The organism is Sphingobacterium bovistauri, from assembly GCF_020295405.1.
GTDB classification, from domain to species: domain Bacteria; phylum Bacteroidota; class Bacteroidia; order Sphingobacteriales; family Sphingobacteriaceae; genus Sphingobacterium; species Sphingobacterium bovistauri.
Genome location: NZ_JADEYP010000007.1, coordinates 57672 through 115342, shown reverse-complemented (window position 1 = coordinate 115342; position 57671 = coordinate 57672). Strand labels below are relative to the sequence as shown.

Annotated in this window: 33 protein-coding genes (2 of these 33 cut by a window edge); 5 read left to right on the top strand and 28 right to left on the bottom strand. The window is 35.9% G+C overall.

The annotated features are described in order from the left end of the window. Positions 1-7, bottom strand: partial view of an LTA synthase family protein gene (locus tag IPZ78_RS05740; RefSeq protein ID WP_225552040.1) — the 5' portion only. The gene continues 1877 nt to the left of window position 1, outside the view; only the first 7 of its 1884 coding nucleotides appear in the window; it begins with the start codon at positions 5-7; its stop codon lies off the left edge, out of view. Positions 8-178: 171 nt separating this feature from the next. On the opposite strand from IPZ78_RS05740, the gene IPZ78_RS05735 reads away from it, so the two are divergent. Next, a complete protein-coding gene (locus tag IPZ78_RS05735) occupies positions 179-2800 on the top strand; it encodes a valine--tRNA ligase (RefSeq protein ID WP_225552039.1) in 2622 nt (873 codons plus the stop codon). A gap of 122 nt (positions 2801-2922) precedes the next feature. On the opposite strand, the gene IPZ78_RS05730 is transcribed toward IPZ78_RS05735, so the two are convergent. Beyond that, positions 2923-4896 (bottom strand): TlpA family protein disulfide reductase, encoded by a 1974-nt coding sequence (locus tag IPZ78_RS05730; protein WP_225552038.1) that lies wholly within the window; start codon positions 4894-4896, stop codon positions 2923-2925. A 213-nt stretch (positions 4897-5109) separates the two neighbouring features. Here IPZ78_RS05730 and IPZ78_RS05725 point away from each other — a divergent pair, with 213 nt between their 5' ends. Then, on the top strand, positions 5110-6522 hold the full coding sequence (locus IPZ78_RS05725; protein ID WP_225552037.1) for a hypothetical protein: 1413 nt from the start codon (positions 5110-5112) through the stop codon (positions 6520-6522). Positions 6523-6584: 62 nt separating this feature from the next. On the opposite strand, the gene fabV is transcribed toward IPZ78_RS05725, so the two are convergent. From fabV to IPZ78_RS05710, 3 genes are all read right to left on the bottom strand, one after another. Next, positions 6585-7787, bottom strand: a complete 1203-nt coding sequence (gene fabV, locus IPZ78_RS05720) for an enoyl-ACP reductase FabV (RefSeq protein WP_225552036.1) — start codon at positions 7785-7787, stop codon at positions 6585-6587. A gap of 176 nt (positions 7788-7963) precedes the next feature. Further along, positions 7964-8434, bottom strand: coding sequence for a Dps family protein (locus IPZ78_RS05715; RefSeq protein WP_225552035.1), 471 nt, complete (start codon positions 8432-8434; stop codon positions 7964-7966). A gap of 18 nt (positions 8435-8452) precedes the next feature. Then, positions 8453-9415: an aldo/keto reductase gene (locus IPZ78_RS05710; protein ID WP_225552034.1), complete on the bottom strand. Its 963-nt coding sequence runs from the start codon at positions 9413-9415 to the stop codon at positions 8453-8455. Positions 9416-9565: 150 nt separating this feature from the next. Here IPZ78_RS05710 and IPZ78_RS05705 point away from each other — a divergent pair, with 150 nt between their 5' ends. Next, the gene (locus IPZ78_RS05705; RefSeq protein ID WP_225552033.1) at positions 9566-11251 is read left to right on the top strand and encodes an RluA family pseudouridine synthase; all 1686 of its coding nucleotides are present in this window, start codon (positions 9566-9568) and stop codon (positions 11249-11251) included. A 175-nt stretch (positions 11252-11426) separates the two neighbouring features. Here the strand turns inward: IPZ78_RS05705 and IPZ78_RS05700 are convergent, their stop codons facing one another. From IPZ78_RS05700 to IPZ78_RS05590, 23 genes are all read right to left on the bottom strand, one after another. After that, positions 11427-12416: an SMP-30/gluconolactonase/LRE family protein gene (locus tag IPZ78_RS05700; RefSeq protein ID WP_225552032.1), complete on the bottom strand. Its 990-nt coding sequence runs from the start codon at positions 12414-12416 to the stop codon at positions 11427-11429. A 64-nt stretch (positions 12417-12480) separates the two neighbouring features. Beyond that, positions 12481-14121, bottom strand: a complete 1641-nt coding sequence (locus IPZ78_RS05695; RefSeq protein WP_225552031.1) for an alpha-L-fucosidase — start codon at positions 14119-14121, stop codon at positions 12481-12483. 299 nt (positions 14122-14420) lie between these two features. Beyond that, positions 14421-16148, bottom strand: a complete 1728-nt coding sequence (locus IPZ78_RS05690) for a glycoside hydrolase family 43 protein (RefSeq protein ID WP_225552030.1) — start codon at positions 16146-16148, stop codon at positions 14421-14423. Positions 16149-16168: 20 nt separating this feature from the next. Then, positions 16169-17731: a hypothetical protein gene (locus IPZ78_RS05685; RefSeq protein ID WP_225552029.1), complete on the bottom strand. Its 1563-nt coding sequence runs from the start codon at positions 17729-17731 to the stop codon at positions 16169-16171. Positions 17732-17736: 5 nt separating this feature from the next. Beyond that, positions 17737-19782, bottom strand: coding sequence for an alpha-glucuronidase (locus IPZ78_RS05680; RefSeq protein WP_225552028.1), 2046 nt, complete (start codon positions 19780-19782; stop codon positions 17737-17739). Between the two features lie 99 nt (positions 19783-19881). After that, the gene (locus IPZ78_RS05675) at positions 19882-20847 is read right to left on the bottom strand and encodes a glycoside hydrolase family 43 protein (protein WP_225552027.1); all 966 of its coding nucleotides are present in this window, start codon (positions 20845-20847) and stop codon (positions 19882-19884) included. Positions 20848-20878: 31 nt separating this feature from the next. Continuing rightward, positions 20879-22027 (bottom strand): endo-1,4-beta-xylanase, encoded by a 1149-nt coding sequence (locus IPZ78_RS05670; RefSeq protein WP_225552026.1) that lies wholly within the window; start codon positions 22025-22027, stop codon positions 20879-20881. Between the two features lie 17 nt (positions 22028-22044). Further along, a complete protein-coding gene (locus IPZ78_RS05665; RefSeq protein ID WP_225552025.1) occupies positions 22045-23457 on the bottom strand; it encodes an MFS transporter in 1413 nt (470 codons plus the stop codon). 18 nt (positions 23458-23475) lie between these two features. Next, positions 23476-25965 (bottom strand): glycosyl hydrolase 115 family protein, encoded by a 2490-nt coding sequence (locus IPZ78_RS05660; RefSeq protein ID WP_225552024.1) that lies wholly within the window; start codon positions 25963-25965, stop codon positions 23476-23478. Positions 25966-26248: 283 nt separating this feature from the next. Then, positions 26249-28348: a glycoside hydrolase family protein gene (locus tag IPZ78_RS05655; protein ID WP_225552023.1), complete on the bottom strand. Its 2100-nt coding sequence runs from the start codon at positions 28346-28348 to the stop codon at positions 26249-26251. An 11-nt stretch (positions 28349-28359) separates the two neighbouring features. Beyond that, complete coding sequence (locus IPZ78_RS05650) at positions 28360-30222, bottom strand: sialate O-acetylesterase (protein WP_225552022.1); 1863 nt, start codon at positions 30220-30222, stop codon at positions 28360-28362. Between the two features lie 27 nt (positions 30223-30249). Next, the gene (locus tag IPZ78_RS05645; protein WP_225552021.1) at positions 30250-31617 is read right to left on the bottom strand and encodes a glycoside hydrolase family 43 protein; all 1368 of its coding nucleotides are present in this window, start codon (positions 31615-31617) and stop codon (positions 30250-30252) included. 1 nt (position 31618) lies between these two features. Then, complete coding sequence (locus IPZ78_RS05640) at positions 31619-32989, bottom strand: glycoside hydrolase family 43 protein (RefSeq protein ID WP_225552020.1); 1371 nt, start codon at positions 32987-32989, stop codon at positions 31619-31621. After that, the gene (locus IPZ78_RS05635; RefSeq protein WP_225552019.1) at positions 32990-34393 is read right to left on the bottom strand and encodes a glycoside hydrolase family 43 protein; all 1404 of its coding nucleotides are present in this window, start codon (positions 34391-34393) and stop codon (positions 32990-32992) included. A gap of 30 nt (positions 34394-34423) precedes the next feature. Next, positions 34424-35986, bottom strand: a complete 1563-nt coding sequence (locus tag IPZ78_RS05630; RefSeq protein WP_225552018.1) for a glycoside hydrolase family 43 protein — start codon at positions 35984-35986, stop codon at positions 34424-34426. Positions 35987-36162: 176 nt separating this feature from the next. After that, positions 36163-37491, bottom strand: coding sequence for a xylose isomerase (xylA, locus tag IPZ78_RS05625; RefSeq protein ID WP_225552017.1), 1329 nt, complete (start codon positions 37489-37491; stop codon positions 36163-36165). A gap of 6 nt (positions 37492-37497) precedes the next feature. Then, positions 37498-38979 (bottom strand): xylulokinase, encoded by a 1482-nt coding sequence (locus tag IPZ78_RS05620; RefSeq protein WP_225552016.1) that lies wholly within the window; start codon positions 38977-38979, stop codon positions 37498-37500. An 18-nt stretch (positions 38980-38997) separates the two neighbouring features. Continuing rightward, positions 38998-41454: a glycoside hydrolase family 95 protein gene (locus IPZ78_RS05615; RefSeq protein WP_225552015.1), complete on the bottom strand. Its 2457-nt coding sequence runs from the start codon at positions 41452-41454 to the stop codon at positions 38998-39000. Positions 41455-41467: 13 nt separating this feature from the next. After that, a complete protein-coding gene (locus tag IPZ78_RS05610) occupies positions 41468-42817 on the bottom strand; it encodes a glycoside hydrolase family 43 protein (protein ID WP_225552014.1) in 1350 nt (449 codons plus the stop codon). A 2-nt stretch (positions 42818-42819) separates the two neighbouring features. Next, positions 42820-44739 carry an alpha/beta hydrolase-fold protein gene (locus IPZ78_RS05605; RefSeq protein ID WP_225552013.1) on the bottom strand — a complete coding sequence of 640 codons (1920 nt, stop codon included), beginning with the start codon at positions 44737-44739 and terminating at the stop codon, positions 42820-42822. 17 nt (positions 44740-44756) lie between these two features. Then, on the bottom strand, positions 44757-47477 hold the full coding sequence (gene galB / locus IPZ78_RS05600) for a beta-galactosidase GalB (RefSeq protein WP_225552012.1): 2721 nt from the start codon (positions 47475-47477) through the stop codon (positions 44757-44759). Between the two features lie 96 nt (positions 47478-47573). Continuing rightward, entirely contained in the window at positions 47574-48233 is a 660-nt protein-coding gene (fsa, locus tag IPZ78_RS05595) for a fructose-6-phosphate aldolase (RefSeq protein WP_225552011.1), read from the bottom strand. 167 nt (positions 48234-48400) lie between these two features. Beyond that, positions 48401-52471, bottom strand: coding sequence for a hybrid sensor histidine kinase/response regulator transcription factor (locus IPZ78_RS05590; RefSeq protein WP_225552010.1), 4071 nt, complete (start codon positions 52469-52471; stop codon positions 48401-48403). A 451-nt stretch (positions 52472-52922) separates the two neighbouring features. On the opposite strand from IPZ78_RS05590, the gene IPZ78_RS05585 reads away from it, so the two are divergent. Further along, positions 52923-56072, top strand: a complete 3150-nt coding sequence (locus IPZ78_RS05585; RefSeq protein WP_225552009.1) for a SusC/RagA family TonB-linked outer membrane protein — start codon at positions 52923-52925, stop codon at positions 56070-56072. A 12-nt stretch (positions 56073-56084) separates the two neighbouring features. Beyond that, positions 56085-57671, top strand: the 5' portion of a protein-coding gene (locus IPZ78_RS05580; RefSeq protein ID WP_225552008.1) for a RagB/SusD family nutrient uptake outer membrane protein. It continues 348 nt past the right edge of the window; 1587 of the gene's 1935 nt are visible here — the first part of the coding sequence; the start codon lies at positions 56085-56087; its stop codon lies beyond the right edge, outside the window.

The following is a 57671-nucleotide window of genomic DNA, read 5'->3' as shown; positions in this document are numbered from 1 at the left end:
TCTTCATATTTATTTTATGATATAGGCGCAAAAATACAGAATATTAAATTTAAATTAATTGATCTATTTTCTCCGGTCTTAATTAGTTGATTTTACTTGATTAATTATTACATTCAAATCTCTAAATAGTATTTATTTACGTATTTTTGTACTTCGATTTTTTGAACGAATTATTACGATGAGCATAGCAAAGACATACAATCCGAAAGAAGCTGAAGATAAATGGTATTCATATTGGATGGAGAATGGATTTTTCCGTTCGACTCCTGACGAACGTGAACCTTACACAATAGTAATGCCTCCACCAAATGTCACTGGTGTATTGCATATGGGGCATATGTTGAATAATACGATTCAAGATGTATTGATCCGTCGTGCACGTATGCAAGGTAAAAATGCATGTTGGGTACCAGGTACTGACCACGCTTCAATTGCTACTGAAGCTAAGGTTGTAAATATGCTTAAGGAGCAAGGGATTGACAAGAAATCATTGACTCGTGAGGACTTCTTGAAATATGCTTGGGAATGGAAAGAAAAATACGGCGGTATTATACTGAAGCAACTAGAAAAATTAGGCGCTTCATGTGATTGGGAACGTACAAAATTCACGATGGATCCTGACTTATCAGAAGCTGTAATTGATACATTCATCAGATTCTACAAAGAAGGGTACATCTACCGTGGTGTGCGTATGGTAAACTGGGATCCGCTAGGAAAAACAGCTTTATCTGACGAAGAAGTAATTCGTAAAGAAGTAAATCAAAAATTATATTATATCCGCTATAAAATTAAAGATAGCGATGAATATATCATTATTGCAACTACGCGTCCTGAGACAATCATGGCGGATGCTGCAGTATGTATAAACCCGAATGATGAGCGTTTTACACATTTAAAAGGTAAAACAGTGATCGTTCCTTTAGTAAACCGTGAAATTCCTATTATTCAAGATGAGTACGTAGATATGGAATTCGGTACAGGTTGTTTGAAAGTTACACCTGCACACGATTTAAATGACTACGAATTAGGTCAAAAGCACAATTTAGAAATCATCGACTTATTAAATGATGATGGTACATTAAATGAAAATGCTCAAATCTTAGTTGGGGAAGACCGTTTCATTGCACGCAAAAAGATTGCAAAACTATTAGAAGAAGTTGATCAGATCGAAAAAATAGAGGACTACAAATCACAAGTTGGCTTCTCTGAACGTACTGATGCTGCCATAGAACCTAAATTGTCAATGCAATGGTGGTGTAAGATGGAAGAATTATCTAAACCAGCCTTACAATATGTTGAAGACGGAACTATCAAATTAATTCCTGAAAAATTCTTTGCTTCATACAAGCACTGGATGGAAAACGTGAAAGACTGGTGTATCTCACGTCAATTGTGGTGGGGACAGCGTATACCAGCATGGTACAATGAAAAGAATGAGTGGGTTGTTGCTAAAACAGAAGAAGATGCTCGTAAAGAGTTCGAAGCCCTAGGTAAAACAGTCTCAACAATTCGTCAAGAAGATGACGTATTAGACACTTGGTTCTCTTCAGGCTTATGGCCGATGTCCGTATTTGATGGGGTTCGTAATCCGGAGAATGAAGATTTCAAATACTACTACCCTACCAATGATTTAGTTACAGCACCAGAGATTTTATTTTTCTGGATAGCTCGTATGATCATCATGGGCCATGACTACACACAATTACCTCCATTCAAAAACGTATACTTAACAGGTATAGTCCGTGATAAATTAGGACGCAAAATGTCCAAATCATTAGGAAACTCACCTGATCCTATCGAATTGATGGAGCAATATGGTACAGACGGCGTACGTGTAGGGATGTTATTATCATCTCCTGCCGGAAACGACTTGATGTTTGATGTTTCTTACTGTGAACAAGGTCGTAATTTTGCTAACAAAATCTGGAACGCTTTCCGTTTGGTAAAAGGTTGGGAAACGACAGATGCCCCAGCTACAGAAGCTCAAAAAACAGCAGCTGTATGGTTCGAAAACCGTTTCAACCAGGCCGTGGCAGAAATCGACGAACACTTCGCTAACTACCGATTGTCTGATGCGTTGATGGCAACTTACAAATTGATTTGGGATGATTTCTGTGCTTGGTATCTAGAGTTAATAAAACCTGCTTACCAAATGCCTATTGAAGCTGAGGCTTTAGAAACTGTTAAAGCCTTATTCCAAAAAGTATTGGCACTAGCACATCCATTTATGCCATTCTTGACTGAAGAACTTTACCATGATGAAATCTTCGGTGAGCGTACAGCAAAAGACTGTATCATCGTCACTGAATATCCAAAAGTTATTCCTTTTGATGAGCAAATCACCAAAGAATTTGCAACTGTTCAACAAATTATTTCAGAGGTTCGTAATGTACGTAATTCGAAAGGTATGTCTCCTAAAACAGCATTACCTTTGGCAATTAACGCTAGTGACATTGATTTCAAAAAACACCAAGAGAGTATTATAAAATTAGCAAACATCTCAGAATTAACATTTGTACAAGAGAAAGTAACGGGTGCTTTAAGTTTCTTAGCAGGTAAAAGCGAATGTTATGTTCAGCTAGCTGCCGAAAACATTGATGTAGAAGCAGAGAAAGAACGTATTACTAAAGAAATTGAATACTTAAAAGGTTTCTTAATATCGGTAGATAAGAAATTGTCAAACGAACGTTTCGTTCAAAATGCAAAGCCTGAGATCATCGATAACGAAAGAAACAAAAAAGCTGATGCAGAAACTAAGATTACTATCTTGCAAGAAAGTCTTTCTAACTTAGGATTATAGTCTTATTAATGCAACAAATATTGTACATTAAAACTATTGAAAACTAGAAATTAGTGTAGAAATTTAAAAAATAGAATAATACAAAGCTCATCGAAAATTTTGATGAGCTTTGTATTATACAACTATTTAAGCAGACTATCAATTTCTTCCTTTAATTGTTGCAATTGACTTGGTCTAGGTGCTTTAGAATTTACCAATTTCCCCTCTTTATCAAACAACATATATGACGGAAACGATTTGACCCCTAGATAATTTTCAACTAAATTTTGTTGCTCTTTTGGAAGATTATAATGATATACATTTTTCCCCTCCAATTTTCTCATTTTAATAAAGTTTTCCCAAGTATCGGAAGCTGTACTATTTGCCATATAAATAAATACAATATCTTTATCTTTTAATGCTTCCTTCACCTTTGGAGCATATTCCATTTCTGCTACACAAGGTGCGCACCAAATTCCCCAAAAATCAAGATAAACGATCTTTCCCTTATGAGGCTTCAAAATTTCAGCTATAATCTTACCTGCATCATTTTCACTTTTTAAATGTTCAGTATTAATAAGATGTGTGGGATATTCTAATCTTAAATTTTCTGTTGCTTTAAAACTATCATTGAGCGTAATAATATTAGATCTTAAAAATTTATTCGAAATAGGCTCAAGAATTTCTTCAAGAAAAACATCATTAAGAACCTTAGCTGAATATTTCACTTCAGCGATGGCGTCTTTAGCATATAACACTTCCGCAACATCCCTATCTAAATACTTTTGATAAATTGGTACTGCATCTAAAACCCCCATTCTTAAAAAAGCATATTGTTCTATGAAGTTTGAATTATCATTCAACACTTTGTTTACCTTACCCTTTATCTCCGTATTATTTGCTAGGTATTCTTTTATTAATTTATTATTTTCTGCTGTATTTCTATTTGATAGCAACTGTAAATACTCCTTAACATCTTCTGGAAGTGTAAGCAATCCTTTCGTATCAAATTCTAGTAATTTACTATTAAAATTATATCCCTTGGCACCATTAGTATTATAGCTAATGAAATCTCGAAGAAAATCAAAATTATTATGAATGCTACTCGCTGGACTAACGTTATTTTTTACAAAATTCGCTTCAATATAGTCGATATATTTCGTAGAAAATTTCTCATCAGATTTTTGATCCAAACTAGATTTTTTTCGTATAATATTTAAAGCAGTATAAAGTCTTTCATAATTAGCAATAAAATACTTACTTCTAGCAGATAGATTATTAGAGCTTATAAACGTATTATTATGAAATTCAACACTATCTAATTGAGCAAGCTTTAAATTGAGAAATGAAGTATCCTTTAAACTAGCTTCGTATGCATTTTGCTTGTCGATTTCTTCCTGATTTTTAAAGTGCTTTTTATGGTCATCTATATATTTCTCGTACCTCCTCAACTCATTATGTACCCGAGCATGTTGACCTGCATATACAGTCTCAGAAGATCCCATATCATGAAACAAAAACATATTCTCTCCAGGAGTCAATACAGTATAGAAATGATTAACATTTCCAAACTTAAATGTAGCTTCACTTGTATTTAATAGGGGTACCTTAATAGAGAATTCCCCTTTATCATCAATCTTTGCTAAAATAGCTTCATCTTTCCCTGCTATCCAATCTTTTATTAAAACATTAAAAGGCTTTTCTTTATCATAATTCCTTATGTAACCAGAAATATATGCAGTATCATATTTTTGGAACTTCGAATCATAAAAAGATATTGTGTCTATTCCTGAATAATTTGGCAAAAACTTATCTACTTTATTATACTTTATTTTGCCTACTGATAATTGATCCTTAGAAATATGAAGAGTTAAGGGCTTGACATCCTCAGAATCTTTGAATACGATTTTAATACCTTTTTTATTTTTTTTTATTTCCTTGTAAAATATAGGTTTACCATTGATAACAGCAAATTTTTCAAAAAAACCATAGCTCCATTCATTGGTTTTAGGATTATACCAATTGCCTGTATAATCTGTTGGTAAAACTTGATTTAAATTTTGAGCCGTCAAATTGAGCCCAAAACTCAAAAACATAGTAATTATAAATATTCTCATATAATTGGTGTATTTAAACTATAAAGTTAGTTATCATTTTATTAAAAAGAAAGAATTATCTTTCCGCTAACAATTATTTACCTAAACTTCTCTAAATACATCAAAAATTTTCACCATATTCCACCTCCTACACTAACAATATCACACTTCCTAGACAGGTAACAATTTTCAAATGAGATTGATTAGTATTTAGTACACCTAAAAAATAAGATTATGAAAACGCTTTTTACAATTAGTATCCTACTTACCTCTATACTACCAAGCGTGGCACAAAAATTAAATCCAGTCGTTTCACTTCAAGGCGGTATTACCAATAATTTTAATAAAACAAATTCTCCTTTACGCAGTGGCTATAACAGTAAATTAACCTTTTATCAGCCATTTCTTTCAATAAAAAACACGAGTTTGGGAGTAAGTGCCTCCGCTAGTATGAGTAATTTGAGTACTACTTTTAGCAATGCTGATCAAATAGTAAGTCAATATCAATTACGAGGAGAGACATACCCTGTTAATACAATTATGGATGGTAATAAAACCAAGGTTGGGGTTTTCGTTGCTGGATTAGAAAGTTTTATCGCTTTTGGAAAATTTAACCTTTCTCCTGCTGTGCAAATTGGATATCTTAGTCTAAATATACCCTCCTACTCTATCCAAGCTGTTTTTAGAGATAAAATGCAAGATGTTAAACACATAGACTTACAACAACGTATTAATTCCAAATCAAAAGGCACAGTGCTTAGTCCGGAATTGAAAATTGGATATAAGATATCCTCACGAATAAATATTTATGCGAACAGTTCGTACATTGTGGGACCACAATCCAAAATTGAAGTAAGAAAGCTAATTCCTCAGGGAGGATTTAACGAAATAAACACCTACAGTACGACTCAATTACTTAATGGGACCTATGAAAGTAACACACAAACAGTAAAAAACAGATTATTGAACTTCAATTTAGGAATTGCACTAAATTTAGGCAAGCAAAAGTCGAAATCTACATTTACTAAAACAGTGATGTTGACTTCATTGAATCAATTAAATACTACATCAAAAAAAATAAAACTTAATGAAAATAAAACAAAAGGCAAATTCATAGCATTGGAAAAGGGTATCTATGAATTGTCTATCAATGAACCAACTAGATTAGAAGCACAAGATTTTAATACGACGAGAAGCAATCGTGACAATAGATTGAAAATCAAACCTGATGGCACTTCATCAAATGACTCAATCCCTAAACGTCAAGAAGCACAAGACTTCAATACCACAAGAAGCAATCGTGACAATAGACTGAAAATCAAACCTGATAGCACTTCTTCAAATGATTCAATCCCTATACGTCAAGAAGCACAAGACTTCAATACCACAAGAAGCAATCGTGACAATAGACTGAAAACCAAACCTGATGGCACTTCATCAAATGACTCTGTCCCTACACGTCAAGAAGCACAAGACTTCAATACCACAAGAAGCAATCGAGACAATAGACTAAAAATCAACCCGAAAGACGGAATACTGGTAATAAAAAACATAAAAGAATCTACTATATTAAAACTTCCAATCAATAGTAACAGAGTAAGATTTGAAATACTAGAAAAGGGTAAATACAGTCTTTCAATAGAATGATTTCCCAACAAAAAAGCTCATCAGGTTCTGATGAGCTTTTGACATATTAGTAATAAAAAATATTATTCTGTGATACTTGGAACGTTCACCACTTCGTTTGAGTCAGCATCGTAATTTACTTCTGGGAAGTTGAAACCAAATAAATGGAAGAATTCGTCGCGGTATCCTTTGATATCCGAAATCTCTTCCAAATTTTCAGTAGTAGCTTGTAACCACAATTTAGCAACTTCTTCTTGTACATCTGCCCGCATTTCCCAATCGTCAACGCGGATACGTCCTTTTTCATCCAAAGCGACTTGACCATCAGCAGTATACAAACGCTCTGCAAACAAACGTTGCATTTGCTCTATTGTACCTTCATGAATGCCTTTTTCTTTCATCACTTTGTATAGCAATGAAATATATAAAGGAACTACAGGAATAGCAGAAGATGATTGTGTAACCAATGCTTTGTTTACAGAAACATAAGAAATACCATTGATGTCATTCAACAACTCATTCAATGCAGGAACTGTTCCTTCCAAATCATCTTTCGCACGACCGATAGTACCGTTACGGTAGATAGGGTATGTCAATTCAGGGCCAATGTACGAGTAAGCAACAGTCTTCACACCGTCAGCTAATACACCAGCAGCTTTCAATTCTTCAATCCAGAATTTCCAATCTTCGCCACCCATTACCGCTACTGTATTTGCAATATCTTCTTCATTCTCTATTGGATTAATAGTAATATCCGATACTACACCCGAGTGAAAATCTACCGTTTTATCCGTAAATGGCACTCCAATAGGTTTCAATACAGAAGCGTGAGCTACACCTGTTTTAGGATGCGTACGACGAGGAGATGCTAATGAATACACCACTAAGTCCACTTGACCTAAATCTTGTTTTATCAATTCAATAGTTTTCGCTTTTACCTCGTCCGAGAAAGCGTCACCATTGATACTTTTTGCATAAAGACCTGCCGCTTGTGCTTCGTTTTCAAAAGCAGCAGAATTGTACCATCCTGCAGTACCAGGTTTGCCTGGAGCAGCTGGTTTTTCGAAAAATACACCAATAGTAGCTGCATCAGAACCAAAAGCCGCTGAAATGCGTGATGCCAATCCAAATCCTGTTGATGCTCCTATAACTAGCACTTTCTTAGGACCATTAGCAATTTTGCCTTTTGATTTTACATACTCGATTTGGTTTTGGATATTTTGAGCCGTTCCTTCAGGGTGTGACGTCAAACATATAAAACCTCTTACACGTGGTTGAATAATCATATTGATATTGTTGTAAGGTTATTTACACTTTTATTAAGCTACAAATTAACGGAATTTTTGGGGTAAATCGATATTTAAATTCAATACATTGAATTTAAACCAAAATTTTAAACTATCATAATTCTATAAATATTTATAAAAAATAAAATAAAAACCTTATAAAACAAAACAGCAGACTAAGCCAAATGTGATCTCAACATCCAAGCCGTTTTCTCATGTGCTTCCATAATGCCGACTAAGAAATCTTCTGTTCCTGCATCACCCGTTTTCTCGACTTTTTCTAAATCTCCACGAATAGAAATAATCACGGACTCAAAATCATTCAACAGTGCTTTTATATAACTTTGGCTATCATTTTTTGTAGGTTTATCTTCCGAAAGCTGTGTCAAATCCAAAAACTCTTTTAATGAGCCAACCGCATAATGACCTATAGAGCGAACGCGTTCGGCGATTTCATCAATCGTTTCGGCCAAGGCATCATAAATTGTTTCAAAAAACAAATGCTGTGCATGAAAATCAGGACCTACCACATTCCAATGTGCATTTCTCGCTTTTGTATACAACACATTATGATCTGCTAAAAGTTTATTTAAAATCGCTGTAACTGCTGCAGTATCTTTCTCTTTGATTCCAATATTTGTTTTCATTCTATCTATATTAAGTTGTTAATATTTACTTGCTTCATTTAACTTTTGAACATCTTCTTTAGCTAATTTTATATGCAAAGCATCCACAAATGCATGTATATGTTCAAATTTAGTAGCACTCACGATGGGTGCTGTAATCGAAGGTTGAGCTAATAACCAAGCCAACGCAACAGCCGAAGGCTCAACATTATATTGTGCTGCTAATTCTTTCTGCGCTTGCACAATTCTTTTTCCACGTTCATTCCAATATTTCTCTTGGATTCCTTTTCCTCTTGCCGATTGTGCAAAATCATCCTCCGATTGATATTTTCCACTCAAAAAACCACTTGCTAAGGAATAATACGGAATAACGGCAATTTGTTTTTCCAAAGCTATATTTTGATACAAATTCTCAAATTTTGCTCTATCAAAAAGATTGTATTCGGGCTGTAATGAAATATATTTAGCAAGATTTTTCTCTTCGGCAATATTCAAACTTTCGACCAAACGCTCTGGACTAATGTTCGAAGCACCGATATACCTAACTTTTCCTTCATGAATCAAATCTTCGTATGCACGTAAGGTCTCCTCAATAGGTGTAACTTCATCATCATAATGCGTCTGATAAACATCAATATAGTCTGTTTTCAATCGACGAAGAGAAAGCTCAACTTGCTCTTTGATGTAAGCTCCTTTGGTGTCGAATGAAGAATCATAGCCAAATCTCCCCCCTACTTTGGTCATCAACACAACTTTATCTCGCCCTCCTCGCTGCGCCAACCAATTGCCAATAATAGCTTCGGACTCTCCCCCCGTGTTTCCTTTTACCCAATGAGAGTAATTATTGGAAGTATCAATTGCGTTGAATCCTTTGTCTATAAAATCATCTAAAATCTCAAAAGATTGGGTTTCATCTAAGGTCCAGCCAAACACGTTTCCACCGAAAATTAAAGGAATAATTTGTAAATCAGATTGTCCAAATTGAATTTTATCGAATGCCATAAGTAGTAGCTTTTACAACACTAATTTAACCAAAACCGTGCCCAAAGGAGAATAATACAAGACATAAAATTGTCATAATGGATTCCTGAATTTCATATGCTTTGCAATGATTTTTTCTTAGTAATTTTGTCCTTCAACATTAAAATAATAATGGCATCTAGCACCCCATTTTTACATACATTCCGACAAAATATTTCAGCAATTGCGAAGCCCGAAAAATTCACTTTTCCCTTTTGTTATGAACCGCATCCACTAAGTGTTATCGCCGCACAAGAGGTGCAAGATTATTTAGCTACTCAAACTGATTTTGAACACAATTTTGGCTTAACAGAGGGACAAGAGGGTCTTATAATAGGAAAGATGTTTGGGGTTTTAATTGTAGAAGATGAAAATGGCAATCTAGGATATCTTGCAGCTTGTTCAGGAAAATTAGCGGGTACGAATCAACACCGCTATTTTATCCCACCCATTTTTGACATGTTGGATCCGCAAGGATTTTTCTTGCAAGAAGAAGCTACGATCAATGCTTTGAATCGAGAAATTGAAAATTTGGAATCTAACCCAAAGATTTCAGCATTAAAAGAACAAATAGAGCTTTGCAAAAAGCTAAATGAGCAAGAATTAGCAGAAGCTCGCGCCTTACACAAAAAAAATAAAGCGGAACGCAAAACCATTCGAACTGTGCAAAAAGAAGTGTTAGGAACTGAAGATTATCAAGAATTAGAACTGGATTTAATCAAGCAAAGCTATAGAGACCAACATGAATACGATGTCTTGAAAATGACTTGTAAAAATCGATTGACGGCTATTGAGCATGAGTTGAATACCTTGGTGAAGGAAATAGAACACAAAAAAGAAAGTAGAAAATCTAAATCTTCAAACCTGCAAAATCAACTTTTCGACCAATACCATTTCTTGAATGCCAAAGGCGAAAAACGTGCGGTATTAGACATTTTTGAAGAAGCGATTAATTTGCTACCGCCAGCTGGAGCTGGGGAATGTGCAGCGCCTAAACTATTGCAATATGCGTATTTGCACGATTTAAAGCCGATTTGTATGGCTGAATTCTGGTGGGGTGCTCCTCCAGGCTCAGAAGTTCGCAAACACCGATACTTTTACCCTTCTTGCCGTGGTAAATGTGAACCAATTTTAGGACATATGCTTCAAGGATTGGTAGTCGATCCAAATCCAATGCTAGAAAATCCATCGGCTGATGTGGATATTGAAATTATTTATGAAGATCAAGATATAATTGTCGTGAATAAACCGGCAGAGTTTCTTTCAGTACCTGGCATCAATGTGCAGGATAGCGTGCAAACACGTATTCTGGCAAGAAGTCCTGAAATCACTGGACCGGTCATCATTCATCGCTTGGATATGTCTACTTCCGGGATTTTGGTTATTGCGAAAAACAAAGAAGCTCACCAATTTATTCAAGATCAATTTATTCAACATACCATTCAGAAACGTTACACCGCATTATTAGATGGTATAATTACGAAAAATGAAGGTCTAATTGATTTGCCTTTGCGCGTAGATTTAGAAGATAGACCTCGACAGGTGCTGTGCTACGAATACGGGAAGCCAGCTCGCACAAAATTTAAAGTAGTAGCTATCGAAAATAACAAAACCCGAATCCATTATTTCCCTTTGACAGGAAGAACCCATCAGTTGCGAGTACATTCTGCACATAGCAAAGGTTTAAATACACCAATCGTAGGCGATGACTTGTATGGCAAAAGAGCTGACCGATTGCATTTGCATGCAGGGTATATTCAATTTGTACACCCCACAACCAAGAAAATGATTGAATTTGAGGTAGCCGATCCGTTTTAAATAAAAATTGGTAGAAGTTTACAAAAAATGCTTCAATCAGGAGGATCGTCAGTGTTGTAAGAACTGTATATGAGCATATCATCTACTGAAATCATAACATTACCAGCTTTGAGGTTGATAATGTTATGATTAAATAAAAATGGTAGTTAAATTTGATTGATATATCGGTCTTATTTTAATTCAATGGAATACGTACTATTCTTCCTGTGTTAGTTAAATACAAAAAATTTTCATCATCAGATAGAGCTACATTAGATACAGGACTATTGAATCTTATCCTACCTAATAATTTTGCCTTATGATCAAAAATCCAAACACCCCCAGGACCACTTGCAAAAACGAATTCCTTTTTAGAGATTTTGAGGCCATCAGGTAAACCACCCTCTCCCTTAAGTTCATTTGTAGGGTTATAAAAAATTTGGGGCTTTTGATTTAATTTATTAGGATCTAACAAATACCAAATAGGAGCTTTAGGATCCGAATTAGCTACTAATACTTTTTTCGTCGATGAAAATACAGCGATACCATTTGGCCTTGTTAGTTCTTTTGAAAGTACATTTAATTTTCCTTTTGGAGTTAAAACAAATACACCATTAAAATCTATTTCTTTTGAAGGATCAGAATCCCCTTGTGTGGGAAGTCCATATGGAGGATCTGTAAAATAAAGATTGCCCTTTTTGTCATATACTGCATCATTAGGGCTGTTTAACCGTAATTTATTATATCTATCTACTAAAGTTACAAATTGTGATTTTGGAGTATTGAGGGCTGCTTCCATCTTTGCCATACAACGATCTCCATGTTGGCACAACACAAGATTCCCTTTATTGTCTAAAATTAACCCATTACTACCTGGTTCTCGTGTAGGTGATTGAACAGTTCCTGTATAACCGCTTGGGCGCAGATAAATTTCCAAGCCTTTAGCGTATGTCCATTTGTATACAGTATTGGAAGGAATTTCAGAAAATAATAACATTTTTTCTCTTTCGACCCATAATGGACCTTCTGTCCATCTTAATCCCTCCACTAAAACCTCAACTTTTGCATCCGAATCTACTATTTTTCGTAATTCAGCATCATGTATTTCGATTTTTAAAGGCTCTGATCTCAAAATATTCTGTGCATACATTTTAAAAGGAAATATGAAGAGCAGAATCAAATACATTTTTATAGGTTTACACATATTTAGATCAGTATTATTTAAATAATAGACAAAAAGTAAAGAAAATCTAAGATAACTTAAACACTTGTGCAATTGGATTAGGCGTAAAATCATCTGGTAAAGCAATCGTTAAACCTTCATTCGTTTGTTGAAATTTCAAACCCTTGTTGTACCCTAGTAGTCTTGCTTTTTTTACTTCAAAAGAATTATTTTTATTTTTCCCAAAAGATTGTATTCTAATAAATTTGTCACTAGGAACCCCCATCACAAACGCGTATGTAACCTTTCCTTTTTGTGTAAAACGAATATCTTCACTTGTAAAAGGCTTACCCTTACCCTCATTAAAACCCTGTGCGTGTAATGCAGGAGCCTCTTTCTGTGCGGGCCCCTCACCAAAGGAGTGCCAAGGTCGTGTACCTATTATCCCTTCACTATTGACTTGCATCCAATCTGCAATCCCCTCCACTACTTGCTGTGCTTTATCATCCAAGGAACCGTCTCCGCGCAAAGGAACACTTAATAGTAAATTTCCATTTTTACTCACGACATCCACTAACATATGAATCACTGTTTTTGCAGATTTATAACGCCCCCTGTCATATACTCTACGGTCATAGTGCCACGCACCAATACAAGTACATGTCTGCCATGGTTCTGGTTCAATCTTATCACTCTGTCCTCGCTCAATATCCCATACCATACATTTACGTTGCTGTTCATTCAAAATCTTACCATTGATAACAGCCTCAAGCTTGCCCTTGTTATCCTTTATACTTTTATTGTATAAGTGAGATGCAATTTCCAAACCTACATTACTTATTGGCCATAATGGCAATGCCGTATCATCAAAATAAACGACATCCGGATTATAGTTATCTATTAGTTCAATAGTTCTATCTTTAAAATTAGTACAATACGCCTCCGTGGGAACACTCACCCCTGTATTGACATCCCAATGCCATTGTTCATGAATTTTATGATCTTTAAGGCTATCTCTACTTAATTCATGATTCTGCGCATACAACTCTTGAGGATCGTAACCTTCCCACCATGTACCTTTTCCCTCTTCTTTCGTTAATTTTCCATCGTAGGGCACACCTTGCATAGGTCCATTTTTATCCGCACGTTGTGCTGTCTCATACCATGTCCAAGCATGGGCAGCATGCACACTCACACCAAATCGAAATCCACGTTTTCGTGCAGCCTTTTCCCAGCCTCCTACAATATCTTTTTTGGGACCAAAATTCAAGCTATTCCAATTATTGTGGCTACTCTTGTACAAATCAAGATTGTCATGATGATTTGCCAATGTCATAAAATACTGGGCTCCTGTCCTTTTGTATAAATCCATCAAAGCTTCAGGATCCCACTTTTCTGCCTTCCATATATTGATTACATCTTTGAAGCCAAATTTTGATGGGTGACCATATTTTTCGACATGATATTTATATTGGTCAGATCCTTCTTGGTACATTCCTCTAGCATACCAATCTCCACGCTCTGGTTGACATTGTGGTCCCCAATGTGCCCAAATGCCAAATTTAGCATCACGAAACCAATTAGGCACTTTATAATTTTCTAGCGATGTCCAGGTCGGCTTGAATGGAACTTTACTCCAAGTATCACTTGCTAATAATGGATACGATTTACTTAGATACAGTGTTGGTAAAATAGCCCCCAAGGCTTTGATAGCATTTCTTCGGTTCATAGGTAAAGGTTTTTAAACAAAATAAGTATTGATTTTATCTGCTTTTACTTAACAAGAGTAAATCAACTTATAATTGGTTCTATAATTAGTAACTCCAAATGTATAAATTTATTCTTTTATATTACCTTATATTAGATCAACAAAACTCGAAATAACACCTTAATATTCTGGCTTATACAAATTTTCATTAGACTATTCATTACTGGCTATGTCCCTAATGAAAAAAGAGCGATTCATTATCATCTTTGGGAGAGCAAAGAATCAAACGAATCGCAAGCTTAACTATACTACTAATATGATTACAAATTTATGTCGTTATTTTTCGTTGCATACAGTCCGATTAAAGCTCCTGTAAAACCTCCCGCTACATTTGTCGACAGTATATCTCCTGACACCGGATCACCCAAATTAAGGAATTCCTCATTCGCTAAAGCGTAACTGAAGGCATAATCATCACCATCTGCCGAAACCCTAAGTTTTAATGGCGTTAACTTCTCTAACTTCTGAGATGCTATAATTTTAGTTTCACCCTTTTCTGTACGTGCTAGTATTAGGTAGTTTTCTTCTCCAGATTTTGTAATTCCGAATATATAATTGAAATTTTCACTTTGCAAACACGTAATTCCTGCAAAATCCTTATTAAAATTCGGTATGTAATCGATCTCTACTGTCGCTGTAAAATTATTGTGTTGCTGTCTATAAAGTAATGCAGAGGTAGGTTTCTTTTCTTTTATTGATACATCATATGGTTTTATAACTACCCCGTTTTCATTAAATTCTGAAAAAGACTCACGAGGACCTCTTAACGCTACCCATCGATGATCAAATTTTTTGGATTGAAATTTATCTGTAAAAATAAAATTTCCATTCGGAAAAAAACCTTCCGTATTCATTTTATTAACCACAGCATTTGGCATTGGAATATAAGGTTTAAATTGTTCTAATCCTCCTTTGAATACTGGAAATTCGCCCGACCAATCTACTGGAAGCATAAAAGTTTCTCGACCTGTATTGACACGTTTTTTAGCATTTGGTCTGATAGCTAAAAAAACGGAATAAAGCCCTCCATCTGGACCTTCTACAATATCTGCATGTCCAGCCCACTCTACAGGGTTAGGTCTATTTTTATCCAAATGACGCTGCGTCATAATCGGATTTTGTGGTGCTGGTTTGTAAGGACCTCGGGGATTATCACTTACAAAAATTACTTCACTATGATCATCGGCTGTTCCACCTTCTGCACACATTAAATAATATTTGTTATTACGTTTATAAATATGAGGCGCTTCAATCCAAATTGGTTTCTTTGTAATATCTACACCTCCATCTACAATAATTTTATCAGTTCCTGCAATTATTTGGTCCTTATCTACATCATAATTCCAAATTTTAATCACACGATGACCTGTATATAATTCCTTTCCTGGGTCTGGTGCATCATTATGAATAACATAAGCTTTTCCATCATCATCAAAAAACAATGATGGATCAATACCATGGAAATCAAGTTTGATTGGATCAGACCAATTCCCTTGTTTAGGGTCTTTTGTTTTTACAACCATATTCCCTATTCCAGAGGCAAATTGCGTGGTGATCATATAAAACGTATCGTTATTCGGATTATAGCGAATAACTGGCGCATATATTCCTTCACTGATCCCAGCTGTATAAACTTTCAATTGTGATTCACGATCCAAAACATGACCAAGCTGCTTCCAATTCACTAAATCAGTTGAATGGAAAATTGGTACACCTGGAAACATAGAGAACGAAGAATTTACAATGTAGTAATCATTACCTTTCTTCGTAATGCTCGGATCAGGATAACAACCTTGCAGTATAGGACTATAAAAATGTCCATCAATCAAAGGATTATCAATATATATCTGATCTTTACCTTCATAGGTAAAGCTATTAAATATAGGTTCTCCGGGATTTGATTTATTAATAGAATCATTCTGACAACTTATTAAAAAACTTGTTGAAAGGATTGGCAAATACTTAAATAATTTCCTGAACTTACTCATGCTGAAAACTTTATAGATTGTTACTTATTAATTCGTATGGATATTATGGATTTAGCTTGCAGAGAACATGTAATCGCTTGTTTATTAGCTGAAACACTTATTGGTGCTACTTGCATACTTTTTGTTGCTGTGCTTTCCTCTGCCGATGCACTATTAGCCGTAACCGGTAAATCAAATTGTAAAGCAGGGATTACGGTATCACTTTGATTTTGAACCACTAATGTTACGTCATTTACGCCCTCATAAGCTGTAATAAAAACATTGGCGTTATTGGTAATTTTATCCACAGCAATTCTTCTTCTGCCTGTTGCATATTTAGCATAATGTGACAATACATACCCTCTATGCATAATCTGGCCTTTAGTGGTGCCATGTTCACCATCTCCTATCATACTATAATGACGCTTGAGATACCACCAGATATAGGCATTGAAATTAGCTTCCATGCAGCCGTGTAATTCTTTACCAAACACCAATGCGTCATTCCAACTCCAATCATTAGCGTTGTTATTATTCATCAAATGTTCTGTCATCCATATTTCCTTATTATACTGTCTTGCTAAAGGATAGTCTCCTATACCACCACCATATAAATGGGTACCGATAATATCCAAATGCTCTCTAGCAACAGGATCTTGTAGTACAGAATCAGTGTATTCCTTTTTGAAATTAACAGCTTCTGCTGCAATAATTTTCACTTTAATATCCTTTCCATGGTTTTTTATAAAATTCAGGATCTGCTGCCCTGTCCATACACATGCATCATAATCAGGATCCCAATCTGGTTCATTTTGAATAGAAACGGCCTCAATGGTAACTCCATTTGCAGTCATGTAATCCACAAAGGCATTTAGATGTTTTGCATAATCTTCATAATATTCTGGCAAAAGGTATCCTCTATTCCCACCTCCTTGTTGTTTACTACTTTTCATGTGTGCTGGAGGTGACCAAGGAGAAGCAAAAATCCGAACCCCTAGAGACTGTGCTTTTTTGGCTATAGCCAAATCACGACTCCAATCATTTGAATTCGGATAGATCATCATACGTAGCATTTTATAACCTAATCCATTTGTTCCATACAACTGATCTATTTCATTTGTTGTTAATTGATTGCCTCCTTGCCATAAAGCAGGGTTAAGCATTCCACCAAAGCCAGTTATATTTTGATATGATAGATTTGAATTTATTTTCAATATCACAGGTGGCTTTACTGCTTGTTTTACTGTAAACTCGGTAGACTCACCCGTTAAGACATTTTTTAGTGTTATAATTTGACTTCTCTCACTGGAAGTAAGATTTTCCGAAACTTTAAATTCAACTCGAGTAGAACTATTATGTGTAAAGCTTCCTCCTTTTAGAAAGTTAAAATTTGATAAAAACCCTTCTGAAACCGTTTGTATTTCCCACTCGGTATTTTTCCAAATAATAGTAAACGATGCTGCTCCAGGTTCCGAACTTAATGAGATTTCATTTTCTTGAAATCTTAGCTCTATTAGATCATTGGTATCAGATGTTTTTTTACATCCAAAAATGAGACTTAATAAAATTAAAAATAGAGTACCCCCAAAAAATCTATTCATCATATTGGCTAATTATGGTGTTTTAATGGCAATTTTATTTTCTTCATTTCTTCCAGTTCATGAATCGGACGCTCTATAGAATACGGAATAGGTTGCCTTGAAAAAGTTTGAAAATAAAGTAGACAAGCATCCTTCCACCACACCGCATCTTTACTTTGAATTTTCAATTTTGATTGTACTGCATTGAATCTCTCTGCGTCAACATATTTTTCCATCTGATCCCATGTTCGTTGGAATTCTCGAACTTCTTGTACGCCCTGATCATAGTAAAAGCATAGTTCATCCCATAGTGTCCGTTGACTTTTCATCTTGTGGTTCCATGATACATGATGAAACCAAAGCAATAAATTCTCAGGACAAGAATCAATATTATTGTAGATAGTACGCAAGGGTTCATTGTATTGTCCTACAGCATTACTACCCGAAATAGTTCTATTGAATCCTATACCATTAACATTTGCATTATGATAATACCAAGGCATCCAATCAGCTCGTCCACTAGGCCTATCTCCCCAAGGCTCAGGCCCATAGTGATGATCAAAAGCGAAAATATGATGTAAGCCCATTGGCATCATATAATTCACAACCGTTTCACGGGAATCAATCATTAATTTTGACATGGTATGAACAAATTCTTTTTCTTTTGAAAAAGTCAACCGCAACCATTCATCAGCAATTTCTTCAGAACTTAGCTGATGATTCCACGCCAATCTCCCAAATGCATACCAATTTGCTTGTCCAAAATGATGACCTGTCCAATTTCGATCTTCCCCAATGTTTGCTACTCCTGCGATAGCACTTTTTTGCACCTTCCTTAGTGTCCCATCTGTTATTTTAGCGACAGTAGAACCTACCCCATCAGCATACGTATCACTATCCAAGGTCTCTTTAAATAACGGAGCCAAATACACAAGATGATTTGAAAACCCTAAATACTCCTGTGTAATCTGAAACTCAATCATTTGAGCTGTATTTTTCATCGCACCAAAGAGTGATGTAAACGGCTCTCTCGGTTGAAAATCTACAGGTCCATTCTTGATTTGTACGATGACATTGTCTCTAAATTGATTATCCAAAGGCACGAATTCTTGATAGGCTTGTTTTGCACGATCCTCTTTTGTAGGATTGTATACAAAAGCTCGCCACATAATCATACCTCCATATGGCTTCATCTCATCGGCCAACATATTCGCACCATCAGCATGAGTTCTTCCATAATCTTGAGGTCCAGGTTGACCTTCTGAATTCGCTTTGACTAAAAAACCTCCAAAATCAGGGATCAACTGATACACTTCTTTAATTTTATGTTTCCACCAATGTTGTACATCTTTATTTAAAGGATCTGAATCCTTTAGGCCACCAATAACTTTTGGTGAAGAAAAATTAACCGATAAATACACCTTAATACCATATTTTCTAAATATATCTGCTAAAACCTTGACCTTATTCAAGTATTCTGATGACAAAATTTGCGGCGAAGCATTTACATTATTTAATACGGTAGCATTTATACCTATCGAAGCATTTGCTCTAGCGTATTCCTCATATCGAGGACTAATTTGTATAGGTAACTCTTCCCATTTCCATAAAGAATAACCTGCATACCCACGTTCTACTGTTCGATCAAGATTATCCCAATGGTTCAAAATTCGTATATCAAAGGATGGAATTTCTTCAATTTGATACGATGAAAAATCACGTCCTAATTCTTGCTCATTTAATAGATGATAAGCACCGTATAATAACCCAACAGCATGCTGTGCAATTAGCTCTAATCCATTTTTATTTTGTTGAATTCTAAACCCGTCCTTAAGATTTGTAGCCTTACGATTAATTGTGAGTTGCAAATTTGTACTTTTCCAATAATTGTCTAATTCTTGTTTTGCTTGTTGCGCTACAGGATGATTAGATGTTGTTTTAATCGTCCGATTCAAAGCCTGTTGATCAGACACTTTAATATACCGCAACCACAATTTCCTGCCATCTTCCGCATGAGAATTAACTATTGAAAAACATAAATACAGCACTATAAGACGTAATCTTAGCAAAAGCATAAATTATTGGATTTAAGAATTGGTTATAAACATTTAGGTAGATTGTAAGCAAGAGAAAATAAGATATTATGTTTATTTCCCCTTGCTAAAATATGTATATTATTGACCCTCAACAGTCAGAATTTTGCCATCTTCATCGTATTGAAGTTCGATTACTTTCATACTACGCAACCACGTTTTTCCACCTGATGGTACTGAATCATGATGAAATAAATACCATTTGCCTTTGAACTCAACAATACTATGATGTGTAGTCCACCCTACAACAGGTGTCAAAATCACACCTTGATACGTAAAAGGTCCATATGGACTGTCTCCAATAGCATAACACAGCAAATGAGTATCACCTGTAGAATAAGAAAAATAATATTTACCTTGGTATTTGTGCATCCAAGATGCTTCAAAAAATCTTCTATCCGTGTCTCCCTGCTTCAATGGGTTGCCATTTTCATCTAAAATAATGGCATCTCGTGGTTCTTCCGAGAATTCAAACATATTATCGGTCAGCTTAGCTACTTTACCTGTTAACGCATCTTCATCAAAATGTGGTAATACTGAACCATCAATTAATTTATTATTGCGATAATACTGTAATTGCCCACCCCAGATACCTCCATAATAAATATAATATGTTCCATCATCATCTTTAAAGACGCAAGGATCGATACTGTAACTTCCTTTAATAGGATTGTCTTGCGGTTTGAATGGTCCATTCGGAGAATCACTAACTGCAACCCCCAATCGGAAAATATCATTCTTGTCCTTCATCGAAAAATACATGTAATATTTTCCATCTTTGTGCGCGACATCAGAATCCCACAATTGACGTCCAGACCAAGGAATATCTTCAACACCTAAAACCTTACCATGATCAATAACCTCCCCATCAATATCCTCCATAGAAAACACATGATAGTCTTTCATATTAAAATGATCTCCATTATCATTTTCTGGCACTCCACTTTCCCAATCATGTGAAGGGTAAATGTAAATTTTACCATCAAATACATGCGCTGACGGATCAGCCATATAATCTTTAGGACACAAATATCTTCCTTTACTCATTTCTTTACGATTCTTCTAGTTAATGTGTGATTTATTTTTTGACTAAATTGATAATATCTTGGACGAATGGTTTTGCATCATAGTTGCGATCAAATAACAAGGGATAATCCTTACGACCAGGTATTGGCCATCCATTTTTCCAAGAGTCACCATCACCTACTCCCCAAAGAGTTACTCGATCAATTTTGTCCTGATGTTTAAGAAATAATTTAAAAAACTCAACATAACGGTCTCCAACTTGCTTTTGTTTATCAGCAGGCAATCCATCAACATAAGGATTTAACTCTTTACGGTATTGCTCGCGGTCACTAATTTCAGCACCCATATTCGGTCTTGCACTTGGCAACACTGTAATCTCCATTTCTGTAACCATCACTTTAGTTCCTAAACTCGAAAAACGGTTTATCGTATTTTCTACTTCTTGAATAGATGGATAATCTAATCCATTATGCTCTTGCATACCAATGCCATCCACACGTCTACCGTCTTCAATCAACTTCTTAACCATTCGATAAATACCCTCGCGCTTAGCTGGAACAGCTGTCGAATAATCATTGTAATACAATTCTACATTAGGATCAGCTTCATGTGCAAATTTGAAAGCTAAAGAAATGAAATCTTCACCTACAATTTGATAGTATTTACTTTTGCGCCATTCACCATTATCTACTATCGCCTCATTTACAACGTCCCAGCCATGGACACGTCCTTTATATCTTGTCACCACGGTATAAATATGTTTGCGCATACGCTCGATCATCACCTCTCTACTCACATCTTTACCATCTTTATCTGTGAAAAACCATTTCGGAGGTTGAGAATGCCATATCAACGTATGCCCTATGATCTTCATTCGATTTTTTTCTCCAAATTCTACAAATTTATCAGCGTCCTTAAAATCAAAAACTCCTTCTTGAGGCTGAACAACTTCACCTTTCATACAATTCTCTGCAACAATAGAATTAAAATGAGACTCAATAACGTTTACAGCCTTTTGATTTCTTCCCCAAATTTGATCTAAATTGAGAGCTGTACCAAGATGAAATTTATCTTTATATGCATCTTTTAACACATTGTTTGTAGCTGTCGAGATACTAGTATTGGATTTGGATTTTGTTGATGAACATGAGACACATACAGATGCAACACCAACTAATAGGATTGTCTTAATTATATTCATGAAAATATATTTATTAATTAATTATTTCTTGATTCAATTTCATAGTTTATTTTGTCGATGACATCATCTTCTAATTCATATTTAGAAATGATAAACATCGCTAGTATCAATAGGATAGCTGGAATGACAACAACAAGCCAAAGAATACCTTGCTGTGCAAATTCAGATTGCTCTAATACATTATCTTTATCAAAATGAACATAGGCTAATACCAATCCTGGTACTACCCCACCTAGCGCCATACCTGCTTTGTAAAATATACCCGTTAACGCATTAACAATACCTGAAATACGCTTTCCAGTAGTGTATTCACCAAAGGATATTACCTCAGGTACTAAAGCCCACATATATCCTGTTGCTACTATTATTCCAGTAGATTTAACGAATTGAGCAACAAATACAAGCCATATTTGCGATTTTAGTGAAGGTATCACAGATATGATATACAACATGACCATACCTATGATTGCTATAGTTAAGAAAACATAAAACATTTGCTTCTTACCAATTGCTCTTTTAATGGCAGGTACAAGCGGCATGAAAATAAATGCAGGAATTGACCCCAAAGCCATAAAATAGGGTAACATCTCGGGTGCTTGAATATTATAAATCATATAATATGATCCTGCTGAATTCCCAATTGCCATCATTGCAAATGCTGTAATAAAGAAAAAAGCTAATATGCGCAGCGGACCATTATGCTTGAATTCCACCCACAAATCCGAAACTTTTACATTTTCTGTTTCCTTCTCATCCATCAATACACGCTCTTTGGTCTGCTTGTAACAAAATATCAGCAGAACCAAGCCCACAAGTGCGTAAATAGTCATAGTAGTAAACCAAGCCTCACCTGAAGCACTTGAATTAATCTTCCCATCAGGAGAAAAATACTGGACAATAATAGGAACACCGTATCCAACGGCTAGCCCACCCAAGTTTGCCATAAACATTCGTGTAGAAGTCAGCTTGGTTATTTCATCAGTATCGCGCGTAAGCGATGCATTCAACGCACCGTAGGGTACATTAATCAACGTATAAAGCATCGACAAACCTACATAGGTAATGTAAGCATATGCCAATGAACCTGAAAACCCATTCCAAAAACAAAGTATAGCAAATCCAGTAAGAGGAATCCCTCCCCATACTAAATATGAACGATATTTACCTAGTTTAGGATTGCTCTTGTCTACTATTGCACCTACTATAGGATCCCATATCACATCAATAATACGTACTACCAAAAACATTACCCCTGCAGCAGCGGCAGAAATACCAAAAACATTAGTATAGAATATCAACAGATACATAGATACTGTTTGATATATTAGGTTTTGAGCCAAATCTCCCGAACCAAAACCAATTCGTTGAGTTTGGGATAGCTTGTAAAAGCCTTTTGATTCATTTTTCGAATATGATTCCGTATTATCCATATTTATTTTTATAATTGGTTATTGTGCTGTAGTCGAACTTTGCGGAGGACCTAGGTAAGATCGCTTTACCCCGCCTGCGTCTATAATAATTTTCTGTATTACAATACCATGTTCCAATGGTCGTATGCGTATGGTATATTCTCCTGGAGAATCAAAATTGTATTCAGTCACATTATCAATTATTCGTTCGGCTTGCCACATGCCCAACTCACCTTTGTAATGTCCATTTATATTATGTACGATCTCAGTTCCTCCATTTATTGTTATTCCATAACGCAACCCTCTATTTGCATTAAAATTTAATGTAGGTGAAGTCAATACATGTATCTTATGCTTTCCAGCAGTAGCCAACGATAATTTATATTCTACATAAACATCTGAATCCAAAGGAGCTGTTACAGGAAGTGTAGTTATTGCGGAAATTGTTTTCCCTAGGTTAGGAATTTCCTCCCAATGCACTTTTCCTGAATTATTTACTTTATTATAATTAGCAGCTTCAATAGCGACATAACCATCTTTTTCTACAAACACCTTTGAATTAGGAGATGGTAAATCTTGATAAGTGACAGCTGGCATAATACTATTTGGCGGATTATTCCAACTTCGATAACCAATACGTACTTGATCCATCATATGCTTCCATTTGCCATTTGCGATGCTATTAAAATGTACCGTTAACAATGAGTCTCTTTCAAAATGTTCCTTCACTTTATCAGCCCAAAAATTTGCCTCTATATTTTTATCTCTGCTGAATGCATCGTGTTTGGCCTTTGCATAATACAAATCATATAAATTTGACATTCCATTGATTGGAAATAATACAAGTTGATCAAAAGCATCTCTATATTGATTAGGAAGTTGATTATACAATCTAAAAGCATCAATCAACAGTTGTCTATAATCAAGAACTACAGTTTCAAATTCATTATAATTATCTAAACTATATGTCCTATGATTTAATAATTCAGGTGTAACACGATGATTATATTTTGTATACAGATCAATTAGTCTCGCTGCTTCTTGAGCATGCTTTTGTCCAAATTGCTCGCCACACCAAGAAATAGTATGATTAATAAGATTTGAAGGATTAAATTGTTTTGGATTCCATGCCATATCCAAAAAAAATGTAATAGGATACTCCATAGGCTTCAGATCCCCTACATTTACTACCCAAATACGATCGACTCCATGCTCGTAGGTTAGATTCATCTGTTCCCACACTCTAGAAATTTGACTAACATTTAACCATTTAGAATTACGTGGAGCACCGACATAATCAAAATGATAGTACATTCCGTAACCACCTTTACGCGGTTTTGTGTCCAATTCAGGCAGTTTACGTACATTTCCCCAGTTGTCATCACAGAATAACAGTGTTACATCATCAGGCACACGCATTCCATTGTCATAATAATCTTGCACCTCTTTGTACAAAGCCCAAACTTGAGGAGTTTCTGACGCCTTTTTTTTAGTTACATCAGCAATTATTTGGCGCTGATCTTTGACTATTTTTTCTAAAAGACTCACATTTTGCTCTTCACTCATGGGTTCGTCTCCATCACCACGCATTGCTATTGTATAGATTGTTTCCCAATCTTTTGCTCTTTCTACTCCTCCTCGCCAAAAATCTTTTAATCCTTTTTCATTTTTACTGTAATCCCAAGCTCCCTTATTACCATAACGTTTCCATTCATCTTGCGCTCTTGCCAATGGCTCATGATGTGATGTACTCATCACTATCCCCATTTCATCTGCTAATGCCCCATTTGCCTTATCATCGTCATAAAATGCACTCCCCCACATCGCAGGCCATAGGAAATTTCCTTTCAACCTTAATATCAATTCAAAGACTTTTTCGTAGAACTTACTATTATATCCTCCAAATGTGTGATTAGTCCACCTAGTCAAAGCAGGATATTCATCATTTAAGAATATTCCTCTATACTTCACAGCAGGTTCTCCTTGAGTATACGCACCTGGTATGACATATAAATTTGATTTCTTTTCAACTGGCACATCTGCCCAATAATACCAAGGGGATACACCAATTTGTTTTGACAATTCATATATCCCATAAATAGTACCTCGCTTATCACTTCCCGCAATGACTAAAGCCTTGTCGACTCCTTCTATAGGATTAGAAACAACTTGAATAATGAATTTTTCATTTTTAGATTGTAAATCCCCCTTATTAATTTTTTGGTTTTTAACAAGTTGATCTATATATTTTGATTGACCTACTGTACCAATTATTATGGAATATTTCCCAACGACACGCGAAGGTCTATTTGAAGTAACATTCTGAAAATCATCACTCAAATTATGAATTGCCCGTACCACTCCTTTCCAATCTTGATCATCGAAAACAATTGGAAGGGGCAAATTATTTGTTACAATAGGGAAATAGGCATTATCATTATGTGAAACCACAAATCGATCTTTATTGGACGTCTGTGCTTCCAAAAGATTGATACTTGACACCAAAAAAAATACCAGTAAATATTTCACACTACTCCTCAGCGAATACATAAATAGATAAAGTTTACAATTAGTTATCGTTAGCAATTGTGCTAACCTTTCATAATGTAAAAATACCTGTACCAAGATTGAGCTAGTGATACATATGTATTATTAAAGAATAAAAATGTTTAAAATGGTAATTATTGAGGAGGATAAAAGGCGTGTTATGTTATTAAAATCACCTTTTTGATAATTTCAAACAAAAAAGAGGGGAATATTTGCAGAACAAATATACCCCCTCGATTTCACGATACAATTATATAACAACTAATTATGGAGCAAAATTTATATGGTATGTTTTCACTACACCATTGTAATCAAATTTTACAACAGCTGATTCATTTTTATTCTTAGCTTGACTAATTACGATTTTTACATTTTTGCTATCCGATGTAGCCGATACTTTTGGAACTTCAGTCGTATTAACTGTAACTTTTGCTTCGTAGGTATTATAATCAATTATACCATTCGCTTCTGTAGATCTAACTGGAGTTTTAGGTAATTCAATCGCTTTGCCATTGATTAAAATATTCGCGCTTGGAACTTTTGGCCTATCAATTTTTTTACTTTTGGAACTGAATCCCAATCCACTCAATTCACATAGCATTTCTCCATCTTCCCCTTCAGCTACTAAGAAAACAGCATGCTTATTATTTAAATTATCTACGAATTTTGCTACATCTAAGGTGAATTTCTGTTCCTTTCCATGTGTATTTGCTGGCACTAAGATCTCACCGATTTTTGTTCCTTTCCATGTATCATTCGCCCACGGACCATCTAACCATACATTAACTTTAAATGATTTCTTTGTTTTTGGAATAAGAAAAAGATTAAATGCCGTATTATTTCCTTTTTGTACTCCTTTAAATGCTTTAAGCCCAAACTTATCTTTATCCAATCCACCGAATCCAAAATATTTATAACCAATAATATTTCCATTTTTCACATTGATTGGCATATGATTGTCCCAGATATCCCATGAATCCTGTTGGCTACTAACATCTGACAAATAGCTCGCATAACCTGCTGAATAGTATTGATAAGGATCTAATCCATACATATGAAAACCTTCAGATGTCACTTCAGCACCTTTATACTCATTTCCTGATTTATCTTTTGCTGTCCAAATATTATTTTCACCATATGGATTAAATGCACGAATACGAACAGTACCACCATCAGCAACAGATTTTTCATCCCATTCTATTTTTACTGGGGCTACTACTGCTTGACGTGCAAAACCAAAATTGCGCGGTGGACGATGATAGAACACGTACCATTGACCATTGATAAGTTCAATACTCCCGTGTGTATTATGACCTCCATTTGTTCCTATTAAACCAGTGCCATTTTCATTAAGCACCGGCCCTCTTGAATCCACCAATACACCACCACTTTTCCATGGTCCTAATGGCGAATCCCCTACTAAATAGCGTAATGTTGAATTTGAACTGCCCATACCGTACTCTGGGCCAGAGTATCCGCTATATACAGAAACGAATTTATTTCCCACCTTACGAATAGATGATGCTTCAAAAAAATTAAATGAACCTAAATCTTCCCCTTTTAAAATATGTGGATATATTGTCCCCTCAGGATCTCTCAACACGCCATATCGTGCACTAGCAGGAATAAAACGATCGATTACTTTTCTTTCTGGACGAACGGAATACAATGTATTTTGATCTAGTTCTGTTGCTAATGACCTTTGAAATCCCCAATATGCATAAGCTCTAAAACCAATCTCATAATCAGGATCTTTAGGATCATCTATTTGTTCGATGTAAACAGCCGGGTCAAATCCAAGTATACTCCCAGGTAAAGTTCTTCGACCGTCGTCGGTCAAATTTATTGGTTTAAAAGGTCCATCAGGTCGATCACTCTTGGCCACCATGGCTTCACGATGTTGCCCCCTACTATGAGGGTACAAATAATATTCCTTTTTGCCATTTCTTCTTTTTACTTCGACAAGATCTGGAGCATACATAACATCCCATTTACCATCTATTTGATACGTAAAAATAGCACCCTCATCTCTCCAACTAGACAAATCCTCTACTGGTGCTGACCACATTCGAATATCTGGTCCACAATAACTTGTCATGCGCAAATCATGTGACCCAATGATATAGGCACGAAACTTACCCGGTCGATCAGGATCCTCAAAAACACGTGGTTCACCATCTGGTATATGCTCCCACAGTGGTAAATAAGGGTTACCAGCAGCTTTATGTACAAATTTGGTTGTAGCTGCTTTACTTGGCTGTAATGTTGTACTTCCTACCTGCGCTTCTGCCATCGTAAGCAAAGCGAAAGTAGAACCTAATAACAAAGCCATTTTCTTTCTAAATGTATATTTATGTATTTTCATATCGAATTGATTTATTCCCAATTATCTGTTCTAAACGGAGAAGCTAATAACCCTTCATGATTGATTAAATTTGCCTCCTCCGGATTATCTGCCCATGCATACCGCACTGCTTTTGGTTCTTTAATTTCAGGGTGTGATACAATTATTTTATTTCCCTTGATAACAGCGTTCGCCCAAAAGAATTTTTTGCTTTCATTGGCTATAGCGAACTGCCGTAACATTTGACCATCATTAGTCTTTAGTCCAGCACCTAAAGTCTCAAATGTTAAGATAATCTTGTCTTTATCGATGGTGTAATTTTGAAACTGTGGACCTGAGTGCACAACTTTTTCATTATAAACTATTTTCCTAGCACCTAAAAAAAGCCTTTCTGCAATATCCTTTTTATTCAACGGGTGAATATCATTCCATTCACCTGTATCGTATGTTACAGCAAGTGCTGTATGTGGTATAATTTTAGAAATTTTGAATTGTGCTTCACGAATTTTAGCCCATCCAGACTCGGAAGGCATATCATTTTTCTGCATAAAATTTGGAAGTTGAACTAATAAAAAAGGTAGTTTTTCATTATTCCACAATGTTCTCCAATTAGCTATTAGTAGCTCCAGGTAACGTGCATAATTATCTTGTCCAGCATTTGATTCTCCTTGATACCATACCACCCCCTTAATGCTATAATTTTTCAATGGGTAAATCATTCCATTATATAAGCCCGATCCAGCGACACTCATATTTCGCAGCCTAGATTTGTATGATGTACCTGCATCCAAATTTAGTCCCTGTTTATATTTCCAAAGCCCTGTTAAACCAACCTCAAAATCATCAACTTTCAGCTTGTATTCTTTATCCGCTATGAATTCTCCATTTCTACTATTTGAACGCAATCTTATCGTAATAGTATTTTTACCTGCTTTGAGAATACCTGCCGGAATATCATAGACGCGAGGAGGATACATGTATGAAGTTGAGCCTATGAACTTGCCATTTATGAATACGGAGTCACTATCCGTCATCGTCCCAAGATATAGTCGACCATGTCGACCTTCTTTGCTTTCAGGGATAGCTATACTTTTTCTAAAATAAACCACACCTCTATTTCGTATACCTTGTGAACGCAAAGTCCCGGGCAGATTAAAATCTAACCAATTTGAGTCATCCCAGTCATTCTGTATCCAAGTATGTACACCATGATCTTTCTCCACATATCGAAGACTATCTAAAGCGACTCTATCCAAGATTAGATTTGGAAATTCTTTCAAATGGTCTTGGCTGATCCAACTTTCTATGGCTGATCCTCCAAGACTAGAAACCAACATCCCTTGAGGAACTTTTGTATGGTTGTAGGCTTCCTGAGCATAAAAATAAGCCAACGCAGTCCAATTAGTAACTTCTGATGCTACAGCAGAGAACCACTTTCCACCATTAGGAATATCATCTTGAACAGATTGAACTGTCTGCTGTGTAGACACTTTGAAATACCGTATCATGTGATTATTGGAAATATTTATTTCGGGATACTTCTCTAATAATCTTATGATAGGTGTTTCCATATTGGATTGACCAGAACATAGCCAGACATCACCGATCAAAATATCACGAATAATGATTTCATTTATTTCCATCACATGCGGCCCGCCTGCTTGCTGTGCTGGCAATAACACATACCAATTACCCTTTTTGTCAGCTTCCGTATAAATATATTTTCCGGCAAAACGAACGGTTACCTTTTCGTTAGGGTCTGCCCAACCCCAAATTTTGAGTTCTGCATCACGCTGCAATAGCATTTTATCACCAACCAAAGAAGGCAAGCGTATAGCAGCAAATAAAAGCTGTATTTGACAGAGCGCAACAAGAAATAAAATGGATATTCTCATTTGACTTATTTTTAAACCGCTGTATGATTAATTACCAAATCGCCAATAATCAAAAAACATAATATTTGACTGTGCCTTACCATTGAATACAAAATACAAATCATGTATTCCTTTTATTGCGCTATCTAATGTCACATTCACCACATCCCAACGATCATCTCCTCCAGTCATTGGTATTTTTACAGTACCTAATAATATTCCATCGACAGCTCCTGAACGAACTTCCATAGTAACACCACCGTTGTGTGTAGTACCTACTCTTGCATGGAAAGTCTTAGCGCCTACATTACCAAAATCAATATTTTTGACACTTGTGAATGCTCCATTTTTTTTAGCTTTTACAAATACACCAACTTTATCATTTTGAAATGCTTTAACATTTTCAGACCACGAAATCATTTCAGCCTGATTAAGTTGGTAAGGATTTACTGTTGCTAGCGCTTTAGTAATTCCTTTGGACATTTTTATTGGAGAAATACTTCCGTCTTTGTTAAAATTAAGTTCTTCTACTGCTACAGAACGTGTAAATCCTGACCCTCCAGGTAGAGCTGCATTGTGGTAAAAAAAGTAAGTTTTTCCTCTAAAATCTACTACGCCTGGGTGATTCGTAAATGCACCACCTTCTCTTGCCATTACCACACCAGCATATTCCCAAGGTCCTTGTGGACTTTTACTTGTAGAATAACCAATAAATTCTGGCAATGGACCTCCTGGCCAGAAAAGATAGTATAGCTGGTTGCGCTTATATAACCACGGCCCCTCCTCATATTCTGTAGGTCGTTGAGCATCTCCTTCACGCCTTCCAAAAGCCTTTTCGACCATCGGAACCTCGACTACACTACTCGAATATGAAATCATATCTCTATTTAATTTTACATATTTCAGTTTTGGATTACCCCAATACAAATGTGCTTCTCCATCATCATCGATAAATACTGTAGGATCAATATCTCCCCTATCGGTCTGCACTAGTGGTTTTCCTAATGCATCATAAAAAGGACCTAATGGGCTATCAGCAACAGCAACTCCAATAGCAGGTTGATTATTTACTTTGGAAACAGCAGGTATATACATATAGAATTTACCATCTTTTTCAATACATTGAGGAGCCCACGCATCACCTTTAGCCCAATCAAAATTTTTATACGAAAGGATTACGCCATGATCTGTCCAATTTACCATGTCATTAGTCGAATACACACGCCAGTTGTTCATATTGAACCATGTAGATTCATCTTCGTCATGTGTGGTATACACATACAACCTATCATTGTATACCAATGGCGCTGGATCAGCTGTATAATTAGTCTGAATAATTGGATTTTGGGCAAATGCTGTATTTATACCCATGACCCCAATAACTATTTGAAGTATTTTATTCCTTATAATTTTCATCTTAATGTTCAAATTGCCAGTGATCAAATAAAAATAATGTATGAGGTGATCCTCCTTTAAAAACAAAGAACAAATCATGAATTCCTGTAATCTTCTTAATATTAGTTTTTACTGTTTTCCAATTATCCCATTCACCAGTATAGGGTACTTTCAAGCTGCCTAAAACCTCGCCATCTACTGACCCTAATCGGACTTCAATATTGCCTCCATGATATCTACTAGATACTTCCGTATTAAACTTCGTTGCCCCCTCTTCTCCAAAATCAACATTTCTAACTTTGATGTAATCATTGTTATGAATATCACCTATTATTACACCTTTTTGTTTATCATCGATAGATTTAACTCCTTCAGAAAAAGCAATAGTTTCCGCCTGTACCCTTTTATAAGGATTAATATTGTCCATTGCTGTAATAGTTCCCGCACTCATTTTTAATTTGGGGAATTCACCGTTAGCACCATATTGAAATTCCTCCACAGCTACTGATCTTGCATAACTATGTCCAGCAGGTAGTGCATCATTATGGTAAAAAAAATATGATTTCCCTTTATAATCAATCACCCCTGGGTGATTTGTATTACTACCTCGTTCCAAGGCCATTACCTCATTTTCGTATTTCCAAGGCCCTGTAATACTTTTTGAGGTTGCATAATGAAGTGATTCTGGAAAACCAGATGCGAAGTGCATGTAATACATTTTATTTTTTTTGTATATCCATGGTGCCTCTGTAAATCCTGGACCAAAAATGGATTTATCCTTTGCATCTAATACATGAATTGGCCCATCTAATGAAATCATATCTTGATTTAATTTTGCCCAATAACATACACCATTGCCCCAAAATAGATAAGCTTGTCCATCATCATCAATGAAAACCGAAGGATCCAGATCATCCCACGAATGTTTAGCATGCGTGGTCATATCATTGGTCACTAAAGCACCTCCTAGTGGATCTTTAAATGGTCCATGAGGACTATCTGCTACCATAACGCCTACTGACACACCTCCTTTTCCTGGCGTATTATTCATTGTAGATATATACCAGTAAAACTTTCCATTTCGCTCTACAACTTGAGCCGCACTTGCATCGCCTACTGACCACTTAATTTGTGAAGTTCTTAATGGCGCCCCTCTATCCGTCCAATTCACCATATCAGTTGTAGTAAACAAGCGATATTCACGCATTAGATAATGATTTTTTGGAGCCTCCGCTTCATCTCTACCAACATACAAGAACAGTGTATCCTTATACACTAATGGTGCTGGATCAGCTGTATACATAGTTTGAATTACAGGATTTTGTGCGTGTAATTGTTGTACAGAAAAACACACAAAAGTAATCTGGATATATAATAACGTTCTCAATTTCATCTATTTTTCAAAAATCCAATAATCAAAATTATACAACTCTCGACCTGCAGTTAGATTCTCCCCCTTGAAGGCGAAGTAAACATCTTTTTTGCCTGTTACAGGAGTTTCGATTGTAGTCGAAAGAGTTTGCCACGCTTTCCAGCCTCCAGTACGAGGAACTTTAAGGGTTGCTACTTTAGGTCCACCGATGCTATCCACATAAACCTCTAATATACCCGCGCCTAATCCAGAAGCTAGTGAAGCTTTAAACTTTTTAGGAGATGTACTACCAAAATCGACTTCACGTACCTTTATAGATCCCCCAGTACGAATACTTGTGACATACACGCCTACGTTTTCATCTTGCGTAGTTTTACATTTTTCAGACCAAGCGATAGTTTCAGCTTCGTTTCGAATATAAGAATTCAATTTGCCTACAGGTTTAGGTCCTTCTTTGGAAATAGAAATTAATGGAATAGTTCCGTCAGGATTGTATTTAAATTCTTCAACCGCTGAAGCTCTTCCATAGCTTCCTCCACCTGGCAGCAATCCAGTATGATAAAACAGATAAGAATTACCTTTAAAGTCAACTATTCCACCATGATTTGTAAAACTATTCGTAGGTTGATTTACCATTATTCGACCTTGATATTTCCACGGTCCTATTGGGCTTTCACTTATGGAATAGGACAAACATTCTGTTCCCTTCTCCATGCCTGCAAACATTTGGTAGTAAATATTATTGCGCTTATAAAGCCACGGCCCTTCTATAAACATATCCTTTTTCGGCTCCGCAGGAGGTGTTTGGTTCGTTTCCCCTCTTGGTCCTCTGACTCCTCCAAACGATTCTACTGTCTGTGGGACTTCTATAATATCTCCAGAATAAGAAACCATATCAGCATTGAGTTTCACGTAAAACAAGCTCCCATTCCCCCAATACATATAAGCTTGTCCATCATCATCAATATGTACCGTCGGATCTATATTAGCCCAACTACCATTCATAACCAAAGGCTTACCTATGGCATCCTTAAAAGGTCCAGTTGGACTATCGGAAACAGCTACACCAATTCCAATATTATTTTTATCCGTCTGTGCGCAGATATACCAGTAAAATTTTCCATTACGTTCAACACATTGTGCTGCCCAAGCCCTATCTATTGCCCAACTAAAATCTTCTAATGCCAATGGAACACCATGATCCGTCCAATTGACCATATCAGCTGAAGAATACAATCTCCATTTGGTCATATAATAGAAATCAAATCCTGGTATGTCATCTCCTGCATACACATATACTCTATCCTTATAGACCATAGGTGCTGGGTCTGGTGTATAATTAGTTTGTACTATAGGATTTTGTGCCAATAATTCTATACTTGCATAACCGCATATTAGCGCAGTCACAACAAAATGCTTTATCATAATGAAAGATTATAATTGATTTAGTTTTGATTATTGATTGATATGGAAATAATCAAAATCTGCATACCCACCAATATTTTTAGTCGCATAATTAAATAATCCAAATCGGTAACCCATAAAATGAGGAATCGTATATGCCATCTTTAATGTAGTACCAATAGGTTTCCAATCTGATCCGTCCAAACTATAGAAAAAGTTTGCTACATCTTTTTTATTGGTAAAATCACATTCAGCTTTAAAATGAACTATATTTTGGTCCAATGGAACATTCGCTACTTCTTCAGGAATACCTGTTGTCCCATTTACCATTACAATTGTTTTTTTATTCCCTACAATACGAACACCTACTAAACCATAATTTTTCTGAAGAAGAGATAAACCAGCGAAATCACCATCTTTCATATTGGACACATCCAATGAAGTCGCCCCAATACAAGTAGGTCCAATAGTGCGTTGTGTCAACGTATTACGAGCTTGTAAAAAATTATTATCTAATCTTCCTGTTTTTAAACGTAAATACCCCACACGCTCACTAACAGACCAAAGGTCATTGGCTGGATTGTGATTCCATTGCCATACCAATGGCAAATCTGCATCGCCTATATTTCTATTAAACTCATCAGAGCTCACAATATGTGGAATCAAACCTTTGCTCGCTGGTAGATCTAATTCCATTGGAACTTTACCATCAATACCTATAATTGGCCAACCGTCTTTCCACTCTACAGGCACCATGAATGGAATACGTCCTACCGCTCCATAATCTTGGAATAAATAAGCAAACCATTTACCATTCGGCATATCAATCAAACCACCTTGTGCGACTCCCTTATCTTGCAACATGACACGTCCCTCGTAAGGACCATCAAGTTTATCTGCTTTATGAACAATTACGGTACGCATACCACCTGGAGGCCATGAAATATTTAATAAATAATATTTTCCATTTACCTTGAACAGTTGGGAACCCTCGGCTGGAAGTCCACCAGATTTGCCTTCAGGCATACTAGGTGCAGTTGCATTTTCGATAAGTACACGTTGTGTTTCAGGCTTAATACCAGACAAATCTGATTTAATCTCCACAATGTTAATTTTGCCACCACCCCAAATCATGTATATTTTATCGTTTTCAAAAAACAAAGTATGATCATGTAATGAAGGTGAAAACTCATGTACCTTCCAATCTCCTTTATCAATATCTTTTGTCGTATAGATATACGTTTTTCCTGTCGTCTGAGCGAAGGTACTCACATAATAAATTCCATTATGGTATCGAATACTACTTGCCCATGTCCCCCTTCCGTAGGTACTTTTGCCATTGTCCAAATTCAATTCATCCATGTCTTGTAAAGACGCGTGGCAATAGCCAATAACACGCCAATTCACTAAATCTTTGGATTTCATTATGGGTACGCCAGGATTCATATGCATGGTTGTACTACTCATATAGTAGGAATCACCTACACGAATCATTGACAAATCTGGAACATCAGCAAAAATGATTGGATTTGTTGCTTTCTGAGCAAAAACAAAGCTATTTACAAAAAAAGCAATCACTAAACATAGCCTTACTATTGAAGCTTTAAAAATCATGATAATTTGGGTTTTATATTGGTTATAAAAATAAATGTCAAATGAACATTTATTTTTTGTGTATCAATTACTCTAACTTATTTATTACAATCCGTCTATTAAAAACCTTGATAATCAACAATTTCACAACCCGTTATTTACAATAAATCCAATAATGGGTTGTGAAAAATTTTATCTTAAATGAATCTATTAATTACATTTTCCAAATACTCTTGTCTTCCTGAGACTAAATTTGGTTCGCCATTTTGTACAGCATAATTTCTTAAATCTTCTAGCCCTAATCTACCGCTTTCAAAATCAAAACCTGCTCCGTTATCGAAACTTGAATAACGCGATTGACGAATAGATTTGTAATCTGATTTTTGCAAAATATTATCCGCTATAACTAAAGCACGAGCGAAATTATCCATTCCACCAATATGAGCATAGAACAAATCTTCTGGGCTGGTTGAATTTCTCCTGATTTTAGCATCAAAATTAACACCACCACCTTTTAATCCACCACCTTCGAGAATAATCAACATGGATTCCGTCAATTCATTCAAATCATTAGGAAATTGATCCGTATCCCATCCATTTTGATAATCACCACGGTTTGCATCGATAGAACCTAACAAACCTGCATCTACAGCAACTTGCAACTCGTGCTGAAACGTGTGTCCTGCTAATGTAGCATGGTTTACTTCTAGATTTAATTTAAAATCATTCAACAAATCATATTTTCTTAAGAAACCAATCACTGTAGCCGCGTCATAATCATATTGATGTTTTGATGGTTCACATGGTTTCGGTTCGATGAAGAATGTTCCTTTAAATCCATTTTTTCTTGCGTAATCTTTTGCCATATGTAAGAAACGAGCCAAATGATCTTGTTCGCGTTTCATATTTGTGTTCAATAGAGACATATAACCTTCTCTACCACCCCAAAATACATAATTCTCTCCTCCCAACTTTATAGTAGCATCAATTGCAGCCTTTACCTGTGCACCAGCATGTGCTACAACATGGAAATCCGGATTTGTAGACGCACCATTCATATAGCGGTGGTGACTAAATAAATTGGCTGTACCCCATAACAACTGAATACCAGATTGTTTTTGCTTCTCTTGTGCATAAGATGTGATCGCATCTAAATGCTTCTCATTTTCAGCAATATTATCACTGTAATCGATCAAATCCACATCATGAAAACAATAGTAAGGCAATTGCATTTTGGTCATAAACTCAAAAGCAGCATCCATTTTATCCTTTGCTCTATCCAATACATTAGATTTCACATCCCAAGGAAAAAATTGTGTTGGGCCTCCAAATGGATCAGAACCATTTCCATTGAAAGAATGCCAATAGGCACATGCAAATTTAAAATGCTCTGCCATTGTTTTTCCAGCGACAACGCGATTCGCATCATACCAACGAAATGCTAATGGATTGTCAGATTCTAATCCTTCAAATTTTATTTGACCAATGTTTTTGAAATACTCTTGATTTCCTACTAAAATTTTCATTTTCTCTTAATTTATTAGTTTCTTGATTAAGCTTTTTTTCCAATTTTCATATAATTCATCGTACAGGGCTACATGAGATGGCTCAATAGTAGCATGCTTCTCCAAACCAGCAAACGCCTCATTACGGTTTTTAAAAACTCCTACACCCAAACCTGCACCCAATGCTGCCCCCACACTTCCATCATTATCATACAATTCAACAGGTGTATTTGTGACGCCTGCAAAAGATTGCTGAAAGACAGGACTTAAGAACATATTCGCATGTCCTGCTTTTATAATTTGAGGTGTTATACCATTGCTTCTCAAAATATCCAACCCATATCGAAATGAAAATGCGATTCCCTCCTGTGCCGCTCTCCAAAGATGAGCTGTAGAATGGCGTACAAAATCAATATTCTCCATATGCGCCTGCACCATTTGATTATTCAACATACGCTCAGCCCCATTTCCGAATGGTAAAAACAGCAATCCATCAGATCCTATCGAAATATCAGATGCAAATTGATTCATTTGCATATAATCATAAGATTGTGCAGTGTTCTTTTTAATCCAACTATTTTGAATGCCAGTTCCATTGATACAAAGCAGTACCCCTAAGTTGGGTTTTTCATTTTCATGGGTTACATGTGCGAACGTGTTCACTCTAGATTGTTGATCATATGCTAATTGATCTGTCACTGCATATATAACACCAGAAGTACCTGCTGTAGCAGCTACTTCCCCCGCTTCAAATACATTCAACGACAGCGCGTTATTAGGCTGATCGCCAGCCTTATAGCTTACTATAGCTTCCGTTGACAGGCCCAATTCTTCAGCTATATCAGCTTTTACTCTACCGTAATTACCGAAAACAGGTAATAGTTCAGGAACCATTTCTGCTGAAATCCCATAATGACTTAACAAAGTTTCGGATATAGATTTACTTTTAAAATCCCAAAGAATACCTTCGGATATGGAACTAATATTGGAATTGATTTCACCTGTAAAACAAATGCTTAGATAGTCCCCTGGTAACATGAACTTATAGATTTTTTCATAAGTATGAGGCTCATTTTCCTTTACCCAAGCTAATTTGGATGCGGTAAAATTTCCTGGAGAATTCAAATGTGATTCCAAAAAACCATGTGCATTCAAGGTAGAAAATGCTTTATTACCAATCTCTACCGCTCTACTATCACACCAAATAATAGAATTACGTAGCGGTTGAAGATTTTTGTCCACGACTACTAGGCCATGCATTTGGTAAGCAATACCTATAGCTCCTATATTTTTGGGATTATATACACCTAAAGCATTCAATTTCTGAATCGCAAGTTTTGTATAATTCCACCACGATTGCGGATCTTGCTCAGCCCATCCGGGTTGTTCGGATAAGATTGCTGCTTCCGATTCTGGATATTGTGTCGATGCAATCTTCTTATTTGTTTGCGCATCAATAACTGATACTTTGATGGAAGATGTGCCTAAATCTATTCCTAATAATAACATATAATTATGCCCTGCTTTTTACTTATTTATACTGAATGAATAAGTTTTCCCTGCCGTAGTTTGAATATCATATTCATATACCTTTTGCAGGTTATTTCCTTTTAAATTTGCTTGATTTGAGACTAGTGCTGTCGCTCCGATTTCTCTATTTAATAGGATATTTTTGTTCATTCCTTTTGCTACTTTTAAACCCTTTCCTTTTAGAGGAACATAAGATCGTAATCTTAAATTTCCCCCAATAACTGATTTTACCTTTAATGTATTTACTAACGCATCTGACCACTGCATATCTATTTCAAAACCTCCACGTGCCTTAATGCCTTGTACAGAACCTTTTTTCCATGCGCTAGGTAACGCTGGCAATACGTGAACTGCTCCATCATGACTTTGAATAAGCATCTCTGCGACACCAGCAGTCAAACCAAAATTCCCATCAATTTGAAATGGTGGATGAGCCGTAAACATATTGGGATATGTACGACCGTCTCTATTATCTTTATCCGCTAATGTCAACATGTTATTGATAATTTTGTAAGCGTGGTTGCCATCTAACAATCTTGCCCAAAGATTCACTTTCCAACCAATTGACCAACCTGTAGCAAAATCACCACGATAGCGTAAAGAATTGCGCGATGCCTCAAAAAGCGCTGGTGTAGAATATGGTGAAATTTGATTCCCTGGATACAAACCATACAAATGTGATACGTGTCTATGTTCATTTTTGGGGTCATCTACATCTTCCAACCACTCTTGCAATTGGGTATGTTTTCCAACTTGCATAGGTGGAATACGTTTTGCCATTGCTCTTAATTTGTCTCTGTAAGAGGTCTCTTCTCCTAATATTTCATTAGCCAAAGCTGTACGTGTCAACATATCAAATACCAATTGATTGTCCATTGTCACACCTGCCGCCATAGGACCATGCTCTGGTGAAATCGATGGGGATAGAACCATCCAACCTTTATCTTGATATTTTGGATGTGGAATCAATGTAGATAGTAAAAAATCACTAGCACTTTTCAGTATTGGATATACCTCACGTAAATATTTTTTATCTCCATTATAGAGATAATGTTCCCACAAATGTTGCGCTAACCACGTTCCTCCAGTAAACCACATTCCTGCAGCAGCAAAATCAATTGGGCTTGTTACGCGCCACACATCTGTATTGTGATGTGCTACCCACCCTTCTGCATTGTATAATGATTTTGCAGTTTCTTTACCACTTTCAGATAACTCCTTAACCATTTGAATCAAAGGTCTGTGCGTATGTGATAAATTAGTTGATTCTGCAGGCCAATAATTCATTTCTGTATTAATATTGATGGTGTATTTACTATCCCAAGCTGGATAGAGCGAATTATTCCAGATTCCCTGCAAGTTTGCTGGTTGTCCATTTGGTTGTGAAGAACAAATCAATAGGTATCGTCCAAATTGTGTCAATAATGTAACCAATGAAGGATCTTGTGTTTTTTGAAATTGTCGAATTCTCTCTGTAGTCGAAATCTCGTCCACAGCTGTAGTTTTTCCTAAATCTAACTTAAAAGTATTAAACTGTGCATTGTAAAACTTCGAATGTGATTCCAAAGCATCCGAATAATTCACTTTCAATGCTGCTGACAATTTTGATTCTGCTTGCTGTCCAGCATCACCTGCTACGGATTTATAATTAATAAAATTAGTTCCAATAGAAATATACACGACAACAGAAGTTGCATTTTTAACCTGCAATTTGTTATCAACAATATTGACTAGACCATCCACATTCTTTACAGTAGTATGCGTTTGATATATTACTTCACCTTTGATACCTTCATGATCTCCACCTCGACCTTCTAATATCAAGATATTATCTTTTGCAGAGACGGTATGTCTTGCTGGATTTTTGTATTGCAAATCAAATGTCAATGCATTTTTTTTGCTGGCTTTTATAGACACTATGATCACATCGTCCGAAAATGAAGAAAATATTTCTCGCGTATATGTAACACCATTTATCTCATACCTCGAAATGGATTTGGCCTGCTCAATATCCAATTCGCGGTAATACTTTTGATACGAATCATGTCCTGGAAAATTAATTAACAAGCTGCCTGCTGTTTGAAATGGCATACCATGTGTTTTGGTAAAAAATGTTTCGTTGAGTAATTTATCCGCTTCTTTTGTTTTACCTTCAAATACCAATTGCTGAATCTTCTTCAAATTAACACCTGCCTTTGGGTTATCATTTCGATATGGACCCCCAGCCCAAATAGTCTCCTCATTCAATTGAATTTCTTCTGTAGCAGGAATACCATAAATCATTGCTCCAAGTCTACCATTCCCTATAGGAAGTGCTTGTTCCCAAACCTTTGCGTCTGCAGGTTCATAATATTGGAGTCTCAAAGAATTATTCTGCTGAGCATATCCAGGTAATGCAATAAAATATATTACAAAAACCAATGTCATTATCAAATTTCCTGATATTAATCTCATATTCTAGATAGTTTTACTGCTCAAATACCCAGTAATCAAAATCAAATAAATTATTAGAAGAACTCCCTTTAAACATAAAATAGAGATCATGAACACCTACTATCTTCTTATGGTTAATTACCTTTTCCTGAAATTTTTTGAAAGATCCAGTATTTGGAATTTTATATACACCAATCAATTCTCCTCCAGGTTTTCCCAAACGGATTTCAATAGCCCCTAAATCATCCTCTGAGGATACTGATGCCTTAAACTTAGTTGCCCCTATTTTGCCAAAATCAACATTCTTAATCAGTATGAAATCATTATTGTTTATCCCAGTTATACACACCGTTGAATTATCATAATCAACTGTCTGAACTCCTGATGACAATGCTATTGTTTCAGCCTCTATTTTAGAATAAGGATTAATCGTATTCATCGCATTATGGATACCCAGACTAGAACTCGTAAGTTTCGAAATTGTACCGTCTTCATTGTATTTTAATTCTTCTATACACACTGATCTTCTATGATTACCACCCGTCTCCAATTTTCCGTTATGATAAACAAAGTACCAACGGTCTTTAAATAAGGATATAGCTTGATGACTTGTAGCACAATTTTCAACAGTTTCTAATAATCTTCCTTTGTATTCCCAAGGACCATGAATAGATTTACTAGTACAATACTCTATTGTCGAAGGCAAACTCGATGAATATGATAGGTAGTAAATTCCATTACGCTTGTGAATCCATGGGGCTTCCCCAAACTTAGGAACGGCAACATCCATGATTTCACCCGAAAAACTAATCATATCAGCGTTTAATTTAACGTATTTGCATTTACCATTTCCCCAAAACAAGTAGGCCTGGCCATCCTCATCAACATAAACTGATGGGTCAATATCATCAAAATCACCTCCATTAGGCGTCATATCATTTGTAATGATTGCTGAACCTCGTACATCGACATAAGGCCCCAAAACATTGTCGCTCACGGCTACACCAATAGCTTTACCTTTAATTTCTTTATGATTTACCGAAACATACCAATAAAACTTTCCATTATGTTCAATACATTGACTTGCCCATGCGTCAGCATTAGCCCATGAGAAATCTAATGCTTTTAACCTAGGTCCATGATCAGTCCAATTAACCATATCAGCAGAAGAAAATATTCTCCATTCCTTCATGTTAAACCATTTCCCTGCTTCAGAGGCTTCATCTCTTCCTGCAAATACATAGAAACGCCCATCATATACTAATGAAGCTGGATCAGCTGTAAATTTGGTTTGGATTATTGGATTTTGCGCATATAGAAATACTGTGCAAAGACTCAAAATTCCAATTAAAAAATTGACAATAAATATTTTTTTAAGTCTCATGTTTAAAATAATACTTGAGCAAACTTATATAGATTATTACGCCAAACAGGCCAAGTATGTCCACCAGGATATTCACTATACGTATATTTTATGCCTATTTCGTCAAATTTTGACAGCATAATCTTACAATTATTATGAGCGATATCTTCTTTACCTCCCATTGCTATCCAGAATGATTTTATATTTTTATTAATCGCATCCTTATTGGTCGTCATTAAAGCATATTGCGGATCCGTTAATTCTTTTTGATTCGCAAACCATCCCGAACTAAAAACACCTAAAGCTGAAAACAAATGTGAGTCTTTTACTCCTGCATATAATGTTTGAATACCCCCCATAGATAATCCAGCTAAAGCCGTATTTTCGGGACCCTTTTTTACCTTATAATTGGAAGAGATAAAAGGCATTACTACTTCTTTTAACTCTCTATCAAACGTCTTTAATGGTGCTTCTGAAAATGCATTACCTCCACCCGCTACACTTACATTCCCATCCATCATCACTATAATCATAGGTTTTGCTTTTTTTTCTGCAATAAGATTATCCATAATCAAATCCGTTTTTCCTTGATTAAACCATCCCGTCTCGTCTTCCCCACCACCGTGCAAAAGATACATAACAGGAAAACTTTCAGCGGATTGATCATAACCTGCAGGCACGTATATATAACATTGGCGCCATTCTCTCAAAACAGGTGAATAGTATCTTCTTATTCTTACCTCTCCATGTGGAATATTTTTCAGGGCGTAATAATCGCCGCCAGCAAAAGGAATTTCTATACCGCTTGCCATTCTTCCCATTCCATAATAAGTTTTACTAGCAGGATCGGCTATCGACATTCCATCTACAATTAATGAATAATAATGAATTCCTTCACTGATTGAATCCGTTATTACACTCCAGGTGCCATTCACATCCTTAGTCATATCATATTTTTTCCCAAAATCTACTTGAAGTTTCTTGACTTCTGGAGCATGAATCTGAAAATGTACTTTGCTATTAGGGTATACTTGTGGGTATCTTGCTCTACGGATGTTAGTTTCAGGAGTATACCCAATAGGACTTAAATCATTTAATTTTTTATAATCCACATCTTTGAATAATAACTGAGAAACCATATATAAGTCATTTTTCCATACCTTGAAATCATGACCTCCCGGCTCTAAATAATACACATGAGGTACTTTTTCCTGCCTTAGATAATCACTTGTTCGTTTACTATTAGCTATCAACCAATCTTGATCTCCGCAAGAAATCCAAAGTAATTTGAGCTTTTTTCTTGCTACATCAGGGTTTGAAAGCAATTGTTTTCTTTGACGTGTGTTTGGCGCAGAAGAGAATCCTCCTACCCATGCAAATACATCTAAGTTACCAAGACCGAAGTTCAATGCTTGACCACCTCCCATCGAGAGTCCAAAAATAGCTCTACTGGTTTGCTCCTTTTTCACAGGAAATTTCTTCTCGATATATGGTATTAAGTCATTTAGCAAATCTTTCTCAAACGTTGCGAAGGCTTCCACCTTATCCTGTGCCATTGTATTGCCTACAGCGCGATCATCTTTCATAGCACGACCATTTGGCAGAACGACAATCATAGGCTCGATTTTTCCTTCTGCATACAAATTATCCAAAATAACTTGTGGAGTTCCATTGTTATACCATTCTTTCTCGTCCCCTCCAATACCATGTAACAGATACAATACGGGGTATTTTTTTGATTTAGAATATCCCGGAGGGGTATATATTAACGCTCTTCTATTTGCTCCAACTGTCTTTGAAGGATAAGTAATAGTATCAATTTTCCCATAATGCGAGAGTTGCCTTTTGACATCAAAACCTTCAGGCGCAATTTTAGCTTGCTGCGCATTACCTTTTAAAATAAAAGATAAGAAAAGTAGTATAATCAAAGTTTTTTTCATCATAATTAGTATTTATTTGACTAATTCACGTTCAATTCAATTTCTCCTTTAAGTAAGCCTTCAGACTTTACCCATATTTTTGCATTACCTTCATAATTCTTTAGTCCTTTAATTATTACTAATGCTTTACCATTAAATGCGTTTCTCTTTAAAGATGAGAAGGAAGTTAAATCATTAGCATCACCATTGTCTGTCGCAACAATTTCTGCACCTCCATCTATAGAGAATACTAATTCATGCTTTGCCGTAGGAACAGTTAATCCGTTTTTATCAACGACCTCTACCGTTACAAAAATCAAATCATCAGTATTTCTTTTTATTGCATTTTTATCCGCTGACATTTTTATCGCATATGCTTCTCTAGAAGTAGAAACTTTATTTTCCGCCCATTTTTTGCCATTTTTGTAGGTAATTACATGCAAATCACCGGGCTGATAACGCACATCGTCCCAACGAAGACGATATTCTCCAGCATGCTTTTTCCGGGTGCCTAATGACTTTCCATTTAAGAATAATTCTCCTTCATCTCCTGAAGTAAAAACATGTACAGGAACTGTATCATTAAGGCTATTTTCCCAATTCCAATGTGGTAAAATATGTGCCATCGGAAAATCCGAACGCCAATAAGATTGATATAAATAAAATCTATCTTTTTTGAATCCAGCTAAATCTATAATTCCGAAATACGAACTTTTGGATTGGTAATATGGCGTAGGTTCACCCAAGTAATCCCATCCTGTCCATACAAATCCACCAGCAACGAAAGGATTTGCATCCATTGTAGTAAAAACTTTATCTGCACTAGAACCAAATGGTACGGTATACAATTCATAACTACTCACTTGAGCTATTTCATCATTTCCCCCTTGACCATTGGCCACAGGTGCACTATTTTCTTTGAACACAGGGAAATAGTATTCTCCTCTGCTACTTACTGCTGCTGCATTTTCACTACTAACAATCATTTTATCGGGATGATATTGTCTGAATGTTGGAAAAGATGGTGGGGCTGTAATTCCTTTAAGATGACTATAAGCAGGAGCATTTCGAATTCCTTCTCCTTGGTAATTAAGACTAATAATATCTGCAACTTTAGCGAAAGGCATATGTGCTTTCGCATAATTCATCGATACTGTTGTAGGACGTGTAGAGTCTTCTTCTTTGACTATATCGTTCAATTTGGACGACAGAATTGCACCTTCTTGATCTGTATATTGCTCTCCTACCTCATTTCCATAGCTCCACATGATTATAGAGGGATGATTCCTGTCCCTTCGAATAAAAGCACGCAAATCTTGTTCATACCAATCATCAAAAATTAGATGAAAGTCTAACGGAGTTTTTCGTAATTTCCAATTATCATAAATTTCATCAATAACCAGAAAACCAAGACTATCCGTTAATTCCAATAATTCAGTAGCAGGTGGGTTATGCGCCATGCGGATGGCATTACAGCCAACCTCCAATAACATATCCAGTTGACGTTTTGCTGCACTGACATTGAATGCAGTACCCAATGATCCTAAATCATGATGTTGATTAACACCTTTCATTACTACTGATTTCCCATTTACAAATAATCCCTTTGAAGCATCAAATTTCAATGAGCGAATACCAAATTTAGTTGTATATTCATCTACTAATTCAGTACCTACATAGACTTTGGTAATAGCAATGTATCGGTTTGGAATTTGCTCTGGAGCAGGCCCCCACAACTTAGGATTATTTACCAAAACAGCCGATTGAAAAACAAAATCTTTTTCGGCTGGAATATTTTTTTCTATAGGCTCAAATGAAAAATCAGCCTTATGACCATACTTACCATTTTGATCTAAATGATAACAAGAAGTAATTAGTTTTACCTTTTGAGACTTATCACTCTCATTTTTCACATTGACATCCAAATGAACTTTAGCAGTTTTTTCAGAAATTTCTCTAGCAGTAATATGAGTTCCCCAATGCCCCACCTGTGTCAGACTTGTCTTGGTAAGCCATACATTTCTATAGATACCTGCCCCAGGATACCAGCGAGAGGATGCTGGAGGGTTATCTATACGTATCGCAATTTGATTTTCTCCACCGTACTTTAAATATGGAGTTAAATTAATTCGAAATGAAGTATACCCATAAGGCCAACCACCTGCAAGCTTACCATTGATCCATACCATAGCATAGGACATAGCACCATCTATATCTAAATAGATAGATTTATTATTATCCCTATTTGTAATTTCCAATTTATTACGATACCATCCTACACCATGCACCGGCAATCTTCCCATACCTCCTCCAATAGGAGCATCCCAACCTTTATAAAAATCTTTTCGTATTGCCCAGTCATGCGGAATACTAATACTCTCCCATTTTTGATCATCAAAATCATGCTGCACAAAGGGGAAATTTTCGCCTGGATTACCTTTTGGTCTTTTATGATGTTTTGCCAAATCCTTCAAAAAATCATTTCCTGTTGGCAAAATCCACGATTTCAACACCATTTGCTTGGCTGTAGCCTTGTCACCTTCAACAGGTCTTGCATCAGCTTCGCGTTTGTCAATATCTTCATTTACTTCTGGTCGAACATCATATATTAGCGTATCAGTAGCATTCTCATATCTAAAAAACTTCCATCCATCTTTTAACAAAATCCGCTCTCGGACAGTACTTTTTGTCTGTCCAAAACTTATTTTGAAAGCTAATGAGATTAAAAAGCAAAGCAAAATGCATTGGCTTTTGATGTTCATGATTAAAAGAGGTTTATACTGGTTATATAATGTTATCTCGTAGTTTACTTAGTTTATTTACCCTCTAAACCAAAAGAGCTTCTATCAGTTGTTAATTTATTTTTGTTTTACATTTTCATAGTCTGCCAGAAATTGAGCTAAACCTGAATCAGTTAAGGGGTGCTTAAGTAACGACAAAATAGCAGAAAGTGGTCCAGTCATCACATCGGCACCAATCTTAGCACATCCCAAAATATGAGTGCTATGACGAACTGAAGCCGCTAAAATTTGTGTTTGAAACCCGTAGTTATCATATATTTCTCGAATTTCTTCAATCAAACCTAAACCATCAACAGAAATATCATCCAATCGCCCTATAAAAGGTGATACATATGTAGCACCAGCTTTAGCAGCTAACAATGCTTGCCCCGCGGAAAAAACCAATGTACAATTGGTTTTTATCCCCTTTTGACTGAAATACTTAATTGCCTTTATCCCATCTTTGATCATCGGCACCTTAACTACTATTTTAGAATCCAATGCTGCCAATCGCTCACCTTCTGTAATCATTTCTTCATATTTTGTAGAAATCACTTCGGCACTTACATCACCATCCACAATACCGCAAATAGCTTTGTAGTGATTAATTACGTTGTCATCTCCGCTTATTCCCTCTTTAGCCATTAAGGAAGGGTTAGTTGTTACCCCATCTAATACCCCTAAATCTTGGGCCTCTTTAATTTGTTGCAAATTGGCTGTATCAATAAAAAATTTCATGTCTTTAATAGATATTATTATCTCAGTTTATAATTGTTTTGACTTTTGTCAATGAAACAAATCTATATGATTCTAAACCTAAGGACTGAAACATATAAAAAAAATAAGGGTAAAAATGTCAAAATAGCCACTTTGAAGGCTCTTAACCATTAGGTTAACGTAAAAACCTAAACTTTATCCTTTTTCATTGCATGAATATATTCACTAGGAGTCATTTGATATTTTACTTTGAACACCTTTGTGAAATAATTGGGATTTGCAAAGCCAGTTTCATAGGCTATTTCAGAAATTGTCTTATCACTTTTTTCTAATAGATTCGCTGCCTTCTCTAATTTTACAGATCGAATAAAATCAACCGGTGACATACCCGTATATTCCAAAAGTCTATTATATAGTGATGCTCTACTCATAAATAAATGAGAACTGAGTGCCTCTACAGATAACTGCGGATTATCTATATTTTCATACACATAGTTCAACACATTTTTCAAAAATTTATCCTTCTCTGAAACAATTGCAATCTCTGGAACGGCGATTGAAACCTGCTTACTGTACACATCTTTAAATGCCTGATGCAAAATCAACAAGCTATTAACTTTCGCTAACAACACGCCAATATCAAATGGCTTGGTGATATAATCCACAGCACCTGACTCCAAACCACAAATTAAGCCGTTTTCCACTTGAGAGGCAGTCATCAACACTATTGGAATATGTTTAGTTCGTTTATCCTGAGCCATTTTATTTGCCAACTCCATGCCATTCATCAAGGGCATTTGTACATCACATAAAACAATATCTGGATGATGAAAAAGCGCCTTTTGCCATCCTTCTTTACCATTATTAGCTTCTAAAACTTTGTAGGAATCATTAAGGATTTCCTTTAAGTAATCTCTGAAATCATCATCATCTTCTACAATTAATAAAGATGGCTTATTTCTTAAATTAGGGTCTAATTCGGGCTCTTCTGCTATACTCACATTCATAGAATCAACAATTGTTCTTTCCAAAGAATCCAACAACAAATCAAAATAGAACACACTCCCCTTACCCAATTCACTATCTACTTTTATTTTTCCTCCATACATGTTCACAAATGACTCCGCAATCGAAAGTCCTATTCCAGAACCTTGATTAAGCACTTTACCTGCTGTATCATGTTGAAAAAAACTATCAAAAATTGCTTCTTGAACTTCTTTAGGAATACCTATTCCTGTATCTCGAACCTCAAATGAGACTTTTACTTTGTTATTCTCCTGATAATCCACGGCACTTATACGAATGGCAATATCGCCGCCCTTTTCCGTAAATTTGAAAGCATTGGAAATAAGATTAAAGAATATGCGTTCAATCTTATTTTCATCAAATGAGGCATATAACTTTTCTTGAGAACTATAAAATGAATAGTCTACATCTCTTTGTATAGCCATATCATTGAAAGATTGAAATACCTCTTGGACATAAGCAACCAAATCGCCATCAGAATTTTGCAGTTTTAGTTCATGCTCTTCCATTTTTCTAAAATCCAGCAATTGGTTCACAAGATTTAACAATCTTTTCGCATTTCTCTTAATTAAATCTAATTGATTTCTTGCATTAGCATCTTGTATTTGATGAATAAGGTTATCGATAGGACCTACGATTAATGAAATTGGTGTTCGGAATTCGTGACTTAAATTGGTTAAAAACTTAATTTTCATCTGATCCAATTTGTGCAATGCCTCCCCTTCTCTCTTTTGTTGTTCAATAAGCTGGCTCGCATTTATGCGCTCCTGTTCTATAGCAAACTTTTGCTTCAAATTCTTAATACCACGATGTCTTATAAATAATAGAGTTCCTGCAATGACAATTAAATAAAATATATAGGCATAAATTGTCCGCCAAAATGGTGGCGCGACCTCTATTTTGATATGTGTTATAGTATCATCCCAAATCCCATCATTATTACTTCCTCGTACTTCGAAAACATAATCTCCGGGATCTAAATTGGTATAATAAGCACTCAGATCATTATCTACACTTATCCAATTTTTATCAAACCCTACCAGACGATATTCGTAGTGATTTTCTTCGGGTACAGTAAAGTTTAACGCAGCAAATGAAATTGAAAAATTCTGTTTAAAATCTAATTTTATAATGTCAGAAGTTTGCAGGGTAGATTGAATAGGCCCGTCTTCAGAAGGAAAAACCAACTGGTTATCAATTTTCAAATCAGTCAGCACCACACGAGCTGGATTTTTATTGATTTTTAAATTGTTCGGATAAAAGTGATTAAAGCCATTCTGTCCACCAAAAAACATCTCTCCATCGGACATTTTCAATCCCGCCCCCAGCATAAACGAACCTTGCTGTAAACCTGCAGCTTGTGTATAGTTCTTAAACACCTTTTTCGTTGTATTGTAACAACTTAATCCTCTATTCGTACTAAACCAAATTTTTCCTGGATATGCCTCTACAATACTTTGAATAACGCCATTAATTAACCCATCTTGCTCTGTAAGGACGCTAAATTTTGAATCACCTTTCGTTAGTACCCCAACACCATTTCCGTTGGTCCCAACCCAAGTGGTACCATTCATATCGTGATGAATTGATAAAATATAATTACTAGGTAAGCCCGAATTCTCTCTATTGTATAAAACAGTTTGATTAGACTTAGGATCATATATGGAGACTCCAGCTCCATATGTTCCTATCCACATTCTACCCTCGTTATCTTGCTTTAAAGACCGAATAAAGTTACTAGGTGGCCTAATATTAGCATTGTCAGATTTTTCTTCAGCAAGATATTTTCTAACCGTTCCTGTTTTCGCATCCAAAATATTAATACCTCCACCGTTCGTTCCGATCCATAAGTTTCCCTTTGAGTCTTTCGTAAGACAAAAGACTTCATTATGGTTAAGCTCCTCAATGCTATTTCCAGCTTTATAGTGTTTAAATATTTTTGAATTAAAATTATAGCGGATCACGCCTTGCTGATATGTACCAATATACACCTCATCTTGATTACCTTGTAAAGTCAATACCGTCAAGTTTTTGATGCTTTTGAATTCATCTAGAACTTGGATCTTATCATTTGCTCTATTATATAAGTACAATCCTCCACCATCGACCCCCACTAAAACATTATTATTATACTCAAGAAATGAAGTTATCATGCTTGTACTCTCACTTCGACGATCCCAGACGTTAATCCCCTTTAGTCCAAATTGACTTAGATTCGTATCATATTTATTTAATCCGCCTTGATACGTTCCAACCCAATAGATTCCAAATTGATCCACGAATATACTCCGAATAGATTTATGACTTAAACTATGAATATTGGATACATCTGGCTTAAACCTCTCTATCGCAAATCGCTCAGTATTAAGCACATCTAACCCATTATCCGTGCCTATCCATACACCACCTTTATTATCTTGTCCTAATGCATATACCCTTTTACTACTCAACTGAATGTTGGACACTTCCTCCAAAGCTTTAAACTTTGTATTATACTTATCGATAAAAAACAATCCATGCGATGACCCTGCCCATATTTTACCCTGCTTATCCTCCGTTATAGAACTGATCTCAATAGTAATACCGCCAGTTGAAGGAATCTTATATTCAATTATTTCACTAAAATCACTTGAGATTTTATAGATAAATCCATTTGTGGATACCCACATTTGATTATTACGATCTCTGTAAATGAAACGAGTAAATTTTGCTAGAAAGAAATTGATAACTTTAGCGTACGATTTATCAGGTAAAGAATTAATATTTTTTGTATTTATAATGCTTAAATCACCATACGAACTTACCCAGAGATTACCCTTAAAATCCTTTCCCAATGATGTAATAGCAGGACTAAGTAATCTATTGTCGGGTGTTTTTTCATATGCTATTATCTTGTCTAATTTTCTGTCATAATAACTAAGTCCACCACCTGTAGTCCCAATCCAAACTCTCCCCTCTTCATCTTCGCATAAGGAATTTATATGATTCGCTCTTAGACCTAATTCGTTATTTGTATCATGTCTATATACCTTATATGTGCGTCCATCATACCTATTAAGTCCATCTTCCGTACCTAACCATAAAAAACCATATGAATCTCTATAAATGCTATAAATAGTATTTGAAGATAGTCCATCCTTAGAGTAATACCGCTGAAAGGATACAGGCAACTCTTGTCCAAATAGAAATCCTATAGAAACAAAAAACAGTAACGGCAAAAGATATTTTCTCATTATTAAATTTTACTAGATAGATGTATTGGTTATGCAAGCTTATTAACGATAAAGCATCGTTGTTCGAATATAATTAAATAATACAAAGCTTGAAACACATTTTTAGGAAAACGATTCAAATGCAATATTATTTGACATTCTTTGCATTCATTTTGACATTCTTACTCTTGCCAAAAAATAACATTATACTAGCTTTGATACAACAATTATAAACTTATTTACTTATGAATTCTCAACAGTATTAAATGAATATTCTATGCTTATAGATATATAACATTTTTTATTGTCTGAAATTTTACATCAACCTTAACCAATAAATAAACTCCTATGAAATGAAAAAATGATACAAAAACGTAAAAATAAACCTCGTGGTAATAACCGACCCCAAAAAGTACTACGTACTGAATAATATTCATCAGAAATAATTAACCAATTTATAAAACTAGATGCTATGATGATAAAATATACTATCAGTCACATTTGGCATTTGAAAAAATCTAAACTAAAATATTTATCCTATGGATTTTTTCTGCTATTATTCTTATTTACTACCTCAATAGTACAAGCCCAATCCTATAAGCGGATACAAGGCACAGTACTAGACGAAAACAATAAAGCTATTGAAGGTGCGTCCATAAGAGTCAAAGACGCAAACACGATTACAACCTCCTCAGCACAGGGAAGATTTGTAATTAATGTTCCTCAAGGTAAAAACACACTTATAATCTCTATGGTTGGATACAAGTCCATTGAGAAAAATATCGGTAGCCAAACGGATATAAACATCATCCTTGTGGAATCTTCTGTCGAAATAGAAGAAACCATTGTCGTAGGATACGGAAAACAACGTAAAGAAAGTGTTGTAGGAGCAATAACACAGACCACGGGTGAAGTTCTAGAGCGAACCGGTGGTGTTACCAATCTTGGGATGGCACTTACTGGTAATTTGCCTGGTCTTGTGACTACATCATCGACCGGTATGCCTGGTGGGGAAGACCCACAAATACTAATTCGAGCGCAAACTTCCTGGAATAGTAGCTCTCCTCTCATCTTAGTAGATGGTATAGAAAGATCTATAGGTACAATAGATATTGCCTCAGTAGAAAGTATTTCAGTACTAAAAGATGCTTCTGCTACTGCTGTTTTTGGTGTAAAAGGCGCTAATGGTGTTATCTTAATTAAAACCAAAGAAGGAATCGCAGGTAAAGCAACAATACGTGGCCGAGTAAACTCGACTGCTAAAGTACCTTCAAAACTACCAAGTAAATATGACTCCTATGATGGATTATCCCTAAGAAACAGAGTTGTTGAAAATGAATTAATGGTACTGCCTACTACTTGGGCACACATCAGACCGGAAGAAATATTATTGAAATACCGCAATCCTTTGAATGATGAAGAATGGGATCGATATCCAAATACGGACTGGGAAGAAGAATTGTTTCGTGAATACGCAACCTCTTACGGAGCCAACGTCAATGTTCAAGGTGGAAGCGATATTGTAAAATACTTTGCTTCAATTGACTATGTTGGTGAAGGTGACTTGTTCAAAACTTTCGAAAATAATCGCGGCTACAAGTCCAATTTTAGATATGATAGACTAAACGTTAGAAGTAATTTAGACTTTAGTTTATCAAAAACAACTAAATTTTCCACCAAATTATTTGGCTCTAATGGAGTAAGGCAGTATCCTTTTGGAGTTGGGGGTAATGATGGACGCTTCTGGACATCTGTATATCGTACAGCACCAGATGCAATGCGTCCAATATATTCCGATGGTACATGGGGATATTATCCACAGCGTGACCATGATGTACCCAACTCTATGTATATACTAGCTTTCTCTGGAGCAGAAAAAAGCACACAAACTCAACTAACGACCGACTTTACTATCAATCAGGATTTAAATAGTTTACTGCCTGGACTTACATTCAGAGCCAATTACTCTATAGACAATACTTTTAGAGAAAATGGTCGTGGTGTCACAGATCCCAATCAACCTGTAAAAAAATGGATTGATCCAGCAACTGGCAACATGATATTTGATCCTATCGATCTATCAACTAACATGGATCAAATGGATATGATTCGTTGGAGTAACCAAAGTGGATCAGTTGATAAAGGTGCTACATATCGTCGCATCAATTATTCAGGTCAACTAAACTATTCCAAAACTATTGGAAAACACGAAGTTAGTGCAACAGGAGTCTTCATGCGTGAAAAATTTGCTAGAGGTAGTGAGTTTGCTCGATATCGTGAAGATTGGGTATTCCGTACAGTATATGATTATGACAGAAGATATTTATTCGAAGCAAACGGTGCATACAATGGATCTGAGAAATTTGGACCAGATTACCGTTTCGACTTCTTCCCTTCTTTAGCTGCTGGATGGATAGTTTCCAATGAAAAATTCATGGAAAATGTAAAGTTTATACGAAACCTAAAATTACGGGCATCTTGGGGTAAAATTGGTGATGACAATGGTGGAGGTAGATGGCTTTATAATGACCAATGGGGCTTTGGTGGGAATACACAAATGGGAAGTCCATTACAAAACACCCCGTATACATTCTATAGAATTAATACGTTAGGTAACCCTTATATAGCTTGGGAAAAAGTTGAGAAAAGAAATTTTGGTATTGAATATTCCTTATTCAATGGGTTCGTATCAGGAGATATAGATTTCTTTCAAGATATGAGAACAGATATTCTAATTTCGGGAGGCTCTCGTGCTGTACCCTCATACTTTGGACAATCTGCTCCTATCGCAAACTTGGGTAGTGTAGAAGGAAAAGGTTACGAATTCACGTTAAACCTTAATCATAAATTTGCCTCAGGTTTGAGATTATGGGCAAATACAAGTTTGACCTATGCCGAAAATACCGTTTTATTCAGAGACGATCCATCGCTACTTCCTGAATATCAAAAACAACAAAACATGCCTTTAGGTCAAGCTCGTTCATTCTTAAATCACGGCTATTTACAAACTTGGGATGATATCTATGGCAGTACAAAACGTACATCAAATGATAACATGAAACTTGCTGGAGATTATAACATTATCGATTTCAATGCCGATGGTGTGATTGACAGATTTGACTCTACACCTTATGAATACTCTGGTTCACCAAGAAATACATATAATGCTAGCGTAGGTGCAGAATGGAATAATTTATCTATTTTCTTACAATTCTACGGTGTAAATAATGTAACACGCGAAGTAACATTCCCTACATTCAATACCTACTCAGGATCCAATGTAGCTTATGTAGAAGGCACCTATTGGACAAAAGAAAATGGAGGAGGCAGCATTCCATTACCACGTTATTCGTCAGCCATTCCCTTTGGTGGTGAAGGTACAAGATACTTATATGATGGATCATACGTACGACTAAAAAATGCAGAGGTTGCCTACACAGTAAAGGGTAACTCAATAAAAAAATTAGGATTAAATGCATGTCGAATCTACTTAAATGGAAATAACCTTCTATTGTGGACTAAGATGCCTGATGATAGAGAGTCCAATTTTGCAGGCGGCTCATCAGGTGGTGCTTACCCTACATTAAGAAGATATAACATTGGATTAGACATTACTTTTTAAAACTTGCAGATTATGAAGAATTATAGTAAAAAGTTGGTTTTTCCACTACTGATTTTGTCAATATTAGTGGGAATTACTTCCTGTAAAAAATATTTAGATAAATCTCCCCTAGCCGATATCGATGAAAGAGAAGCTTTTCAAAGCTATAGAAACTTTCAAGGATTTGTGGAGGAATTATACAACTGTGTCCCTCTACTAACAGCCATTGGATCACACAATAACTGGAATTTTGGTGAAGATGAATTATGGGAAATGGGAGATAACAGATTGTTTGCATACAATATTGATCATGGAGATTATTGGGCATGGAATACTGCAGTTTTTGGATCATGGTTTAAAGCTGGAGGTAACCCTACAAGTAACAACAGAGGTGATAAAGGTAATCTTTGGGGGTTATCATGGTATGGCATAAGAAAAGCAAATATTGGATTGGCTAATTTGGACCTGCTTATTGAAGCTACTCCTGAAGAAAAACAATTAATAGAAGGTCAACTATACTTTTTCAGAGGTTGGTTTCATTTCATGTTAATGCAATACTGGGGAGGACTTCCTTATATCGATGTGGCTCTTTCTCCAGCAGAACCACCACGTGTACCAAGATTAAATTATCAAGCAACAGCTGAAAAAGTAGCGGAAGACCTGCGTAAAGCTGCAGATTTACTTCCTGTTGACTGGGATCAAACGACCATTGGTTCGGTAACACGAGGAACAAACGATAGACGTGCCAATAAAATTATGGCGTTAGGTTTTTTAGGTAAAAATTTATTATACGCTGGTAGCCCCCTAATGAATGAAGAGTCAACCGGTAGTAACACCTATAATACTGATTTTTGCAAAAGAGCTGCTGATGTTTTTGGTGAAGCACTACAAATAGTAGAGTCGACAAATAGATATCAACTAATACCATTCGAACATTATTCAAAGATCTTCTATACATTTTCTCAAAACGGAGCTATTCCCGGTGCAATAAGTATACAAGAAGGAGGTACTGAGAGACGTTATAGAGAAGCAATAATGCTTGAGAACCATGCCGAATCGAATGGAAGATTCCGTTGGAATCAAGCCACAGATTACCGTCCATATGCCATTATCGCAAGAGGTATCAAAGCCTACCCTACTGCTAACTATGTAGATAACTATGGAATGGCTAATGGCTTGCCAATAAATATGGAAAATCCTTCACAACCGGATGCTGAATCTGGATATAACCCTCAATTTCCTTGGAAAAATCGTGACCCTAGATTTTATCATGATATTATGGTTGACGGAGAAAAGGTCGTGAATAACGGCAGTTATGTACAAAATGATCATCGCAGACAATATGCTAGTTTGCATACTGGAGGATTCTTCAGGACTGATAATTCACATCGTGCACCAATCACAGGATATATGCTTGCTAAGTACATAGCGAGATTCTCGAATGACTGGGAAGGTTTTATGGATAACAATGTGATGTATTTAAGTTTATTGAGGCTATCAGATATGTATCTGATGTATGCAGAGGCCGCTTCCGAGGGCTATGATTCTCCAACAGGTAAATCATCAAATTATAATAAAACAGCAGTAGATGCTGTGAATTTTGTCAGAGACAGACCTGGA

Bases quoted from the DNA above. Each gene is read 5' to 3' on its own strand.
- IPZ78_RS05735 (WP_225552039.1), top strand. From the start codon at position 179: ATGAGCATAGCAAAGACATACAATCCGAAAGAAGCTGAAGATAAATGG.
- IPZ78_RS05730 (WP_225552038.1), bottom strand. From the start codon at position 4,896: ATGAGAATATTTATAATTACTATGTTTTTGAGTTTTGGGCTCAATTTG.
- IPZ78_RS05725 (WP_225552037.1), top strand. From the start codon at position 5,110: ATGAAAACGCTTTTTACAATTAGTATCCTACTTACCTCTATACTACCA.
- fabV (WP_225552036.1), bottom strand. From the start codon at position 7,787: ATGATTATTCAACCACGTGTAAGAGGTTTTATATGTTTGACGTCACAC.
- IPZ78_RS05715 (WP_225552035.1), bottom strand. From the start codon at position 8,434: ATGAAAACAAATATTGGAATCAAAGAGAAAGATACTGCAGCAGTTACA.
- IPZ78_RS05710 (WP_225552034.1), bottom strand. From the start codon at position 9,415: ATGGCATTCGATAAAATTCAATTTGGACAATCTGATTTACAAATTATT.
- IPZ78_RS05705 (WP_225552033.1), top strand. From the start codon at position 9,566: ATGGCATCTAGCACCCCATTTTTACATACATTCCGACAAAATATTTCA.
- IPZ78_RS05700 (WP_225552032.1), bottom strand. From the start codon at position 12,416: ATGTATTTGATTCTGCTCTTCATATTTCCTTTTAAAATGTATGCACAG.
- IPZ78_RS05695 (WP_225552031.1), bottom strand. From the start codon at position 14,121: ATGAACCGAAGAAATGCTATCAAAGCCTTGGGGGCTATTTTACCAACA.
- IPZ78_RS05690 (WP_225552030.1), bottom strand. From the start codon at position 16,148: ATGAGTAAGTTCAGGAAATTATTTAAGTATTTGCCAATCCTTTCAACA.
- IPZ78_RS05685 (WP_225552029.1), bottom strand. From the start codon at position 17,731: ATGATGAATAGATTTTTTGGGGGTACTCTATTTTTAATTTTATTAAGT.
- IPZ78_RS05680 (WP_225552028.1), bottom strand. From the start codon at position 19,782: ATGCTTTTGCTAAGATTACGTCTTATAGTGCTGTATTTATGTTTTTCA.
- IPZ78_RS05675 (WP_225552027.1), bottom strand. From the start codon at position 20,847: ATGAGTAAAGGAAGATATTTGTGTCCTAAAGATTATATGGCTGATCCG.
- IPZ78_RS05670 (WP_225552026.1), bottom strand. From the start codon at position 22,027: ATGAATATAATTAAGACAATCCTATTAGTTGGTGTTGCATCTGTATGT.
- IPZ78_RS05665 (WP_225552025.1), bottom strand. From the start codon at position 23,457: ATGGATAATACGGAATCATATTCGAAAAATGAATCAAAAGGCTTTTAC.
- IPZ78_RS05655 (WP_225552023.1), bottom strand. From the start codon at position 28,348: ATGAAAATACATAAATATACATTTAGAAAGAAAATGGCTTTGTTATTA.
- IPZ78_RS05650 (WP_225552022.1), bottom strand. From the start codon at position 30,222: ATGAGAATATCCATTTTATTTCTTGTTGCGCTCTGTCAAATACAGCTT.
- IPZ78_RS05645 (WP_225552021.1), bottom strand. From the start codon at position 31,617: ATGAAAATTATAAGGAATAAAATACTTCAAATAGTTATTGGGGTCATG.
- IPZ78_RS05640 (WP_225552020.1), bottom strand. From the start codon at position 32,989: ATGAAATTGAGAACGTTATTATATATCCAGATTACTTTTGTGTGTTTT.
- IPZ78_RS05635 (WP_225552019.1), bottom strand. From the start codon at position 34,393: ATGATAAAGCATTTTGTTGTGACTGCGCTAATATGCGGTTATGCAAGT.
- IPZ78_RS05630 (WP_225552018.1), bottom strand. From the start codon at position 35,986: ATGATTTTTAAAGCTTCAATAGTAAGGCTATGTTTAGTGATTGCTTTT.
- xylA (WP_225552017.1), bottom strand. From the start codon at position 37,491: ATGAAAATTTTAGTAGGAAATCAAGAGTATTTCAAAAACATTGGTCAA.
- IPZ78_RS05620 (WP_225552016.1), bottom strand. From the start codon at position 38,979: ATGTTATTATTAGGAATAGATTTAGGCACATCTTCCATCAAAGTATCA.
- IPZ78_RS05615 (WP_225552015.1), bottom strand. From the start codon at position 41,454: ATGAGATTAATATCAGGAAATTTGATAATGACATTGGTTTTTGTAATA.
- IPZ78_RS05610 (WP_225552014.1), bottom strand. From the start codon at position 42,817: ATGAGACTTAAAAAAATATTTATTGTCAATTTTTTAATTGGAATTTTG.
- IPZ78_RS05605 (WP_225552013.1), bottom strand. From the start codon at position 44,739: ATGATGAAAAAAACTTTGATTATACTACTTTTCTTATCTTTTATTTTA.
- galB (WP_225552012.1), bottom strand. From the start codon at position 47,477: ATGAACATCAAAAGCCAATGCATTTTGCTTTGCTTTTTAATCTCATTA.
- fsa (WP_225552011.1), bottom strand. From the start codon at position 48,233: ATGAAATTTTTTATTGATACAGCCAATTTGCAACAAATTAAAGAGGCC.
- IPZ78_RS05590 (WP_225552010.1), bottom strand. From the start codon at position 52,471: ATGAGAAAATATCTTTTGCCGTTACTGTTTTTTGTTTCTATAGGATTT.
- IPZ78_RS05585 (WP_225552009.1), top strand. From the start codon at position 52,923: ATGATGATAAAATATACTATCAGTCACATTTGGCATTTGAAAAAATCT.